General features: G+C 64.4%; 44 protein-coding genes. 33 read left to right on the top strand and 11 right to left on the bottom strand.

Features of this window, described 5'->3' with window-relative positions:
* The 5 genes from ABDB81_RS26945 to ABDB81_RS26925 all read left to right on the top strand — a co-directional run.
* Positions 1–229: hypothetical protein (locus tag ABDB81_RS26945; protein WP_346814059.1), on the top strand; the 229-nt coding region annotated here is incomplete at its 5' end.
* A gap of 63 nt (positions 230–292) precedes the next feature.
* Entirely contained in the window at positions 293–688 is a 396-nt protein-coding gene (locus ABDB81_RS26940; protein ID WP_346814058.1) for a DUF488 family protein, read from the top strand.
* Positions 689–770: 82 nt separating this feature from the next.
* Positions 771–2015, top strand: coding sequence for a nucleoside recognition domain-containing protein (locus ABDB81_RS26935; RefSeq protein WP_346814057.1), 1245 nt, complete (start codon positions 771–773; stop codon positions 2013–2015).
* Between the two features lie 389 nt (positions 2016–2404).
* Positions 2405–4513 (top strand): FUSC family protein, encoded by a 2109-nt coding sequence (locus ABDB81_RS26930; protein WP_160473081.1) that lies wholly within the window; start codon positions 2405–2407, stop codon positions 4511–4513.
* A gap of 105 nt (positions 4514–4618) precedes the next feature.
* Positions 4619–4897 (top strand): DUF1488 domain-containing protein, encoded by a 279-nt coding sequence (locus ABDB81_RS26925; protein WP_137928160.1) that lies wholly within the window; start codon positions 4619–4621, stop codon positions 4895–4897.
* Between the two features lie 28 nt (positions 4898–4925).
* Here ABDB81_RS26925 and ABDB81_RS26920 read toward each other — a convergent pair whose 3' ends face one another.
* On the bottom strand, positions 4926–5396 hold the full coding sequence (locus tag ABDB81_RS26920) for a universal stress protein (protein ID WP_160473082.1): 471 nt from the start codon (positions 5394–5396) through the stop codon (positions 4926–4928).
* A 237-nt stretch (positions 5397–5633) separates the two neighbouring features.
* Between ABDB81_RS26920 and paaA the strand changes: the two genes are divergently transcribed.
* The 7 genes from paaA (at position 5634) to ABDB81_RS26885 (ending at position 11171) form a co-directional block, all read left to right on the top strand.
* Positions 5634–6638, top strand: coding sequence for a 1,2-phenylacetyl-CoA epoxidase subunit PaaA (gene paaA, locus ABDB81_RS26915; protein ID WP_137928158.1), 1005 nt, complete (start codon positions 5634–5636; stop codon positions 6636–6638).
* Positions 6639–6667: 29 nt separating this feature from the next.
* Positions 6668–6979, top strand: a complete 312-nt coding sequence (gene paaB, locus ABDB81_RS26910; RefSeq protein WP_137928157.1) for a 1,2-phenylacetyl-CoA epoxidase subunit PaaB — start codon at positions 6668–6670, stop codon at positions 6977–6979.
* 10 nt (positions 6980–6989) lie between these two features.
* Positions 6990–7808, top strand: a complete 819-nt coding sequence (paaC, locus tag ABDB81_RS26905) for a 1,2-phenylacetyl-CoA epoxidase subunit PaaC (RefSeq protein ID WP_137928156.1) — start codon at positions 6990–6992, stop codon at positions 7806–7808.
* A 14-nt stretch (positions 7809–7822) separates the two neighbouring features.
* On the top strand, positions 7823–8434 hold the full coding sequence (gene paaD, locus ABDB81_RS26900; RefSeq protein WP_346814056.1) for a 1,2-phenylacetyl-CoA epoxidase subunit PaaD: 612 nt from the start codon (positions 7823–7825) through the stop codon (positions 8432–8434).
* Positions 8435–8455: 21 nt separating this feature from the next.
* Entirely contained in the window at positions 8456–9550 is a 1095-nt protein-coding gene (gene paaE / locus ABDB81_RS26895) for a 1,2-phenylacetyl-CoA epoxidase subunit PaaE (RefSeq protein WP_346814055.1), read from the top strand.
* 180 nt (positions 9551–9730) lie between these two features.
* Entirely contained in the window at positions 9731–10528 is a 798-nt protein-coding gene (locus tag ABDB81_RS26890) for a DUF1835 domain-containing protein (RefSeq protein ID WP_137928153.1), read from the top strand.
* Positions 10529–10559: 31 nt separating this feature from the next.
* Positions 10560–11171: a TetR/AcrR family transcriptional regulator gene (locus ABDB81_RS26885; protein ID WP_346814054.1), complete on the top strand. Its 612-nt coding sequence runs from the start codon at positions 10560–10562 to the stop codon at positions 11169–11171.
* 13 nt (positions 11172–11184) lie between these two features.
* Here the strand turns inward: ABDB81_RS26885 and kefC are convergent, their stop codons facing one another.
* Both kefC and ABDB81_RS26875 read right to left on the bottom strand, forming a co-directional pair.
* Complete coding sequence (kefC, locus tag ABDB81_RS26880) at positions 11185–12999, bottom strand: glutathione-regulated potassium-efflux system protein KefC (RefSeq protein ID WP_137928151.1); 1815 nt, start codon at positions 12997–12999, stop codon at positions 11185–11187.
* The gene (locus ABDB81_RS26875) at positions 12996–13586 is read right to left on the bottom strand and encodes an NAD(P)H-dependent oxidoreductase (RefSeq protein ID WP_137928150.1); all 591 of its coding nucleotides are present in this window, start codon (positions 13584–13586) and stop codon (positions 12996–12998) included. The genes kefC and ABDB81_RS26875 overlap by 4 nt, the downstream gene beginning before the upstream one ends.
* Before the next feature lie 376 nt (positions 13587–13962).
* Here ABDB81_RS26875 and ABDB81_RS26870 point away from each other — a divergent pair, with 376 nt between their 5' ends.
* Positions 13963–14661: a GNAT family N-acetyltransferase gene (locus ABDB81_RS26870; RefSeq protein ID WP_137928149.1), complete on the top strand. Its 699-nt coding sequence runs from the start codon at positions 13963–13965 to the stop codon at positions 14659–14661.
* Positions 14662–14733: 72 nt separating this feature from the next.
* On the opposite strand, the gene ABDB81_RS26865 is transcribed toward ABDB81_RS26870, so the two are convergent.
* The 5 genes from ABDB81_RS26865 to ABDB81_RS26845 form a co-directional block, all read right to left on the bottom strand.
* Complete coding sequence (locus ABDB81_RS26865) at positions 14734–15228, bottom strand: Lrp/AsnC family transcriptional regulator (protein ID WP_137928148.1); 495 nt, start codon at positions 15226–15228, stop codon at positions 14734–14736.
* A 209-nt stretch (positions 15229–15437) separates the two neighbouring features.
* The gene (locus ABDB81_RS26860; RefSeq protein ID WP_346814053.1) at positions 15438–16046 is read right to left on the bottom strand and encodes an EF-hand domain-containing protein; all 609 of its coding nucleotides are present in this window, start codon (positions 16044–16046) and stop codon (positions 15438–15440) included.
* A 183-nt stretch (positions 16047–16229) separates the two neighbouring features.
* Positions 16230–16841 (bottom strand): hypothetical protein, encoded by a 612-nt coding sequence (locus tag ABDB81_RS26855; protein WP_346814061.1) that lies wholly within the window; start codon positions 16839–16841, stop codon positions 16230–16232.
* Between the two features lie 160 nt (positions 16842–17001).
* Positions 17002–18222: a globin domain-containing protein gene (locus ABDB81_RS26850; RefSeq protein ID WP_137928146.1), complete on the bottom strand. Its 1221-nt coding sequence runs from the start codon at positions 18220–18222 to the stop codon at positions 17002–17004.
* 94 nt (positions 18223–18316) lie between these two features.
* Positions 18317–18766: an Rrf2 family transcriptional regulator gene (locus ABDB81_RS26845; RefSeq protein WP_171020521.1), complete on the bottom strand. Its 450-nt coding sequence runs from the start codon at positions 18764–18766 to the stop codon at positions 18317–18319.
* 171 nt (positions 18767–18937) lie between these two features.
* On the opposite strand from ABDB81_RS26845, the gene gspG reads away from it, so the two are divergent.
* The 11 genes from gspG to gspF all read left to right on the top strand — a co-directional run bounded on the left by gspG (position 18938) and on the right by gspF (position 30491).
* Positions 18938–19387: a type II secretion system major pseudopilin GspG gene (gspG, locus tag ABDB81_RS26840; RefSeq protein WP_137928144.1), complete on the top strand. Its 450-nt coding sequence runs from the start codon at positions 18938–18940 to the stop codon at positions 19385–19387.
* A 38-nt stretch (positions 19388–19425) separates the two neighbouring features.
* Positions 19426–19917 (top strand): prepilin-type N-terminal cleavage/methylation domain-containing protein, encoded by a 492-nt coding sequence (locus ABDB81_RS26835; RefSeq protein ID WP_346814052.1) that lies wholly within the window; start codon positions 19426–19428, stop codon positions 19915–19917.
* Positions 19914–20315: a type II secretion system minor pseudopilin GspI gene (gene gspI, locus ABDB81_RS26830; protein ID WP_160473087.1), complete on the top strand. Its 402-nt coding sequence runs from the start codon at positions 19914–19916 to the stop codon at positions 20313–20315. Before ABDB81_RS26835 ends, gspI begins: the two co-directional genes overlap by 4 nt.
* The gene (locus ABDB81_RS26825; protein WP_137928190.1) at positions 20293–21057 is read left to right on the top strand and encodes a prepilin-type N-terminal cleavage/methylation domain-containing protein; all 765 of its coding nucleotides are present in this window, start codon (positions 20293–20295) and stop codon (positions 21055–21057) included. The genes gspI and ABDB81_RS26825 overlap by 23 nt, the downstream gene beginning before the upstream one ends.
* Positions 21054–22064, top strand: coding sequence for a type II secretion system minor pseudopilin GspK (gspK, locus tag ABDB81_RS26820; RefSeq protein WP_137928191.1), 1011 nt, complete (start codon positions 21054–21056; stop codon positions 22062–22064). The genes ABDB81_RS26825 and gspK overlap by 4 nt, the downstream gene beginning before the upstream one ends.
* Before the next feature lie 250 nt (positions 22065–22314).
* Positions 22315–23895: a type II secretion system protein GspL gene (gspL, locus tag ABDB81_RS26815; protein ID WP_346814051.1), complete on the top strand. Its 1581-nt coding sequence runs from the start codon at positions 22315–22317 to the stop codon at positions 23893–23895.
* Positions 23892–24470: a type II secretion system protein M gene (locus tag ABDB81_RS26810; protein WP_346814050.1), complete on the top strand. Its 579-nt coding sequence runs from the start codon at positions 23892–23894 to the stop codon at positions 24468–24470. The genes gspL and ABDB81_RS26810 overlap by 4 nt, the downstream gene beginning before the upstream one ends.
* Positions 24470–25276 carry a type II secretion system protein N gene (gspN, locus tag ABDB81_RS26805; protein ID WP_137928194.1) on the top strand — a complete coding sequence of 269 codons (807 nt, stop codon included), beginning with the start codon at positions 24470–24472 and terminating at the stop codon, positions 25274–25276. The genes ABDB81_RS26810 and gspN overlap by 1 nt, the downstream gene beginning before the upstream one ends.
* A 34-nt stretch (positions 25277–25310) precedes the next feature.
* Complete coding sequence (gene gspD, locus ABDB81_RS26800) at positions 25311–27713, top strand: type II secretion system secretin GspD (RefSeq protein ID WP_160473091.1); 2403 nt, start codon at positions 25311–25313, stop codon at positions 27711–27713.
* Between the two features lie 7 nt (positions 27714–27720).
* Positions 27721–29259, top strand: a complete 1539-nt coding sequence (gene gspE / locus ABDB81_RS26795) for a type II secretion system ATPase GspE (protein WP_346814049.1) — start codon at positions 27721–27723, stop codon at positions 29257–29259.
* 14 nt (positions 29260–29273) lie between these two features.
* Complete coding sequence (gspF, locus tag ABDB81_RS26790) at positions 29274–30491, top strand: type II secretion system inner membrane protein GspF (protein WP_137928196.1); 1218 nt, start codon at positions 29274–29276, stop codon at positions 30489–30491.
* A gap of 107 nt (positions 30492–30598) precedes the next feature.
* On the opposite strand, the gene ABDB81_RS26785 is transcribed toward gspF, so the two are convergent.
* Complete coding sequence (locus ABDB81_RS26785) at positions 30599–31909, bottom strand: NYN domain-containing protein (RefSeq protein WP_137928197.1); 1311 nt, start codon at positions 31907–31909, stop codon at positions 30599–30601.
* Positions 31910–32220: 311 nt separating this feature from the next.
* On the opposite strand from ABDB81_RS26785, the gene ABDB81_RS26780 reads away from it, so the two are divergent.
* From ABDB81_RS26780 to ABDB81_RS26760, 5 genes are all read left to right on the top strand, one after another.
* Positions 32221–35814, top strand: coding sequence for an indolepyruvate ferredoxin oxidoreductase family protein (locus ABDB81_RS26780; protein ID WP_346814048.1), 3594 nt, complete (start codon positions 32221–32223; stop codon positions 35812–35814).
* Between the two features lie 205 nt (positions 35815–36019).
* Positions 36020–36439 (top strand): GNAT family acetyltransferase, encoded by a 420-nt coding sequence (locus ABDB81_RS26775; RefSeq protein ID WP_346814047.1) that lies wholly within the window; start codon positions 36020–36022, stop codon positions 36437–36439.
* Between the two features lie 19 nt (positions 36440–36458).
* The gene (locus ABDB81_RS26770; protein WP_346814046.1) at positions 36459–36809 is read left to right on the top strand and encodes a GFA family protein; all 351 of its coding nucleotides are present in this window, start codon (positions 36459–36461) and stop codon (positions 36807–36809) included.
* A gap of 194 nt (positions 36810–37003) precedes the next feature.
* On the top strand, positions 37004–38227 hold the full coding sequence (locus ABDB81_RS26765) for an MFS transporter (RefSeq protein ID WP_346814045.1): 1224 nt from the start codon (positions 37004–37006) through the stop codon (positions 38225–38227).
* Between the two features lie 133 nt (positions 38228–38360).
* Positions 38361–39473, top strand: a complete 1113-nt coding sequence (locus ABDB81_RS26760) for an MFS transporter (RefSeq protein ID WP_346814060.1) — start codon at positions 38361–38363, stop codon at positions 39471–39473.
* Positions 39474–39485: 12 nt separating this feature from the next.
* Here ABDB81_RS26760 and ABDB81_RS26755 read toward each other — a convergent pair whose 3' ends face one another.
* A complete protein-coding gene (locus ABDB81_RS26755) occupies positions 39486–40376 on the bottom strand; it encodes a class III extradiol ring-cleavage dioxygenase (RefSeq protein ID WP_171020528.1) in 891 nt (296 codons plus the stop codon).
* A gap of 252 nt (positions 40377–40628) precedes the next feature.
* Here ABDB81_RS26755 and ABDB81_RS26750 point away from each other — a divergent pair, with 252 nt between their 5' ends.
* The 3 genes from ABDB81_RS26750 to ABDB81_RS26740 all read left to right on the top strand — a co-directional run bounded on the left by ABDB81_RS26750 (position 40629) and on the right by ABDB81_RS26740 (position 43189).
* Positions 40629–40955, top strand: a complete 327-nt coding sequence (locus ABDB81_RS26750; RefSeq protein WP_160473095.1) for a hypothetical protein — start codon at positions 40629–40631, stop codon at positions 40953–40955.
* A 160-nt stretch (positions 40956–41115) separates the two neighbouring features.
* Positions 41116–42426 (top strand): MFS transporter, encoded by a 1311-nt coding sequence (locus tag ABDB81_RS26745; RefSeq protein WP_137928394.1) that lies wholly within the window; start codon positions 41116–41118, stop codon positions 42424–42426.
* Positions 42427–42547: 121 nt separating this feature from the next.
* Positions 42548–43189: a DNA-3-methyladenine glycosylase I gene (locus tag ABDB81_RS26740; protein ID WP_346814044.1), complete on the top strand. Its 642-nt coding sequence runs from the start codon at positions 42548–42550 to the stop codon at positions 43187–43189.
* Between the two features lie 8 nt (positions 43190–43197).
* Here the strand turns inward: ABDB81_RS26740 and ABDB81_RS26735 are convergent, their stop codons facing one another.
* Complete coding sequence (locus ABDB81_RS26735) at positions 43198–44046, bottom strand: CPBP family intramembrane glutamic endopeptidase (RefSeq protein WP_346814043.1); 849 nt, start codon at positions 44044–44046, stop codon at positions 43198–43200.
* Positions 44047–44500: 454 nt separating this feature from the next.
* Between ABDB81_RS26735 and ABDB81_RS26730 the strand changes: the two genes are divergently transcribed.
* Positions 44501–45130: a LysE family translocator gene (locus tag ABDB81_RS26730; RefSeq protein WP_346814042.1), complete on the top strand. Its 630-nt coding sequence runs from the start codon at positions 44501–44503 to the stop codon at positions 45128–45130.
* Positions 45131–45237: the final 107 nt, after the last annotated feature.

The raw sequence follows: 45237 nt of genomic DNA, 5'->3' as shown, positions 1-45237 counted from the left end.
CGAGATTATGCAGAACATTCATCGTTTCGTCAACAGTTTGCAGAAGATTTTTTTCTCTGCCGGCCAGCGCTGCAAAACCCCGCAACCCCCGCCACTGCTGCCCCGCAACCCTTGCCTGCCCTGCGTTTGCAGCGCGGTTTGTGTTGCGAGGGGGCGAATATTAGATGCGATTTGCGGACTGCGCAAGATCTTTTTGAAAATAATCTCAAGTTGCCGATATCTGCTGTGAGGGAGATGCGAAGACCAAGCACCCATGACACGATGTCCCGCAACAAGAACAAGGGAGGAAGACATGGCAATACGTATCGTGCGGCTCGGTGACGCGCGCGCCCACGGCGAGGGATTGCGGATAGGCACCGTGCGCCGGCCGCCGCGAGGAGTACCGAAAACCGAGTTCGCCAGTCGAAACTATTACGATGTCTGGTATCCGGCCCTTTCCCCATCTGCCGAACTGGTTGCCAAGGCGCAAGGTGCAAAGGAAGCCGCCGATATCAAAGCGTGGCGCAGTTTCGAGAAAAGCTTTCGGGCCGAGATGGCTCAGCCGGAGGCCAGTCGGACTCTCGACTTGCTGGCAGCGCTCTCCCATCAGAGCAACTTCTCGCTCGGATGCTATTGCGAGGATGAAAGCCACTGTCATCGGTCCATTTTGCGTGCATTGCTAAAAGAGCGCAGCGCAGAGATTGCATGACGCTGGCGTCGCACCCATGCGGCTATGATGCAGGGCGCCTCCGCATCTGGGCGGAAGGCATCCCAATGATGGATTGGCGTCGATGGCACTGAACTTCGTCTGGCTCGGATTCTTCCTGCTCTCTTTCCTGGCGGCCGCCGTTCGGCTCATAGGCGGGGATCTTGGTGTATTTCCAGCCCTACTTGTCAGCCTGTTCGACAGTGCGCGCACGGCTTTTGAGATTTCTCTGGGCCTTGTAGGCGTCATGAGTCTGTGGATCGGAATCATGCGGGTTGGCGAGCGCGCTGGCGTGATCGACGTGTTCGCCCGAATGGTAAATCCGCTGCTGCGTCACTTTTTTCCCGGCGTTCCGCAGGGGCATCCGGCGCAGGGAGCCATGATGATGAATGTCTCCGCCAATATGCTCGGGCTGGACAACGCCGCCACGCCACTCGGGCTGACCGCGATGCGCGAACTGCAATCGTTGAATCGCCAGCCCGATACAGCGACGAATGCCCAGATCATGTTTATCGTACTCAACACTGCCGGGCTGACACTGATCCCGACCTCGGTCATAGCCATCCGGCAGGCAATGGCCGTAAAGCAAGGATTGGTCAACTTCAATGCGGCCGACATATTCCTGCCGACATTACTGGCCACCGGCGCCTCTTGCTTGGCAGGGCTGCTGGCTGTGGCTTGGGTTCAGCGTCTCAATCTGTTCAAACCCGCAGTACTGATTGCCGCCGCCATTGCGGGGTTGGCTACTGCGGCGCTGTTTCTCTGGCTGCGCCATGCGCCGCCTGCTCAGGTCAGCCAGATGGCGGCGCTCGCAGGCAGCGGGTTCATCCTGTCCCTGATCGTCCTGTTTCTAGTTTGTGGGGCATTCCAACGCGTGAATGTCTACGACGCGTTCGTCGATGGCGCTAAGGAAGGGTTCGGAGTGGCCGTCCAGATCATTCCTTATCTAGTGGCCATTCTTGTTGCTATCGGACTCTTCCGAGCCAGTGGCTGCATGGACGTGGTGATGTTCGCACTGACCGCGATGTTCGAAAAACTGGGAATGAATACGGACTTCGTGCCGGCCCTGCCGGTAGGCTTGATGAAAATCCTGTCGGGTGCCGGCGCGCGCGGGCTGATGGTGGATGTGATGACCACCTACGGCGTGGACTCTTTTCAGGCACGCGTGGCAGCCATCATCCAGGGATCGACTGAAACCACGTTCTACGTACTAGCAGTCTATTTCGGCAGTGTGAATGTGCGCAATACCAGGTACGCGCTTGGCTGTGCGTTGTTTGCGGATGTGGTTGGGATGACCGCAGCTGTGTGGATTGCGTATCTTTTCCGGTAATAGATGTCATCCCGTTGTACGACAACAACGACGATTGTGTTGTCTTGCAGTCAATTTTGACGCTGGCGCTTGGTGCGTCGCAACAAGTCGTGTATAGTGAAGTCTGTCTCCTCCACCACCTCGGTGGATTCCAACCCGCGCACAACCTGCGCGGGTTTTTTTTGTCTGAAAACGGCGGAATGCGGTGGCAGCATCAGCGAATTTCGTTGGTCTTTATGACAAAATCGTCATGCACCCCGTTCCACTGACTTTTTCACCATGTCGGTGCATCGCTGCACGACTTCCGCTCCAACCTGTCGTATTTCTACGAAATGTTGCGTTGCAACAATGTTGCCCGTAGAGTGGTATCGGTACTCACCCTAAGACGTCCCGGTACTTCATTTCCGATCATGCGACGCGCCCTGCGCCTTCTCCGATACTGCCCTGAAACTGCGCTCCTCCAGCGCGGGATCGTCTATGCGCTGTCGTTCTTTGCACTGGCGGGAACTGCCTGGCTGACGGGTGACGCTGGCTACCTCTGGTCGGCAACCGCATCGATCTGGACCTGTCTGGCCGATCGGCAAGGTACGGCGGCTACGCGCATGCGGAGCCTGGGGGCCGTGGGAATCGGTGGCGCCGTCGCGAGTGTCTTGGGCGCCAGCCTCTCCACATCCCCGTTGACGGCTTTGGCGGTGGTGCTGAGCGCAGGCATGGTGGCTGGACTGGCGGAAATCCGGGGACCAGCCGCCGCCCTTAGCTTCAAGCTGCTATATGTCGTACTCATTGCGGCATGCCTGCAGCCAGTTGCCGACACGTCAGTTGCTTCGCATGCGTGGATGGCGGCCACAGACTATTTGCGCGGCGGGGTATTTGCCTGCCTCGCCTGCCTGCTGCTAGTCCCGTCGCAACGCGATGCGCGCCCTCGCCTCGAAATCATTGCTGTCTACGACGCATTGCATCGCTTTGCCCAAACCCTGGCGGGCGCGCTGGCCGGGGACATTTCGGCCTGCAAGCTTGAGTTGCGGCAGCGGATTGAAGCAGCACGCGCTGCAGTGAACGGGCGGCGCGGGATTCTGGATCCTGTCGGGCTGTTGCACTACGCGTACACCGTGGCAGTGGCCGATGCCATCTTTGCCCTGTTGATCGTAGCGGGCGAGCTCCGAGAACGCGCCGGCAAACGGGACGGGCTTCCGCTCGACCATACTGCGCGGTGTCTGGCAGACACGCTGGAACAGGTACGCCAGTCCCTGACCCGGCATGCGCCGGACTTGCCCGCTCTCACCGCGATGTTGTCCCAGGATCTGCGGCGGCTGGTCGGACAGCGAGTCAACGCGAGTGCGCCGCCGGCATATCAATCGGCGCTGGCTGCCCTGTCACAGCATCCATCGTTCACACGCTGGCGCGGGACTTTCGCCTGGCCCAATACCGGGTTGACGGGCATGCTTGATCGTTTCGGCGACGCGTTGGCTGACATTGCTGCACGGGATGCACGCATCACGCGGCATGCCGTGCGGATGGCGTTTGCCGGAGGCCTGAGCCTACTGCCATCGCAGCTGTTCCAAGTCGATCACGGCTATTGGGTCGCCGTCACTGTGATCATGGTGCTCAGTCCGCGGCTGCAAACCACGCGGCAAATCTCCCTTCACCGCTTCGCCGGATCCCTAGCCGGTGCGGTGCTGGCCTGCCTGATCAGTCTCACGCATCCCGCTCCAATGTTGGCACTGGGTGCCAGCGCCATCTTCCTGGCCGCAGCCTACGCCCTGCGCCTGGCTGGCAACGCTGCTGGCTTCGCGTTTTTCCTGACACCAGCCGTAATCCTGTTCTCGTGGATTGGCGAGCCAGCATCGAATAGTAGTCACGTGGCCGCGTTGCGCGGACTTGATACGGCGATCGGCTGCGTAATTGCGTTGGCCAGCTATTACATCCTGGCGCCGCGCGCCGAGCTGTCGCGGGTCTTCCGGCACAGTCTCGACGCATTGGCGGTCAATGCCGTGTATCTCCGGGCTGCAACTGGCGCGGCACGAACCCTGACGCCCGCGCAAGCGCGTCTCGAGGCGCTGCGCGTGGCGGCGGGCCGGGCTTCCTCGCGCGCGGAAAGCACGCTCCAGCAATGCCTTGACGAATTCGATCCTCAGCTTGCGGCGGCGCATACTGCGTTGCATGCCACGTCCAGGCGCATGGCGTCGCTCGCCGGACTGATCAGGGCAGGTGCCGAATCGGGTGAAGTACCTCTGCCGCCGGGACCTGCCGCCCAGGCAATGCTTGCAGATCTGGAAGCACGCCTCGCCGAAGTCGCCGTTCGGCCTGGCCGAACCGGTGTGACCGCGGCTATCGCCCCACCTCAACTGCCGCCGCTGACACGAGACGATGGGCCGTTCGATCACTTCCTGGCCGAGCAAACCGCTTACGCCGATGGTCATATCGACGACGCACACCGCGTGGTAGTCGGACTCAGGTCTCTTGCTGCCGAACAGGCGCGGAGCCAACGGCGACGGCTGCCTGGTATGCGGGCAGGCTGACTGCTATCAAAGGCGTTCGCAGGGCCATGCTTGCCCGAATGGGTGGATTGCCTATATTGAATGGATATCCGCCGTTTCCCCGTTCCCGGCAAGACGAGGTGCGCCATGGTCGACATCACTTTCCCCACCAGCAGTCCCACTTATTGCGGCGCAAGCCTGACACTGTCGTGTCCGGCCACGGTCAACGGCAACTGGTCCCAGTATTCCGTCACCGCGGAGGCGCTCGAAGCCTATTGCGGCGCCCGTTCGGCGAGAGAGGAAGACTTGGTCAGCGCGTTCACCACCAATCGCACGCGCATCGAGCAACTTGCGGAAGCGATGTTCGAACTGACCGAGGCACGCGAGATCGTACTTCGCGGCGGCCATTTCCGCTTCGCGGGATAGCCGCCAACTGAAGTCGAAGGATGGGGCGTCAGGCGTTTGCCTCCTTGCCGCGCACCAGTAACACTGGCATCGTCGACTGGCGAATCACAGCTTCGGCCACGCTGCCGAGAACGAGCCGGCGCACGCCGCGACGGCCATGTGTACCGATGACCAGTAAGTCGGCACCCCATTCGCTCGCGGCCGCATTGATCGAGCCGGCCACATCGCCGATGACGGCGGGATCATCCACGAGCTTCGTCTCGTGCGCCACACCCTCATTGCCCAGCAGCCTGCCGGCCGCCTCCAGTGCCTTGGTCCCACTGTCGACAAATGCGCGCTGGACCTGCGTGGGATCGTAGAAACCAGCGTCGAACAGCATCACGCCGTTGTCCACCACGTAGAGCGCCAGCACGGATGCGCCACTGCCCGACGCCACGCGAATCGCTTCGTACAAGGCGAGGTCCGACGTTCCGCTGCCGTCCACCGCCACCGCGATCTTGCTGTATGCCTTGCCTGCCATTGCACTGCCCTCCCACGTCGAACGAAAGATGAAGTTCGATACTACACGTGGCTCTGGATAGACGTTCGTGAGCCAATTCTGAAAACCCTTCATCTTGTCAGCGCAATAAATTGACCGACCGGACGGTTTATATATATAGTGGCCGCACGCCCGACCCCCACAAATTGATGTCTACAGGATCAGCAAGCATCCGGCAGGTCGGCGCCCGTCGTCATAGACGCATGCCAAGGAGACGTGATGTACACACAGAGCCTCGACCTCCCAGGACAGCCGGCGGAGCGTCCGCTCGCAGACGCCAGCGTGGCCGATCGCCAGTCCGCATTCGATGCCCGCATGGCCGAAGACGCCAAGATCGAGCCGATGGACTGGATGCCCGACGCCTATCGCAAGACGCTGGTGCGCCAGATTTCGCAGCACGCGCACTCCGAGATCATCGGCATGCAGCCGGAAGGCAACTGGATCAGCCGCGCGCCGTCTCTCAAGCGCAAGGCCATCCTGCTGGCCAAGGTGCAGGACGAAGGCGGGCACGGACTCTATCTATATAGCGCTGCGGAAACGCTTGATGTGTCGCGCGACGATCTCGTCGATGCGCTGCACACCGGTCGCGCCAAGTATTCGTCGATCTTCAACTACCCGACGCTGACCTGGGCCGATGTGGGCGTGATCGGCTGGCTGGTGGATGGCGCGGCCATCATGAACCAGATCCCCCTGTGCCGCTGCTCCTACGGCCCCTACGCGCGCGCGATGATCCGCATCTGCAAGGAGGAGTCGTTCCACCAGCGCCAGGGCTATGACGCGCTGCTGGCCATGATGCGCGGCACCGAGGCCCAGCGCGCCATGGTGCAGGAGGCGGTGGATCGTTGGTGGTTCCCGGTGCTGATGATGTTCGGGCCGCCCGATGCGGCCTCCACCAATAGCACCCAGACGATGGCCTGGGGCATCAAGCGTATTTCGAACGACGACCTGCGCCAGAAGTTCGTCGATGCCACGGTGGAACAGGCCAGGATCCTTGGCGTCACGCTGCCCGATCCGGGCCTGCAGTGGAATGCCGAGCGCGGCCACTACGACTACAGCCCCCTCGATTGGGAAGAGTTCTGGCGCGTGATCAACGGCGACGGCCCCTGCAATCGCGAGCGGCTGGCCACCCGCGTCAAGGCGCACGAAGACGGCGCGTGGGTACGCGAAGCTGCGCTGGCCCATGCCGAAAAGCGCGCCCGCCGGACCCAGGCCAAGGCGGCTTGAGCCACGACAGAACAAGCAAGGTAACCAACATGACCCAAACCATCACCCCATCGAAGCAACAGAAGGAATGGCCGCTGTGGGAGGTGTTTGTCCGCAGCAAGCAGGGGCTGGAGCACAAGCACTGCGGCAGCCTGCATGCTGCGGACGCCCAGCAGGCGCTGCACATGGCCCGCGATGTCTACACGCGGCGGCAGGAAGGCGTGTCGATCTGGGTAGTGCCCTCATCGGCCATCACGGCCAGCGCGCCAGCCGAGAAGGCCGAACTGTTCGATCCGGCGGCCGACAAGATCTATCGCCATCCCACGTTTTACCAGTTGCCCGACGAAGTCAACCATATGTAAGGGCCGCGCCATGAACATGACGACCCAGCCTCCGATCCCTGCGACGCTCCAGTACATACTGCGGCTGGCGGATAACGCCCTGATCCTCGGCCAGCGCAACGCCGAGTGGTGCGGCCACGGCCCCGTGCTCGAGGAAGACATCGCGCTTGCCAATATCAGCCTGGACCTGATCGGCCAGGCTCGCCTGCTTTATGCCCATGCCGGCGTGCTCGAAGGCCGGTTGACGGGCCGCGCGCGCCACGAGGATGACTACGCCTACTGGCGACCCGAATCCGATTTCCGCAACTGGACGCTGCAGGAACTGCCCCACCACGGTCCGCTGGCCGGCACGGCACGCGCCGATCGCGACTACGCCGTAACCATCATGCGCAACTTCCTGTACAGCGCGCTGATGGCTGAACTGTGGCCCGCGCTGGAAGCGAGCAGCGACCCGGAACTCGCCGCCATCGCCGCGAAGTCCGCCAAGGAGGTTCGCTATCACCTGCATCACGCCGCGGACTGGGTGGTGCGGCTGGGCGATGGCACTGGCGAATCGCACCGCCGCATGCAGCGTGCGCTCGATCACCTGCTGCCTTATATGAACGAGTGCTTCGCGGTCGATCCCGTGGAAGAGGAGTCGGCGCGGCAGGGCGTGAGCGTACTGACCGCCGATCTGCGCGACGCCTGGGAGGCGACGGTCACCGCCACGCTCGACGATGCCACGCTGCAGCGCCCGGCAACCACCGGCTTCGTGTCGACCGGCAAGCAAGGCGTGCATTCCGAGCATATGAGCTACCTGCTGGCGGAGTTGCAGGGCCTGGCTCGCGCCCACCCGGGCGCGCAGTGGTAACGGAAGGGCCGACCATGCCTCATTTCGCCGCTTCGCTCACCAACTCCGCCTCGCCGTTCGCGCCGGCCTTTGCCCCGTCGGCGGCGGCCACGGATTCTTCCGAGGCACGTCTGGCGCACGCGTGGGCAGCGCTGGAAGCCGTGCCCGACCCCGAGATCCCGGTGGTATCGATCCGGGACCTCGGCATCCTGCGCGATGTGGTACTGGCCGATGATGGCGTCACCATCGAGGCGACCATCACCCCCACGTATTCCGGATGCCCGGCCATGGGACAGATCGAGGAGGACGTTGGCCACGCGCTGGACGCCGCCGGACTGGCCCCGTGGCGCGTGCGCACCGTGCTGGCCCCTGCCTGGACTACCGACTGGATTACCGAGACCGGTCGCGCCAACCTGCGCGCATTCGGCATCGCGCCGCCGGGCCATTGCGCTTCGGCTCCTGCACACGCTGCGAACGTCAAGCCATTGCGCTTCATGCCCCGTGTGCATGCCACGGCCACGGTCGCGTGCCCACGCTGCGGCAGCATCCACACACAGGAGTTGTCCCGGTTCGCCTCCACGGCATGCAAGGCGCTCTACCGCTGCCTGGATTGCCGCGAACCGTTCGATTACTTCAAACCCTACTGACCCGCGGACCCCGCCCCGGCCATGACTCCACACTTCCACCCGCTGCGCGTGGCGCAGGTTCGCCCGGAAACTTCCGATACGGTCTCGATTGCCTTCGCGGTGCCCACCGAACTGCGTGATGCCTACCGTTTCACGCAGGGGCAGTTCCTGACGCTGAAAGCGCAGGTTGAAGGCAAGGACGTCCGCCGCTCGTACTCGATCTGCTCTGGCGTGCAGGATTACGACAGTCACGGCGAGCTACGCGTGGCCGTGAAGCTCGTCGACGATGGCGTGTTCTCCACGTGGCTGCACGACACCGCGGCCCCCGGACAGACGCTCGACGTCATGACGCCTGATGGCCGTTTCTACGTGCCGCTCGATGCGACAATCGCGCGGCATTACGTGGCGTTCGCCGCGGGCAGCGGCATTACGCCAGTGCTGTCCCTGATCCGCACCACGCTGGCCACGGAACCTGGCAGCCGCTTCACGTTGATCTATGGCAACCGGAACGTTGACTCGATCATCTTCTCCGAGGCGCTGGAGGATCTGAAGAATCAGTACCTGTCTCGCTTCACGCTCTATCACGTGTTGTCGCGCCAGCCCCAGGAGGTGGATCTGCTGCATGGCCGTCTGGACGGGCAGCGCGTGACCGCCTTCCTGCAGACCCTGCTTCCCGTGGACGATATCGACGCCGCCTTCGTTTGCGGCCCGGCGTCGATGATCGACGAGGTCGAGGATGCCCTCAAGACGGCGGGTCTCGATCCCCACAAGATCCATGCGGAGCGCTTCGGCGTGCCGCTGGCCCAGCCCCGTCGCGCTGTCGCTGCCCAGCACGACGCCACAGGAGATGCCGGCACCGCCGAACTGGTCATCGTGCTGGACGGCAAGCAGCACAAGATGCGCCTGCCAATGGCCGATGCGAACGTGCTCGACACCGCGCTCTCGGCTGGGCTCGACCTGCCCTACGCCTGCAAGGGCGGGGTCTGCTGCACATGCCGGGCCAAGGTGCTCGAAGGCAAGGTGGAAATGGAGAAGAACTACACGCTCGAGCCGTGGGAAATGGAAAAGGGCTTCGTGCTGACCTGCCAGGCCCGGGCGCTCACGCCGCGCGTGGTGGTCAGCTACGACGAGCGGTAACTGCCGCCCGTCTTCCGCCGCGTGTCCGCGGCTGCCGAATGGTGGAAAACCCACATGTCGGACAGCCGCCGATGCCCGGCGTACCGCATGCCGTGATTACAATGGCGGAACACGCTTCATGCGTCGCATCGGCCGCTGGCGCAGGGCCTGGACCCGTCGCATCCCTATACAATCACGGTCATGCAATATATCCATGTCGTCAACGGCGATGTCGCGGGCAATACACTGCGCCAGGCTCTGGCCCAGGCCGCCCGCCCCGACCCGGTGGTCGTCCTGCGCGACGACCTCGCCGTGGGCCCGATCGCCGATATCGACAGTACCGGCCTGATCCGCTCCGGCTTCTGGCAGCGCGTGGCACCCCACTCCGACATCGACTTTGCCGCCGAGATGCGCCAGGCGCTCGACCAGCTCCAGCAATTGCGGCGCGACGCGATGGAAGTGGCGATCTGGCACGGCCAGAGTGCATCGGACCAGCTCATGCTGCGCCGGGTGGTCTTCCACCTCTATCAGGCGCCCCAGCGGATCAACGAAGTGGCGATGGACCTGCGCGAGCTGGAAACCCCCGCGCACGGCAGCCTGACCGCCATCGGCATGTATCCCGCCTCCCGCCTGGCGCGCCGGTTTTCGACCATCGCCCCGGTGTCAGTCCTGCGCCTGGGCCGGCTAGGCTACGAGTGGCAGCAAAACGTGAAGGAAAACGCCGACGTCCGGCTGTGGAAAGGCAACACGCTGGTGCCGGCGGCCTATCACAACGTCGACGACGTCATCCTTGAGCGTGCGCCAGTCGAATGGACGCCCGCCGCGCAGACCGTGGCCAGCGTCATGGGAGCGATCGAAGGGCTGCTGGCCAGCGACTGGTTCGTCTTCTGGCGGTGCCGCGAACTGGTCAGCAACGGGCAACTGCAATTGCGCGGCAATCCGGAAAGCCTGGACACCTGCGAAGTCCGCCGCAATTCCCTGATGGCCAGCGCCGAGTAACCCGATAAAAACAGGGATCGATCCGACCCATATGGCCAGAACCAAAGCGCCCGACTTCGAGGCGCAACGCGAACAGATCCTGGACCTGGCAGCAACTGCGTTTGCCGCCACGAGCTATCCCAGCACCTCAATGGCCGACCTGGCTGCCGCGTGCGGCACCTCCAAGGCCCGCCTCTACCACTATTACGAGAGCAAGGAAGCGATCCTGTTCGACCTGCTGGATCGCTACACGCGCCAGCTCATGCAGATCGTGACCGAGGTCGAGCGCGACGGCGAGCGCCAGGGCCGCAGCCATCGGGAAACATTCGGTCACTTGCTACGCGCCTTCCTGGCCGAATACGAAACGTCGCAGACCCGCCATATTGCGCTGATCAACGATGTGAAGTTCCTTGCCGAGGAACAGCGCGACCAGATCCTGAAGCGCGAACGCGACGTGGTGGCGGCATTCTCGCGCCTGCTGCGGCTGGCATTCCCGGAGCGCGTCACGGGCGAGAACCAGACCGCGCTGACCATGACCGTCTTCGGCATGATCAACTGGACGTTCACGTGGCTCAAGCCGGGCGGCAAGCTGTCGTATGCGCAGTTCGCCGAAATGGTGGTGGGCCTGCTGGAAAACGGCCTGGTGCCGGCCGTTCCCCGCTAGACGGTCGGGCCGGTCAGGACCACTCCGCTTCTTCGCGTTTCTTCCGCTGCTCCCGGTCCTGGCGGAACATTTCCTCCAGTTCGTCACGCGCCTGCCGGGCCATCGACACCAGCTTCTTCTGATCCTTGTAGTACGGATAGAAGCGGTCGATCGCCTCGACGTTATGGCGGCGGAACCGCAGCGCCACGCTGCGCGCCTCCACCGGGTCAAAGCCCAGTCCTTCCAGCACGCGCCGGCCGAGCATCAGCGACCCTTCGAACATCTCGCGCTCGTACGTTTCAACGCCCCGGTCCTTCAACTGGTAGACGTGAGATACGTGCTTGGCGCGAGTGTAGATTGCCAGTTCGGGCCAGCGATGGCGCACCTTGTCGATCAGTGCCAGGTTGTCGTCGATATCCTCGATACAGACGATCATGATGCGCGCCTCGCTGGCGCCAGCCGCCTCCAGCAGGTCAATGCGCGTGGCATCGCCATAGAAAATCTTGAATCCGTACTGGCGCAGGAACTCGATCTGGTCAGGATCGTGGTCGAGCACGGTCACGCCCACGCCTTGGGCGTAGAGCAGCCGCCCGATGATCTGCCCGAAGCGGCCGAAGCCCGCAATGATCACGGGATTGTGGTGATTCGTGATCTCGTCATCGGGACGCTGCGACATCGCGTTCAGGCGCGGAGCAAGCAGGCGGTCGAACGCCAGCAGCAGCAGCGGGGTGACGACCATCGACAACGCAATGATCAGCACCAGCAGCGCCTCGGTCTCGCGCGGCATCAGTCCCACCATGCGTGCCTCGGCGAACACCACGAACCCGAACTCGCCGCCCTGCGAAATCAGCAACCCGAACAGCAGCCACTGACCACGCCCGACGCCGAACCGGCGAGCCAGCAGCGTCAGGACCAGCGTCTTGACCACGACGAAGGCGATCACGAAGCCGATCACCTTGCCCGGCGAACTGGCGAGGATGCCGAAATCGATCGACATGCCCACGGCCATGAAGAACAGCCCGAGCAGCAGCCCCTTGAACGGCTCGATGTCCGCCTCTAGGGCATGGCGATACTCCGAATCGGCCAGCAGCACGCCCGCAACAAAAGTACCCAGCGCCATGGACAGGCCCACCGCGTCCATCATCAACGCAATGCCGACCACAAGCAGCAGCGAGAATGCCGTGAACATCTCGCGCATGCCAGTCCGGGCGATGATGCGAAGCGCCGGCCGTACCAGATAGCGTCCCCCCACCACCACGGCGCCGATCACCGCCACCGCCTTGGCGGCCGTCTGCCAGTTTTCCGGACCGTGCGCGGTCGCCCCGGCCCCCTCGGCGGCCAGCAGCGGCAGCAAAGCAATCATCGGAATGGCCGCGATATCCTGGAACAGCAGAATGCCGAAACTGGCCGCACCGGCTCCCGTCTGCATCAGGTTGCGCTCGGCCAGCGTGGCAAATGCGATGGCGGTGGACGATAGCGCCAGGCCCAGCCCGGCCACGAGTGCGATCTGCCAGGACGCACCAAACAAAACGGCCACGATGCCGATCGCCAGCGCACACATCACCATCTGCACCGACCCATAGCCGAAAATCGACTTGCGCAGCGTCTTGAGCTTGCGGGGCTCCAGTTCCAGGCCAATGACGAACATCATCAGCACGACCCCGAACTCCGAAAAATGCAGGATCGACTCGACATTGGTGACGAGCTTCAGCGCAAACGGGCCAATCGCCGCACCAGCGATCAGGTAGCCCAGCACTGACCCCAGCTGAAAACGTCGCGCCAGCGGCACGGCCACCACAGCCGCCACGAGGAAGACGAGCAGTGCAATCAGGAAATCGTGCTGGTTCATGCTGCATCCTCGTCCGGCTCGCCGGCTTCGGGCCATTCCTGGGTTTCAGGCGGCAATGGTGGCGGGGCCAGGTGGCGGGCCACGTGTTCGATGTGAAGCGCCACGGCATCGGTATCGGCCCGGTCGGCGTCATGGAGCACGACAGGCGACAGCCAGGTCATGCCGCACAGCAGTGCCGTTTGTTCGAGCGGCAGCAGGAAATCGCTGATCGGATGGCCATGGACGCCGTCGGGCCCGTATGCATCGGCATGCCCGCCGGTGCTGACCACGACGAGCATCGACTTGCCACGCAGCGCCGTGCCGCCAGGGCCGAATGCCCAGCCCACTTCCAGCACTTCGTCGAGCCACAGTTTCATCAGGGCCGGCACGCTGTACCAGCGCACGGGAAATTGCAGGACCACAGTCTCTGCGGTAGAGAGCAGGCGCTGTTCAGCTACCACGTCGATGTCGTAATCGACATAGCGCTTGTAAAGTTCGCGGACCTCAACGTGCGGCAACTGGGCCAACGCTTCGGCGAGTGGATGATTGACGCGGGATTGCCTGGGCGCAGGATGCGCATAAATCACAACGATGGGTGGCTCGTCCATATAAGGCTTGTTCTTCCAGGCCTTCCGGCGCGCGCGGCACGGACCGAGGCGACGGGCAGCTCTGTGCGGCGTTGCAGCAGATCAACAACAGGTGTCGATGGCGACTACACATTCGCCATGCCAAGCCGTTGATTCTGCAACGATTTATGAATTCTCGCGATGCGGCCCCCTTGGGGGCTTGCGCACGAAGGCTTACGCGGACCTGACAATTCCACTACAATACTTTTCGCATTGCAGCAACCTAGTGTTTGCCCGAACCCGTATTTTGCATCACAAAACATCCTCACGACGGTGTGGTTTGGTGTGTTGATGGAAACAGAGTGGGCAGAAATCGCTGCAATGCTATGTTTATATCGATCCCAAGAAGGAAATCCAAGTGAACCCGCTCGAACTGAGCAAGGCCGTCGGAGCCGTAACCGACGAAGATCTTCGCCGTGCAGCCGAGGCTAGCCAGGCCACCCAGCGCCATACCACCCTGGTACGCGAGCTGGCTGCCCATCATCGCTCCCGCCTGCACAAGCATTTTCTCGCCTTGGGCGAGGAAGATCGCCTGCTCCGTTTCGGCCAGTCGGTTGGAGACCACGTCATTGAAGCCTATGTCGAGAGCATCGACTTCGATCACGACAGTGTGTTCGGCGTCTATGACGAGCATCTGGAACTGATTGGCGTGGGGCACTTCGCCAACCTGCGCGATAACGCCCAGGGCCGCGTGGCCGAGTTCGGCGTGTCCGTGTCGAAGAGCGCGCGGGGGCGCGGGATCGGCAGTGCACTGTTCCAGCGCGCCGCGATGCATGGCCGCAACACCAATGTCCGTACCCTGTACATGCATTGCCTGTCGCGCAACGCCGCGATGATGCACATCGCCAAGAAGGCCGGCATGAAGGTGCAGTACGCTTATGGCGAGGCCGATGCCTATCTGGAACTGACGCCCGCCGATACGGTGAGCCGCCTGACCGAGGTCATCGACGAACAGGTTGCGGATCTGGACTACATGATGCGTCGGAACCTGCGCGATGCACGCCGCTTCGGTCTGCGCTTCTGGCGTTCGCTGGTACCGCAGAAAGGGACGGCCTGACGAACCAGGCAGCTCGCCAATGCAGACGGCGCACCGCGATGGTGCGCCGTTGTTGTTTCTGCGGTCTGAAAATCAGGCGCCGCCTGCCACCGGCAATGCCGTGGTGTCCTTGATCGATTCCAGCGCAAAGCTCGAACGCACATCGATGACCGACGGATGCGCCAGAAGTTGCTCCTGCATGAAGCGCGCGAAATGCTCCATGTCCTCCACATAGACCTTGAGCAACAGATCCATCTCGCCGGTCATGGCGTGGCAGGCGGCCACTTCCGGCCAAGTCTGGAGCGCTGCGCGGAACAGGTCCAGCGGGGCCTTGCCCTTGGGCGTGCCACCCTGCTTTTCCAGGCGCACGTTGATATACGCGAGCAGCCCGAGTCCGATCTTGTTCGGTTCCAGCAGCGCGGCGTACTGACGAATCACGCCGATCTCCTCAAGACGACGGATGCGGCGCAGACAGGGACTCGGCGACAGATTTACGCGCTCGGCCACTTCCAGGTTGGTCAGCCTGCCGTTGGTCTGCAGAACCTCCAGAATCTTCCTGTCGATCTTGTCCAGTTCCACCTTGCTCACGTTTTGTTGCTCCGCAATATGTTTGTCGGCAATTTTTTTGCGCAAATTTAGCAAGTTGGGCACAAGTCCGCAATTTTATTTTCACCTCGCCGCCTGTCACGCGTCCGTTACCCGGGACGTATGCATCACGTTGCACAGGCAAGGTTGGTGCCAGCCCCATAAAAAACGCGGCCCGGAGGCCGCGTCGGTCAAGCTACGGTAGCAGTCGTTCAGCCGCCGCTGGAAGACGGCACGGCCGGTGCCGAGCCGGCGCCCGGTCCGCGCTGCATGGGGCGATTGTGATGCTCTTTTCGCATCTTCTCCATATCCGACTGGATCTCGGCCATGGTCACCTTGCCATCCCGGTTGGCATCAAGCTTGTCGAAGCGGTTGGCCATGCGCGGGAATGCGGTCTTGAACTCGTCGCGGGTCAGTGCCCCATCGTTGTTCTTGTCCGCCGCCTTGAACTTTGCCTCGAACGCCGCCTTCCTCTCGGCGCGGTGCTGCTCGAACATCGCCTTGCGATAGGCGCCCATTTCCTGCTTGTCGAGCTTGCCATCGTGATTGGTATCGATCTTGTTGAATAGCGCGTCGGCTTCGGCCTTGGAGATCGTGCCGTCGCCGTCCGTGTCGATCGACTTCATCATCATCATGCCGCCGCCGTGCGGACCGTGCCCGTCCATGCGGTGATGGTGGCCGGGGCCGCCTTGCGGAGCCGCCTGTGGCGCGGAGGCCGGGAACGGGGCTGCGGTTTGCGCCATCGCTGCGCCTGCGGTCAGGAAGACGGCCGAGGCTGCGATGAAGTTCTTGAAAATCTGCGTCTTGTGAGTGCGTTGCATGTCTGTGCTCCTTTTCATCACGTTGGGCGTGTATGGATTAGAACGCAGACATCCAGCGCAAGTTGGCGCTTTTAATACGATGTTACGGGCCTCACAGAATCGACTCGTGCCGTAAACAGGCGCAAGACAGTCAAATATTGCGCAACACTTTGAAATCGCTTTTCCAGCGCTTTCACCTCGTCGTCAGTCCTTGTCGACTGGGGGAGCCTCACCCGTCAGACTCTGCGGCGGTACCTGTTGCATGGGTTGCTGCATGCCCGGAGGCATGTTCTGGGGCGGTTGCGGAATGCTTGCCGCCGGCGGTGGCATCGCCTGCACGGTGGCCGGCATCGGCGTGGAGAGCGGTGCGGCGGCGCCGGATGGCGGCACGGCCGGCAGGTTGCCCGGGCGACCTACGCTCACGGAATTCTGCAGCGGCAAGATGATTTCCTGACGCACACCGTTGCGTTCAATCACGATGTTGCGGCCGTGAATTTCCTTCAGCCGAATCTGCGGGGACAGCGAAGCACCCACACGCACGGCCTTGGGCGGACCGCCATCGATCGACAGGATTGCCGCTGCAGGCCCCACGCCGTCGAGATCGGCCACAACACCGATCAGCTGGATATCGCGCACGCCAGCCTGGGCACTACCGCCAAACAAGGTCGCCACCGCACCCGTTTCCACGGCTTCGGTCTGTGCGATGCGAGCAGACTTGGGAACGGGGATGGTACGCATCGCGCTGAAGGCCAGCACCCAGTGGGTGACGAGCGCGCATAGCGCGGCAAACAGCGCGAGACCGGCCAGGCGCGGCAGCCAGGCGGCGGAGATATCGATCGGGAATGCGGGCCGGGACAGAGTGGGCACGAGCAGGTATGCCAAGCGGCTATCTATAGGAACCGCCTAGCCTACCAGACCCATGCGACGGTTGTCTGTCACAACGTGACAACCGTCGGTGCCGCGCATCTTGGCCGGATCAGAGCAAATCGTCCAGCAGGTCCGGGCCGAACACTTCGCGATGGATATGACCCACGGGAACGCCGGCGGTGATCAGCGCATGGCGCTGCGCCTGCATGAAACCCAGCGGTCCGCACAGGTAGAAGCGGGCATCCTGGAAACCGGATGTGTCTTCCGCCTTCAGGAGCGCGTCGATCGGCATCGTCCCTGCGTGGTCGTAATCGCGCCCCGACTGATCGGCCTGGGACGGCTGCTCGTAGCTGACATGAGTACGCAGGTTAGGCATGCGCTCACGGGCCCAGACCATGTCGTTGCGGTGTGCATGGTGGCCACCATGGCGCGCGGCGTGGGCAAACAGCACGTGGCGGTGCGGGTTCTCGCGGGCCAGTGTGCGCAGCACCGACACCATCGGCGTCACACCGATACCAGCCGACATCAGCACGATCGGACGACGGTCATCGAGCGTGGGCGCAAAATCGCCCCAAGGGGTGCTGACATGGAGCGTCGTATCGACAAACGCGTTGTCATGGAGCCAGTTCGATACGGCGCCGGCCGGCGTTTCCGCATTGCCTTCCTCGCGCTTGATCGAAATACGCCACGTGGGCAGGCCCCGTTCGCCGGACAGCGAGTATTGCCGCAACTGCCGCAGTCCATTGCCAAGCACCGCTTCCACGCTGATGTACTGGCCGGGCGCGAAATCGCGCAGCGCCGTACCGTCGGCGGCCGCCAGCGTCAGCGCCACCACTTGCTCGCTTTCCTGCTCGCGGCTCACCACGCGCACACGCAGCAGCTGGCCAGCGGCGACGCCGGCGCGGTCATACAGGCGAGCCTCGGCGGCAATCAGCTCGCCGGCCAGCAGCCAGTACGCCTCGTCCCAGGCCGCCAGCAACGGCGGGGTGGCGGCTTCACCGAGCACGGCGGCAATGGCTTCCAGCAGGTACTTGCCGACGATCGGGTAGTGGGCGGGCGTCAGGCCAACCGCGACATGCTTGTGGACGATGCGCTCGACCACGGGAGCCAGGACATCGGCGCGGTCGATATTGGCCGCGTAGGCGAAAACCGCCATTGCGAGCGACTGCTGCTGCGAGCCGTTGGCCTGGTTGCCCATGTTGAACAGGCTGGTCAACTCGGGACGCGCGGCGAACATCTCGCGGTAAAAATGCGTGGTGATGGCGACGCCGTGCTCACGCAGCACGGGAACGCTGGCATCGATATAGGGGCGGGAAGCAGCGGACAACATCAGCAAAACTCCTGTTATTTCATGCATCTGATATGCATGTTTTTTCTCACAACAAAGCCGGCGACGAACCGTGTCCGAGGGCTTTCCCCGGACCTCAGGCCGCGCGCCGGCTCAGGAAATCTCGATGCAGGGTAATGATCGATTCGGCCGTACTACCGTTCACTTCGCCCAGTGTCACGCCATCGAGTGCGCTGTAGAATGCCTCTTGCGCAGCATCGAGCGCGTGCTTCAGGCGGCAGTTGCCGCGGAGCACGCACGGCGGATTGCCACAGTCGACAATCGCCTTCTGGCCTTCGAGCTCGCGCAGGATCGTGCCGATCGTCAGCCGCTCGGCGTCGGGGCCAAGCTGCAGGCCACCGTGCCGGCCCCGCGTGGCCGTGATCCAGCCCAGCTTCGAGAGCCGCGCCGCCACCTTGACGAGGTGATTGTGCGAAATGTCGAACTGCTGGCCGACTTCGGCGATCGTGATGGGGCGGCTACCGTCGGCGCGCGATACATACATCAGCATGCGCAGGGCGTAGTCGGAGAATCGGGTCAATTGCATCGTGACTCGAATCATAGATATCCTGCATCTGAAATGCAAGTTTTCTGTTGCAGTTGTCGCAGTTGCAGATTGGTACACAAATTCCAGCCACTGCCTTCTTCCGGCACACCAAACCGTCATGCCGCGAGAGTTATACTCTTCGGCCATATCTGACTCACTTACCCAGACACGATGCGCAGAAACAACCACCGGACCGAAACCCGTCGCCGCGCCCGCGGCTTCACGCTGATCGAAATCATGGTGGTGATCGTGATCCTTGGGGTGCTGGCCGCGCTGGTTGTGCCCAAGATCATGAGCCGTCCCGATGAGGCCCGCATCGTCGCGGCGCGCCAGGACATCTCGTCGATCATGCAGGCGCTGAAGCTGTACCGCCTCGACAACGGCCGTTATCCCACCACGGAGCAAGGCGTGGCCGCACTGGTCAGCAAGCCCACCACGGAACCCATTCCGAACAACTGGAAGGGCGGCGGCTACCTGGAGCGCCTGCCCAAGGATCCGTGGGGCAACCCCTACCAGTACCTGAACCCAGGCGTGCGCGGCGAGATCGACGTGTTCAGCTTCGGCGCCGACGGCCAGGCAGGCGGCAGTGCCAACGACGCCGATATCGGCAACTGGGAATAACGCCCCCTCCCCTCATGTATCCGGCGACGCCGCGCAGCATGGCCGCTCTTTCCACGCGTCGCCGGCGTTTTTCCGGCTTCACGCTGCTCGAACTGCTGGTGGTCATGGTGATCGCCGGCATCGTCATATCCCTGGTGGCTGTCAACGCCACGCCCAACGACCGTGGCCGCGTACTCGACGATGGCCAGCGGATTGCCCGCCTGTTCGAACTTGCCCAGGAAGACGCGCAACTTGGCGCACGTCCCCTCGCCTGGGAAGGCGATGCCTCCGGATGGCGTTTCCTGGAATCCACCCCGCAGGGCTGGGTGCCGATGCGTGCCGACGTGTTCGCGCCGGGCCGCTGGCGTCTGGCGCTGGACAGCGCGGTGGTTGTCCAGGGCGGCCGGCAGTTCGGCAATGGCCCGATCCGGCTGGTCTTCGGCCGCGAACTGATCGATGAACCCCAGCGGCTGGTACTGACACGCGGCGATATCCGCATCGAAGTCGCAGGCGATGGCAGCGGCCGCTACGTGGCAACGATGACCCCATGATCCGCCGAGCCCACCGCCCCCACCCGCCCGGCTTTACGCTGATCGAGGTACTCGTTGCCCTGACCATCCTGGCCGTGGCGCTGACTGCCGCCATGCGCGCAATGGGTTCGATGACTGAATCCAGCGCCTCGCTACAGCAGCGCATGCTGGCCGAATTCAGCGCCGAGAATCATCTGGCCACGCTGCGGCTGTCCAGGACGTGGCCAGAGCCCGGTTCGCGCGGCTACGAATGCCCGCAGGGCGGCGTGCCGCTGTATTGCCAGGAAACCGTGTCGGGCACGCCAAACCCATCGTTCCGCCGCGTGGAAATCGCGGTTTTCCCATCGGCGACGGACAAGTCCGTACGGCTGGCCTGGCTGGTCACGCTGGTCCCCAATGAAACGCGCAATGTTCTCTGATCGATCGCGCAGGCGGCGCGGCGCATCCCCCACGCGCGGTTTCACGCTGCTGGAGATGCTGGTAGCCATCACGCTACTGGCGGTCATGGCGGTGATCGGATGGCGCGCACTCGATTCGCTCACGCGCAGCCGCGAGCGGCTGACCGAGCACGACGCACGCCTCGACGCGCTGAAAGTGCTCTACGGCCAGTTCCAGTCCGACTGCGAACACCTCGCCAAACCCGCCCAGCTCGATACGAGTCCCGTCGAACTGGCGCCCAACCAGTTGCTGATGGTGCGCGACCGCCGCGACGCTGGCCAGGCGCCGGCCTGGCAGGTGGTGACCTATCGGCTCGACGGCAACACGATCGTGCGCGCCGCCAGTCGGCCCGCCAGCACCCGCAGCGAAGTGCAATCGGCAATCCTGTCACTGCGGCAGGCCAACAGCCAGGGTCTGCAGCTGCGCCCACTGCTGAGTGACGCCGACCAGCTTTCGGCCCGCGCCTGGGTGGAGCCAGCCGGCTGGCTGGTGGACTCGGGACGCGTGCGCACGGCGTTGCGGCAGGCCAGTGTGATGGTCGATGCGGCGAGTGCCGCCGCCGCGCAATCCGCCAGCGATGCGCAGGCCAGTGCACAGTCCGAGGGCGGCGCCTACTCCGACAGCGTGAGTATTCGCGCCATCGAACTCAATGTCTTCGCCCGCATGAGCGAGGGCAGCGCCACGCGCCAGTTCCAGAAAGTCTGCATGACGGGGACGTCATGACCCGGCGCATCGCGATTCCCGAGCATCGCCAACGCCAGTCGGGCGCCGCCGTGGTGACCGCGCTGCTCATGGTCACGCTGGCCGTAGTTATCGTCTCCGGCCTGCTCTGGCGCCAGCAAGTACAGATCCGTTCGATCGAGAACCAGCGCCTGATGGCCCAGGCGGAATGGATCGAGCGCGCCGCCGTGGACTGGTCCCGGCTGATCCTGCGTGACGATCAGCGCCGCTCACAGGTGGACTACATCGGTGAGCCATGGTCTGTGCCGGTGGCGGAGACGCGTCTTTCAGATTTCCTCGGCACGGGCGTGAGCACGGACCAGGCTGGCGAAACCTCGTTCGTGTCGGGCCGCATCCTGGATGCGCAGGCGCGGTTCAACCTGACCAACCTCTATCTGTGGACGGCCGAAGGCGGGGTCCGCGTCGCCAATATCGACCAGACTTCCCTGGCGGCCTTCAGACGACTGCTTCAAACGCTGGGCATGAACGCCGCGCTGGCGGAGCCGACTGCACAGTATTTTCTGCGTGCCGCCAAGGGCGTCTCCGCCAACGGACAACCCGCGCCCCGGACGCCGGACAGTGTCGAAGACCTGCTGGCCATCCCCGGTTACTCGCCGCAGATGGTGGCGGTGCTGGAACCCTTTGTGACGGTTCTGCCCGAGCGCACCAAGGTCAACGCTAATACCGCGGACGCCGAAGTGCTCTCGGCCGTGATCGACAAGCTGTCCATCGACCGTGCGCGCGAACTGGTGCGCCAGCGTGACCGCGCCTATTTCAACAACACCGGCGACGTGACCACGCAGCTCCAGTCCATTGCGCCGCAGGCCGGGTCGGCCACCGATGCGCTGGACGTGCGCACCCACTATTTCCTGATCTACGGTTTGGTCCGGCACGACCGTGCGCGGCGCCTCAAGGTGTCGCTGGTACGCCGCAGCGATGTGCTCGGTAGCGGCAATACCACCCGAGTCATCTGGGTGCGCGATGCCGATGCCATGCCGGAGCAACGCTAAAACGGGGCCGTACGGCAAGCCAATTTTTGTGGGGCGCGACGTAGGAATCAACCTCCTCCAAAATCGGACGAGTCACTATTGACGCACGTTGGTCACACAGGCAAGGTATGCTGCTGCGCCAGCCCGGACAGCTGCAGCAACCTGCGGCCAGGCCCCTTGCTTCGCCAGCCCTGCCGTACCCCGGATGCTGGCGGCCGTCGGGCCCACTCCTGCCGCCAGCGCAATATCGTCCACTGCATACAGGGAAATCTTGAGTACCACGCTCTACGTCCGCCTGCCGCACCGGCCGCATGACCAGCCGCAACCGTGGCAATTCGGGACGATGCCGTTTGCGCTGGTACGCGCCACGGCAGGAGACAAAAGCCGGCGAACCGGCCTGCCGCCAGCCCCCGAGCTGTTGCGCGAAGGCCACGCCGTACCCGCCGAAATGCCCGCCGCAGACCGCCTGGTGCTGATCGTCGCCGCCAGCGATGTGCTGCTGACGGCCGCCATGGTGCCCCCGCTGCCCCCCGCCCGATTGCGTCTGGCGCTGCCCAATCTGGTCGAGGACATGCTCGCCACCGATGCGGCGCCGTGCCATATCGCCCTGGGGCCGGCGCTGGACCCAGCCGCCTCGGCACGCGGTGCGCGTCGCCGTCTGCTGATGGTGACGGACCGCGCGTGGCTGCGCGCCGCACTCGACCAGTTTGCCGAACACAAGCATCGCCGCCGCAGCGTGCTGCCCGCGCAGCTCTGCCTGCCGCTGGCCGAACCACTGGAATTGGCGCCCGAGGCCGCCGCAGCCGAGTCTTCCGCCGCCGAGCCGGTGCTGGCCGGTGGCGCCGACACCGCGCCTGCGCCCCGCCCCGCCGCTCCCGCCGCACCTGTCATTCCCGCCACCACAGACGAATCCCTGCAGCCCGCCACGCTGGTGGTGGAAGCTGCGGTCTCGGCGCTGGCCCAGTCGGCATCGTTGCTGGACACCTCGGCACCTGCCCTGGCAGCGGCCGAATCGGCCCGCCTCTGGCAGTTGACCGTCCGCACGGGCCCGTACGATGGCTACGGACTGCTACTCAACGATCAGGCGCTGGCCGCCTGGCAGGTGCTGGCCCCGGCCGGACACTGGCATGGCGACAAGACGGCCCAGGCACACGCGCCGGTGCCGGCCTTGCGCGAGACGCGCGCCGCGCCGCGTGCCTCAAGGATTTCCGATGCATGGCGCATCTGGCTCGTCGGCGCCGAAGCGTGCCTGCGCGAGCCGCAACTTGACCTGGCGCAGTTCGAGTTCGCCCAGGGCCGCATGGACCGCTGGAACCTGCGCGCCTGGCGCGCGCCAGTGGCCCTGGCCGTGGCGCTGCTGATCGTCCAGATCATCGGCATGAACGTGCAGTGGTTCATGCTGCGCCAGGAGTCGAAGCGGATCGATGCCGCGCAGATCGACCTCCTGCACACCGCATTCCCCAATGTGCCGCCCGTGGCCGAGCCGCCGCTGCTGATGCGTCGCCAGATCGAACAGTTGCGTACCGCCAGCGGCCGAAGCACGCCGAGCGATTTCCTGCCGCTGGCGGATGGCTTCGCACGCGCAGCCCGGGATCTCCCGCCCGATGCGCTGCTGCAACTCGATTACCGCGCCGGCACGCTGTACGTCACGCTCAAGCCGGGCACCAACACCAGCGCGCTGCGTGCCGCCGCGCGCCAAGTGGGTCTGCAGATGGACGAAGACAAGAACCCGCCCGACGCCACGGTGCGCGCCGGTGGCGCTCCGACGCCGCCGGGATCGCGCTGGACCGTGAAACAGGAAGCCGCCACAGGCAGCGTCGGCGGCAAGCCTGAAGGCAGGGCCGGCGCATGAAGTTCGGTAATCGTTCGACCTCCTCCCCCGCCTTTGCCCGTCTGGGCCGGCTGCGCCCGCGCGTGCCCGATGCCTGGCGCGAGCGCTTCGACACATTCTGGAACGCCCGCAATCCGCGCGAACAGGCCATCCTGGGTGGCGGCGCACTGGTCCTGGTGCTGGTGTTCGGCTACCTCGTGCTGTGGGAACCGGCTGCCACGGGCCGTGATCGTCTGATGCGCCACCTGCCCGTCCAGCGCGCGGACCTGGCCGAAATGGAAACCCTGGCGCAGGAAGCACGCGGTTTGCAGGCCAGCCCGGCGCCGTCGCTGCGCGGCGATGCGCTGACGCAGGCGCTGCAAGACAGCCTCGCCCAGCACGGATTGAAGGCCACGCGACTCGCGCCCACAGGCGAAAGCGCCGTGCAGATTCAGCTCGACAAGGCCGCCTTTGGCGCCGTGGCCAGTTGGCTGCAGGATGTCAGGGCGCAGCAGCGGCTCAAGGTCACGGACGCGAAAATCAGCTATGTCGGCGCCACGGCGCTGGTGAATGTCACGGCCACCCTGCAGGGTCCGGGCGCCGGCGGCCGTAACTGATGGCACGGCTGGAAGCATTGCGACTGGCTCGCCGACAGGCGCGCGCGCCGCGTGGCTGGCAACGGCTGCGTTGGGCCATGCTCGGCCTGGCGGCGGTTGTCGTGACGATCGTCGCGTCCCTGCCGGCTACATGGATGGCCGACCGCATCGCCACGGACACGCAGCGGCGGGTCCTGCTGGCCGATGCGGCAGGCACGCTCTGGCACGGTAGCGCCACGCTCGCGCTGACGGCCGGTGCCGGCAGCCAGACCGCCACGGTGCTGCCCGGCCGCCTGAACTGGGATGTGGCGTTCTGGCCGTTGCTGACGGGTACCTTGCGGGTGGTGGTGTTCCAGGACGCCGCCATGGCCGCGCCGGTCAAGCTGGCCGTTACGCCTGCGGGCTGGACGGTGGAATCGGGCAGTATCCGGCTGCCGGCCTCGATGCTGGAAGGCATTGGCGCCCCCTTCAACACCCTGCGCCCGGACGGCGCGATGCGTGTGGACTGGTCGGCACTGCAGGGCAGATTTACCGGCAACCAGAAGTCCGGGCATCTGAGCGTGCAGCTCGATCAGATGTCCGCCGCCGTCAGCCGTCTGCGTCCGCTGGGCAGTTACCGCGCGGATATCGACCTGGCCGGCGCCGATGGCAAATTGCAACTGAAAACCCTGAGTGGGCCGCTGTACCTGGAGGGCAGCGGCACGCTGGGCCGGCAGGCACGCTTCGAAGGTACGGCGCGCGCCGACCCCGATGCGGCAACCCAGTTGGCGGGCCTGCTGGGCCTGCTGGGCCGAACCGAGAACAACGTGACCAGGCTGCGCTTCTGAGCCTCACGGCAACAGAGCGAGCTTTGAACCGACGATGAAAACGCAAGCACACCCTTCTTTCTTCCGTACCGCCTGCGCACGCGCCACTGTGCTGCTGTGCGGCCTCTCCCTGCTGGCGCCCGCGCCGCTCTGGGCGCAGCAGCCCCAGCAGGTGCCGCAGCCGAACGACATTACACCGCGCAACAACCGCGACCAGGTGGTGCTGAACTTCGTCAACGCCGATCTCGAATCGGTGGTCAAGGCGGTGGGCCAGGCCACGGGCAAGAACTTTGTGATCGATCCGCGCGTGAAGGGCACCGTCAACCTGGTGACCGAACAGCCGGTCTCGCGCGCCCAGGCACTGGAAACGCTGGGGTCGGTGCTGCGGATGCAGGGCTACGCGATGGTGGACTCGAACGGCTTCACCAAGGTGGTGCCGGAAGCCGACGCCAAGCTCCAGGGCTCGCCCACGGTCATCGGCGCGGGTAGCTCCCGGGGCGATCAGGTGGTGACGCAGGTGTTCCGGCTGAACTACGAGTCGGCCAACAACCTCGTACCGGTGCTGCGGCCGATGATCGCGCCGAACAACACCATCACCGCCTACCCGGCCAACAACACGCTGGTCATCACCGACTACGCCGACAACCTGCGCCGCCTGGCCCGCATCATTGCGGCGGTGGATGCGCCGGCATCGGGCGAAGTGGAACTTATCCCGTTGAAGAACGCCGTGGCCAGCGATGCCGCCGTGGTCCTGCAGAAGCTGCTTGACCCGTCGGCAGCCGGCGGCGCCGGTGCTGCGCCGGGCGGCGATGCATCGCTGCGCACCACCGTGGTGGCCGAGCCGCGCAGCAACTCGCTGATGATCCGCGCATCGAGCCGTGCCCGTGTGCAGCAGGCACGCGCCCTGATCGAGAAGATCGACCAGCCCTATGCACGCGGCGGCAACATCTGGGTGGTGCCGCTCAAGAACGCCGACGCCACCAAGCTCGCGGCCACGCTGCGCGCCATCGTGGCGGCTGACAGCAGCTTCTCCACCTCGACCCAGGGCGGGCAGGCCGGTGGCATTGCCGGCGCCGCGGGCGCCACCTCGCAGAATACGTCGATGCAGCAGTCCGGCCAGTACACGGGCGGCTCGACCAGCGGCTATGGCCGCAGCGGCAGCAGCGGTTCGTCAAGCTTTGGCGGTGGCGGTTCGAACGCGTTCTCGTCGTCGTTCGCCGTGAACCAGCAGCCCACCACGGGTGGCATCATCCAGGCCGACCCGTCGACCAATTCGCTGATCATCACCGCAAGCGAGCCCGTCTACCGCAACCTGCGCGGCGTGATCGACGACCTGGATGCGCGTCGCGCCCAGATCTACATCGAATCGATGATCGTCGAGGTCACGGCCTCGCAGGCCAGTGAACTGGGCATCCAGTGGCAGGGCCTGGTCAACGCCACCGGCAATACCATCGGCTTCGCGGGCACCAACTTCGCCTCGGGCGGCGCCAACATCCTGAACCTGAGCCTGGCGGGCCTGCTCTACAACAACAACGCCACGGCCGGCATTGCGGCGGCGCAGCAGATCGTGCCGGACATCGGCGGGCTGAACGTGGGTGTGCTGAACCGTTCGACGGGCCTGGGTGCGCTGGTGCGCGCGCTGGGCAGCAACGACAGCGTGAACCTGCTCTCCACGCCGAACCTGATCACGCTGGAGAACGAGGAAGCCAAGATCCTGATCGGCCAGAACATTCCGATCACGACCGGCTCCTACGCGCAGACGGGCAGTTCATCGAGCGTGTCGCCGTTCCAGACCTTCGACCGCAAGGACGTCGGCATCACGCTGCGCGTGCGGCCGCAGATTTCCGAAGGCGGGCTGGTCAAGATGCAGATCTACCAGGAATCCTCGTCGGTGGTGGCCAACACGATCAACCTCACGTCGGGTCCCACCACCAACGTGCGCTCGATCGAGACCAATGTGCTGGTCGATGACGGCCAGATCATCGTGCTCGGCGGCCTGATCGAAGACAGCTACGGCGACGGCGTGCAGAAGGTGCCATTGCTGGGCGACATTCCGCTGATCGGCTCGCTGTTCCGCTACGAGAACAAGAACCGCAAGAAAACCAACCTGCTGGTGTTCCTGCGTCCGTACGTGATGCGCACGGCAGCCGCCACGGATCGCCTGACGCAGGACCGCTACGAGTACATGCGCGGTCAGCAGCAGGGCTACGTCTCGCCTAACATGCTGGTACGGGACAAGGACACGCCGGTACTGCCGCCTGCCGATTCCCCGGGTGCGCCGTTCGTCGATCCGCGCTACAACGGTCCCGTGCAGAGTCCGCTGCCGCTGAGCCCCACGCCGCCCGCTGCACCGGAGCAGCCATCGGTGCCGCCGTCGCAACAACCATCGCAGCAGCCGCCACGTCCGCTGTCGCTGAACGACCAGTCGTTCGCCAAGCCGGCACGTCCGCAAAGCTGAGTCACGCATGACGACCGAAACACTCGCCGCGCAACCGCCGCAGGAAGCGCCTCTCGAAGCCCCGTCGCCGATGGCGGCGCGGCTTGTGTCGTACGCGTTCTCGCGCGATGCCGGACTGCTGGTGGCGCACCAGCGTCCGGACGGACTCGAAGTCTGGGTGAGCCGCAAGACCTCGCCGGCGGCACTGGCCGAGGTGGCGCGCGTGCATGGCGCGCTGCATCTGCGCGTGCTGGAGCAACCCGCGCTGGAAGCGGCGATGTCCGATGCGTACAACCGCCAGGACGGATCGGCCGCACAGATCGTGGGCGAAGTCGAAGGCGAGGTAGACCTGTCGCGGCTGATGCAGGACATTCCCGCCGTGGAAGACCTGCTGGAGTCCGAGGACGACGCGCCGATCATCCGCATGATCAACGCGCTGCTCACGCAGGCGGCGCGCGAGCAGGCATCGGATATCCATATCGAACCGTTCGAATCGGCATCGGTGGTGCGCTTCCGTGTGGACGGTACGCTGCGCGATGTGGTGCGACCCAAGAAGGCGCTGCACGGCGCGCTGATCTCGCGGATCAAGATCATGGCGCAGCTCGATATCGCCGAGAAGCGTCTGCCACAGGATGGCCGTATCACGCTGCGCGTGGGCGGACGTCCGGTGGATGTGCGGGTCTCGACGCTGCCGACCGGTCATGGCGAACGCGCGGTGCTGCGTCTGCTCGACAAGGAAGCGGGCCGGCTCGATCTCGCAAAGCTCGGCATGGCACCCGGCACACTGGGCGGCTTCGATCATCTCGTGCGCCAGCCGCACGGCATCGTGCTGGTGACCGGCCCGACCGGCTCGGGCAAGACGACCACGCTGTATGCGGCGCTGTCGCGGCTCGACTCGCACACGACCAACATCATGACCGTGGAAGATCCGATCGAGTACGACCTCGACGGGATCGGCCAGACGCAGGTCAATCCGCGTATCGACATGACGTTCGGCAAGGCCCTGCGCGCGATCCTGCGGCAAGACCCGGACGTGGTGATGATCGGCGAAATCCGCGACTTGGAGACCGCGCAGATCGCTGTGCAGGCCTCGCTGACGGGTCACCTGGTGCTGGCCACGCTGCACACGAACGATTCGGCTTCGGCCGTGACGCGTCTGGTGGACATGGGGATCGAGCCGTTCCTGCTGTCGTCGTCGCTGCTCGGCGTGCTCGCGCAGCGGCTGGTTCGGCGCCTGTGCCCGCACTGCAAGCGCGAGGAAGTGATCGAAGTCACGCCGGGCGAGGCCGATGTGTTGCAGGCCGAAGGCAAGCCGCTGCAACGCGTGTGGCACGCCGTGGGCTGCGACAAGTGCGGCCACTCGGGCTACCAGGGCCGCATGGGTGTCTACGAACTGCTGACCGTGGACAGCGAGATCCAGACGATGATCCATCGCCAGCAGCCCGAATCGGAAATCAAGCAGGTGGCGCTCGGCAAGGGCATGCACACCATGCGTGGCGATGCGCAGCGCTGGATCGAGAGCGGCGCCACGTCGCTGGAAGAAGTGCTGCGCGTGACGCGCGACTAGGAACCTGACGCCGCATGCCCGCCTTTCGCTACGAAGCCGCTGACGCTACCGGCCGCACCGACCGCGGCGTCATCGAGGCCGACAGTCCCAAGCAAGCGCGCACCCAGTTGCGGGCACGCGGCCTGACGCCGATTTCTGTCGATCCGCTGGCCGGTGCGGGCCTCGCCAAGCGCGGCAGCCAGGGCATGTTCGTGCGCCGGCTGTCCACGCAGGAGCAGGCGCTGTTCACGCGGCAGCTCGCCAGCCTGATCGTGTCGGGCCTGCCGCTCGACGAGGCGCTGGGTGCGCTGGCCGACCAGGCCGAACGTCAGTACGTACATGAGTTGCTCGCCGGTATCCGCGCCGAAGTCATGGGCGGCAGTTCGCTGTCCGTGGCGCTGTCGCAGCATCCGAAGGATTTTCCGGATATCTATCGCGCGCTGGTTTCTGCTGGCGAGCACTCGGGCCACCTTGGCGTGGTGCTGGAGCGGCTGGCGACCTATATCGAGACGCGCAATACGCTGACGTCGAAGATCCGCCTTGCCTTCACCTATCCGGCCATCGTCACCGTGGTGGCATTCGCCATCGTGATCTTCCTGCTGTCTTATGTGGTGCCGCAGGTGGTCAGCGTCTTCGCCAACACCAAGCAGAAGCTGCCCACGCTGACGATCGTCATGTTGTGGCTGTCCGATTTCGTGCGTAACTGGTGGTGGGCGGGCATCGCCGCGATTGCGGTGGTCACGGCGATCATACGCAGCGTGCTCAAGCAGCCGGACGTGAAGCTGTCGTGGCACCGCTGGCTGCTGACCGCGCCGCTGATCGGCAAGCTGATCCGCGGCTACAACACCGCGCGCTTTGCCAGCACGCTCGCGATTCTGGTATCGGCCGGTGTGCCGATCCTGCGCAGCCTGCAAGCCGCTGGAGAAACGCTGACGAACGTCGCGCTCAAGAACAACGTCGACGATGCGACGACGCGGGTGCGCGAAGGCGCCTCACTGGCGCGCGCACTGGCCGCGCAGAACCAGTTTCCGCCGGTGCTGGTGCATCTGATTCGTTCGGGGGAAGCCACCGGCAACCTGCCGATCATGCTGGAGCGGGCGGCTACGGGCGAAGGCCAGGAACTGGAGCGTCGAACGCTGTTCCTGACCAGCCTGCTGGAGCCGCTGCTGATTCTGACGATGGGTGTGGTGGTGCTGCTGATCGTGCTCGCGGTACTGATGCCGATTATCGAGATCAATCAGTTGGTGCGATAGGCGGGGATAGGCGCCAGCGGCAGACGATGCGCTGGCCCTCACCCCCAGCCCCTCTCCCGCCGTGCGGGAGAGGGGCGCGAACCGACAGGGGCCGAGTCGCTCCGAGCTTATTCCTGCGCCACTACCTTCTTCTTTGCAGGCGCCCGCTTGCGCGGTGCAGCCTTCTTCTTCGCTGCCGGCTTCTTTTCTTCAGCCGGTGCTGCTTCCTCCACCGGCACTTCTTTCACAACAGCTTCCACGACTTCCGGCTCTGCCTTGGCCGACAGCACCGTCGTGCCCGGAGCCGAGAACACCGACTGGTCGATTGGCCACGGCGTGTCGCTAAGCGTCACGTCGGGACGGCGGGTGCGCTTGCCGCGTGCCTTGGGTTCTTCTTCCACCGGCTCCACGGTTTCCGCAATCAGCGTCGAAGCCGAGCCTGCACGTTCTTCCTCGATATCGGCTGACAGCGCAGGCGCGGGTTCGGGGATGGCGTCGATTTTCACCACCGGGGCCGGCGTCTCGATCGGCGGCACAGGCTGGGCGACGGTTTGCGCCGGCGGCTGCGGGGCGGGCTTCGGCTGGTGGGCGCGGGGTTGCTGCTGAGGTTGCTGCGGTTGCTGTGCCACAGGCTGCGGCGCCTGCTGCGCCACCGGCTGGCCCTCACCCTTGTTCCGCTTGCGCAGCCGAACCCAGATCGTCTTGTTGTTGCCGCCGTTGCGGGTTTCCACCTCGAACAGGTTGGTAGCCGTCACCAGCTCGGACAGCTTGCCGTAGCCGTAGTTGCGCGAATCGAACTCCGGCACCTGCTTGGCGATGTAGTTGCCGATGCCGCCGAGCGTGGACCAGCCGTCCTCGTCGGACACGGCCTGCGAGGCGCTCTGCAGCAGGCGCACCAGCCGCGAATCCTGACGCAGTTCCTGGGTGCTGCGGCGACGGGCCGGGGCGGTGGCCGCATCGGCGTCTCCGTCTGCATCGTTATCGGTATCGGCCGCGCGCAGCACGTCCGAATAGATGAACTTGTCGCAGGCGGTCACGAAAGGCTTGGGCGTCTTGCGCTCGCCGAAACCGTAGACGGTCAGGCCCTGCTCGCGGATGCGCGAGGCCAGGCGCGTAAAGTCGCTGTCGCTCGACACGATGCAGAAACCATCGAAGCGGCCCGTGTAGAGCAGGTCCATCGCATCGATGATCATCGCGCTATCCGTGGCGTTCTTGCCTACCGTGTAGCGGAACTGCTGGATCGGCTGGATCGAGTGCGCCAGCAGGCGGTCTTTCCAGCCCGACAGGTTCGGGCGCGTCCAGTCGCCGTAGATCCGCTTCACGGCGGCCACGCCGTATTTGGCCACTTCGGCCAGCAGTCCTTCGACGATGGCGGGCGCTGCATTGTCGGCGTCGATCAGGACGGCCAGGGTCGCACCCTGGCGGGGAGAATTGTTCATGGTCGGTTCTTCTTGAGGGCCGGGTTGCACCATGGAGGGGGCCCGGCGGTGTGACGCACAGACGCCACAAAGCAGTCGGCGTGCGCCATTTGGATGCACCGCAGTGTACACGGGCAGCCCAACGGTATACGGGAAATCACGGGGGCATATGGCCCGTTTTATGCTGCATCGCACGGTACCGTGGTCTGCACGCCGGTGCTACCATCGCTCGCAGAGACACGGCTGTTCGACGCTTCCACAAGAAGCGGCCAACAGTTGCCTATAACTGATGTATCGGTGATCCCGACAGCACGCCCCCCAGAGGAGCACATATGAATGCCCCACTGACCGCCCCGGTCAGCGACGCTATCCGTCGCGCGCTCGAAAACGTTTCCCTCGAAGACAAATACACGCTTGAGCGTGGCCGCATCTACATCAGCGGCACGCAGGCCCTTGTGCGCCTGCCGATGCTGCAGCAGGAACGCGACCGCGCCGCCGGCCTCAATACCGCCGGTTTCATCTCCGGCTATCGCGGCTCGCCGCTCGGCGCGCTCGACCAATCGCTCTGGAAGGCCAAGAAGCACCTGGCCGCCCACAACGTGGTGTTCCAGGCCGGGCTGAACGAAGACCTCGCCGCCACGTCGGTATGGGGTTCGCAGCAGGTGAACATGTATCCGGACGCCAAGTTCGATGGCGTATTCGGCATGTGGTACGGCAAAGGCCCTGGCGTGGATCGCACGGGCGATGTGTTCAAGCATGCGAACTCGGCCGGTTCGAGCCGCCACGGCGGTGTGCTGGTGCTGGCCGGTGACGACCACTCCGCAAAATCCTCCACGCTGGCACACCAGTCCGAGCACATCTTCAAGGCGTGCGGGCTGCCGGTGCTCTATCCGTCCAATGTGCAGGAGTATCTCGATTACGGCCTGCACGCCTGGGCGATGAGCCGCTACTCGGGCCTATGGGTGTCGATGAAGTGCGTGACCGATGTGGTGGAGTCGTCAGCCTCTGTCGAACTCGATCCGCATCGCGTGCAGATCGTGCTGCCCGACGACTTCATCCTGCCGCAGGGCGGGTTGAACATCCGCTGGCCTGATCCGCCGCTCGAACAGGAAGCGCGGCTGCTCGACTTCAAGTGGTACGCGGGGCTGGCTTATGTCCGCGCGAACAAGATCGACCGCATCGAGATCGATTCGCCGCACGCGCGTTTCGGCATCATGACTGCCGGCAAGGCATATCTCGATACGCGCCAGGCACTGTCCGACCTGGGACTCGACGACGCGACCTGCGCGCAGCTCGGCATCCGCCTGTACAAGGTGGGCTGCGTCTGGCCCCTGGAGGCACACGGCGCGCGTGCGTTTGCGGAGGGGCTGCAGGAAATCCTCGTCGTCGAGGAAAAGCGCCAGATCATGGAGTACGCGCTCAAGGAAGAGCTGTACAACTGGCGCGACGATGTGCGCCCCAAGGTCTACGGCAAGTTCGACGAGCGCGACAACGCGGGCGGCGAATGGTCGATCCCGCAGAACAACTGGCTATTGCCGGCGCACTACGAACTATCCCCGGCGATCATCGCCAAGGCTATCGCCACGCGACTCGACAAGTTCGACCTGCCCAGCGACGTGCGCGCGCATATCGCCGCACGACTGGCCGTGATCGAAGCCAAGGAAAAGGCGCTGGCAACGCCGCGCGTGACCGCCGAGCGCAAGCCGTGGTTCTGCTCGGGCTGCCCGCACAACACATCGACCAACGTGCCCGAAGGTTCGCGCGCGCTGGCCGGTATCGGCTGCCACTACATGACGGTGTGGATGGACCGCAGCACGAGCACCTTCAGCCAGATGGGCGGCGAGGGCGTGGCGTGGATCGGCCAGGCGCCGTTTGCCGGCGACAAGCACGTCTTTGCCAACCTGGGCGACGGCACGTATTTCCACTCGGGGCTGCTGGCGATCCGCGCGTCGATCTCGGCGGGCGTGAACATCACGTACAAGATCCTCTACAACGATGCGGTGGCGATGACGGGCGGCCAGCCCGTGGACGGCCAGCTTTCGGTGCAGGACATCGCCTATCAGGTGGCGGCGGAAGGCGCGAAGAAGATCGTCATCGTCACGGATCAGCCCGAGAAGTACAACAGTGCGATCAAGCTGCCGGAAGGGCTGACCGTTCATCATCGCGACCAGCTCGATACCATCCAGCGCGAATTGCGCGAGGTGCCAGGCTGCACGATCCTGATCTACGACCAGACCTGCGCCACCGAGAAGCGCCGCCGCAGGAAGCGCGGTACGTTCCCCGATCCGGCGCGCCGCGCGTTCATCAACGATGCAGTGTGCGAAGGTTGCGGAGACTGCTCGGTCAAGTCGAACTGCCTGTCCGTGGAGCCGCTCGAAACCGAACTCGGCACCAAGCGGCAGATCAACCAGTCTTCGTGCAACAAGGACTTCTCGTGCCTGAACGGCTTCTGCCCGAGCTTTGTCACGGCGGAAGGTGCGCAGGTGCGCAAGCCTCAGGCCACGGGCATCGCGATGACTGGCCTGCCTGAACTGCCGCTGCCACAGTTGCCGACGATGCGCCGCTCGTACGGCATCCTTGTCACGGGTGTGGGCGGCACCGGCGTAGTGACGATCGGCGGCCTGCTCGGCATGGCCGCGCACCTGGAAAGCAAGGGCGTGACGGTGCTCGACATGGCGGGGCTGGCGCAGAAGGGTGGCGCGGTGCTCTCGCACGTGCAGATCGCGGACAAGCCTTCGGATCTGCATGCCACGCGGATCGCGATGGGCGAGGCCGATCTCGTCATCGGCTGCGACGCCATTGTCTCGGCCACCGACGATGTCATCTCGAAGACGCAGCATGGCCGCACGCGCGCCATCGTCAACACGGCGCAGACGCCGACCGCCGCGTTCATCAAGGATCCGAAGTGGCAGTTCCCGGGTCTCTCGGCAGAGCAGGACATCCGCAACGCCGTGGGCGAACAGTGCGATTTCATCAACGCCAGCGCACTGGCCGTGGCGCTGCTGGGCGACACGCTCTACACGAATCCGCTGGTGCTGGGCTACGCGTGGCAGAAGGGATGGATTCCGTTGTCGCTCGAAGCGCTGGAGCGCGCCATCGAACTGAACGGTGTGTCGGTGGAGAAGAATAAGGCCGCCTTCGATTGGGGCCGTCATATGGCGCATGACCCGGATCATGTGCTGTCGCTGACGGGCAAGCTCAAGACGCAGACCGAAGGGGCCGATGTGGTGAAGCTGCCGACATCGTCCGGCGCGCTGCTGGAGAAGCTGATCGCCAATCGCGTGGAGCTGCTGACCAAGTATCAGGATGCGGCTTATGCGTCCAGATATCGCGATGCCATCCAGCGCGTCCGCACTGCGGAGAGCGCGCTGGTCGGCGCTGGCAAACCCCTGCCGCTGACAGAAGCTGCGGCGCGCAATCTCGCCAAGCTGATGGCCTACAAGGACGAGTACGAAGTGGCGCGCCTGTACACCGACCCGCTTTTCCTCGACAAGCTGCGCGCGCAGTTCGAAGGCGAACCGGGCCGTGACTACCAGATCAACTTCTGGCTGGCGCCGCCGATCACGGCCAAGCGCGATGACAAGGGACATCTGGTCAAGCGCCGCTTCGGTCCGTCCACGATGACGCTGTTCCGCATCCTGTCCAAGCTCAAGGGCCTGCGCGGTGGGCCACTGGACGTGTTCGGTCGTACCGAGGAACGCCGTATGGAACGCGCGCTGATCGGCGAATATCGGGCACTGCTCGATGAACTGTCGGGTGGCCTGACGGCGGCGAACCACAGCACGGCTGTTGAGTTGGCCAACGTGCCGGACGACATTCGCGGCTTTGGGCATGTGAAGGAGAACAACCTGGCAGCGGCGCGTGGCAAGTGGGCGCGGTTGCTGGGAGTGTTTCGCGATCCGAAGGTTGGAGAGCGGGCGGCTTGATATCGCTGCGGCATACGAAGCGCCGGCCCTCTCCCCCGCCCCTCTCCCGCTTGCGGGAGAGGGGAGAACACCACGGGTGATTCGATCGCTCTCGGTTGGCTCTCCTCTCCCGCCCTGCGGGAGAGGAGCTGAGGGAGAGGGCCAGCGGTTCAATGTTCAGCTAACGTAGCTACACTGTGATGCCCCAAACCCTCACCGCATCACCATGCATCTCCGCCCCTATCACCCCGCCGATGAATCCGCCGTAGTCGAACTCTGGAAAGCCTGCGGCCTGACGCGGCCGTGGAACGACCCGCACAAGGACATCGCGCGCAAGCTGACGACGCAGCCGGAATTGTTCCAGGTTGGCGAACTCCACGGGCACGTGCTCGCCACGGCGATGATCGGCTACGACGGGCATCGGGGCTGGGTCTATTACCTGGCGGTCGATCCGGAATTGCAGGGTCGTGGCTACGGGCGCATGCTAATGGCCCGCGCCGAGGCACTGCTGATCGAGCGCGGCTGTCCCAAGATCAACCTGTTGGTGCGCGAGACCAACGACGGGGTGCTCGCGTTCTACGACCGGCTCGGTTATGGCCGCGATGCCGCGGTGAGCTTGGGCAAGCGTCTGATTCCGGACCACTGAACATTGATCGGAGACCCCCATGACCACTTACCAAGGCAGTTGCCACTGCGGCCAGATCGCCTTCGAAGCCGATGGCGAGATCACGCAATTGCTGCAATGCAATTGTTCGATGTGCCGCCGTCGAGGCCATCTGCTCTGGTTCGTGCCGATGACGGATTTCCGGCTGAAGACGCCAGACGCCAACGCATCCACCTATCGCTTCAACACGATGAAGATCGCGCACCGCTTCTGTCCGACCTGCGGTGTCGGCCCGTACTCCGAAGCCTCCGATCCGAAAGGCACGCCTACGGCGGCAATCAATGCCCGGTGTCTCGATGGACTGGATCTCACCACGATCAAGGTGATCGACTACGACGGCGCGCACAAGTAAATATGGATGACGAATACCTATGGCGATTTTTATCAAACTTAAATTCATGCCATGGATATTCATTCAATCCGGTGCCGACGATACCCCCTTAAGCACCCACTGAATTGGTTTCCCGCTGGAGAGGCGGCGCCGATACAATTTCCGCTTCCTTGACCGCCCCGCACACCGGCGCCCCCGAAAGCGCCGGGCGCGCCATGACCGCCACCGCCCCGCACCTCTCCCCTCGCCAGATCATCTGGACGCTCGGCATTACCGAGATCATCAGCTGGGGCACGCTTTACTTCACGTTCACGGTCTTTCTGGAACCCATGCATCAGGCACTGGGTTTCGGCAAGCCATTCCTCGCGGGTGGCTTCTCACTGGGGTTGCTGGTCTGGGCCATGTGCTCGTTTGCGGTTGGCCGCCTGCTTGATCGGGTACCTGCACGCAAGGTCATGGGCTGCGGCTCGGTACTCGCCGCTGCGGGCCTGCTGCTGTGGGCGTGGTGCCCATCGCCAACCGTGTTCCTGCTGATGTGGATTCCGCTGGGTCTGGCGATGGCTTCCACGCTCTATGAACCCGCATTCGTGGTGCTGAGGCAGGCGTTTGGCGACAGCTACCAGAAGCCCATCGTCAAGGTGACGCTGTTCGCCGGCTTCGCCAGCACGATCTTCATTCCGATCGGACAATGGCTGGTGCTGCATCTGGGCTGGCGCGAGACGCTGGTCATCTTCGCCGCACTGAACCTGTTCGTCTGCGCCCCGCTCCATGCCCGCCTGCGCTACGCCGTGCATGCCACCTATTCCGGCACGCCGTTTCCCGGCGGCGCTTCGCCCGCCTCGCAGGGCATTGCGCGCGCCACGCTGCGCGAGCCGGTGTTCTGGGCCGTGGTCGCCGCCTTTACAGCCACGGCCGTGATCGCCTCGCTGCTCGGCGCGCACCTGATTCCGATGCTGACCGAGAAGGGCATGCCCGTCGGGCAGCAACTGATTGTGGCCGCGCTGATTGGCCCCGCGCAGGTGGCGGGACGCCTGGCCATGGCACGGCTGCCGATCAGCCAGCCGGTTCGACTGTCGATGCCCGTGTACGTGGTCATGAGCGTGGGCCTGATTTGCCTGACCTTCGGCCATGGCTACTGGCTCATGGTCGCGGCCATCTGCTACGGCATTGCCAACGGTGTGAACACCATGCTGCGCGCGATGGCGATGCCCGAACTGATCTCGCGTCATCACTACGCCACGCTGAATGGGTTAATGATGACCCCGGTGCTGCTGATGCAGGCCGCAGCGCCATGGTTCGGCGCGCTGCTCTGGCGTGCCGCTGGCGGCTACTGGCTCATGCTGTGGGTCATGGTGGCGCTGGCGCTCGGCGCGCTGGGCGCGTTTGCCTACGCGCTGCACCAGCGCGGCCTGCTGCGGCAGGACGCCGCCGTCGCATAAAGCGCTCACTTCCAATCTTTTTTGTTGTTCCTGGCCGTACCTGATGTCCGATTATTCGTTCGAAACCGCCTCGCCCCCGATTGCAGTTCCCGCCCCGACCCCGCAAGCGGTGTCGCGCGCCACGCGCGGCACGATGGCGCTGTTCTTTGCCAACGGCGCCACGTTCGCCACGTGGGGCGTACACATCCCCACCATCAAGGCGCGCTTCGAACTCTCCGATGCCATGCTGTCGTTCGCCATGCTGGCTGTCGCTGCGGGGGCCATCCTTGCGATGGGGCCGGTGGGACGTTGGGTGGGCCGTCTAGGTAGCGGCAAAGCGTCGATGATTGGCGGCGTGGCCTTCTCGCTGGTCACGCTGAGCGTGCTGGCTGTGCCGAGCTTCGCCTTGCTGCTGCCGACGCTGCTCGTGTTTGGCATGACCAATGCCCTGTTCGATGTCGGCATGAACGCGCAGGCCGCTACGGTGGAAGCCAGCCGCACGCGGCCCGTGATGTCGGCGCTGCACGGCATGTTCAGCCTGGGCGGGATGGTTGGCGCGGCTTTCGGCGGTCTGATGATCTCGTTGGATGTACCCCCGCTTGCGCACGCGGCGATGATCGCGGCCATGACCGCTGCGGTGGCGATCGGCGTCGCGCCGGGCCTGCTTGCGGATCACCCCGCGCTGCCATCGGCCGAGCACCATCGCGAGCACGCCTCGCGCGCGCTGTGGCTGCTGGGCCTGATGGCGTTCCTGGGGCTGGTGGGCGAAGGGGCGATGTACGACTGGACCACGGTCTACATGCGCGAAGTCACGCAGGCACCGCTCGACTGGGTCAGTTTCGGCTATGCGGCATTCTCGGGCGGCATGGCCTGCGGCCGGTTCGGGGGGGATCTCCTGCGTGCCCGTTTCGGCGATGCGCGCACGTTGACCGCCAGTGCCTGGGTGGGATTCGCGGGCATCGCGCTGGCGCTCTTCGTGCCGTTCCCGCTGGCCGCGCTGATCGGCTTCGCGCTGATGGGACTGGGCGCCGCCAACATGGTGCCGATCTTCTTTGCGGCGGCGTCCTTCCTGCCCGGCGTGACCCCGGCCGAGGCCATCGCACGCGTGGCGCGCTTTGCTTACGTAGGAATGCTGATCGGCCCGGTACTGATCGGTGGCGTGGCGCATCTGGCCAACCTCCGCGTCGGCCTCGCCGTGGTGGCGCTGACGATGGGCTACATCGCCTTGTTCGGCGCGCGGGCTGCGCGCCGGTATCTCAGGACCTGAGCCGCCTGAACCTTAGGCAGCCTTGGGCAGTGGCGCATGGCCGGTGCCCATGCCCTGGAAGACGAAGGTATCCATCGCCAGCACGCCGTAGGTGACCTCATCGGCAATCCGGGCCACCTCGGCCTGGCTGGCTCCCGCCTCGGCGGAACCCATTGCTGCGCCCAGCACCACGTAGAACGGCAGCAGATGCTCGTCCGTGGGATGCGCGCGGCGCGCGTACGGCGCCTGCGTCCGATAGTCCGCAATACGCGACACATCGCCGGTGGCCAGTGCTTCGTTCAGCGCGTCGGTCATCCAGCCGCGGAACGCATCGACATAGGGCTCGGTCTGCGGGCCGTGCTGCGCCTTGCGCTCGCCGCTGCCGAACACCTCCTGCAGATTGTGCGTGAAGCTGCCCGACCCCACCACCAGCACGCCTTCGGCACGCAGCGGCGCCAGCGCGCGGCCAATCTCGATCTGCGCCGCCGGGCTCAGGTACGGGTTGAAGGCGAGCTGCACCACGGGCACATCGGCATCCGGGAAGAAGTGGCGCATGGGCATCCAGGCGCCGTGGTCCAGTGGCCGATCCGGATCTTCGCCGACGTAGCTCGCGCCGGGAATGGCGGCTGCCTCGATCAGCGATTTCACGCGTGCGGCCAGTTCCGGCGAACCCGGGGCGTCGTAGCGCAGCGCGTAGAGTTCACGCGGAAAGCCGCCGAAGTCGTGCCACGCTTCCTGCCGGGTGCGCGTGCCCACGGCCAGCGTGCTGTAAATCCAGTGTGCCGAGATCACGAGCACGGCCTTTGGCTTCAGCGTGCGCAGGCGCTCGCCAAGCGCATCGAACGCGGCGCCCGTAGGGCCGGGATCGATGGCGAGCATGGGGGATCCGTGGGAGACGTAGATGGCGGGAAGCAAGGTAGTCATGGCGCAAGCCGTTCAGCGGTTTTCTGCAATGCATGAAGTCTGGCAAAGATCCGGGGCGGCAACGCGCGCCGTTTGCGGACACTTCGTGCAAAAAACTTGAAGCTACGGGTGCCCCTGCGTGAAGCGGCATCGGAGGGCGTTGGATACCGCACACAAACGATGCAGATGCGCAACAGCACCGGGGCAGCCGTAGTCGGAATCGGCCTATGATGTGCCCAGAGATGCCATGACGCATCCGCCGGAGAAAGCCCAGTGGCCAAGCGTTTCGATCCCCTGCACGCCCTGCCCCACGCCCTGTGGTGGCAGCCCGGCGTCTATGGCAGCGGCCCAGCCGTACTGCTGTGGATCATCGCGCGGCTACCCGCCGATATGCTCGCCGAAGCCTTCGGCATTCCCTTTGCCGCCGCGCTGTTCAATCATGCTGGCGACACGGTCTTCGTGATCGGCTGGACGGCCAGTGCCGCGTGGCTATGGTTCACGCGCAAGCGGCCTGCCCCCACGCCTGACGTCCAGGCCCCCACCCGAGCAGCGGCCGACGCCGATGCCATCGCCAGCCATACGGGGCACGGCGCTCTCTGAACCCTCGTTGATTCGCCACTTTTTGTGCTGCGTACCAACGTGGTGGGCAGGGCTGCTGGCTGGGTTGATGTAAGGAATCGCTTAAGATGACGCCTTGCGTCACCGCCGGACCATAACCGGCGGGGGCAATCCACCGGTTCCTTCCTCTGTATCAAGCCCCATGTCCGTTACCGCAGCCACTGCAAACGACCTCTCCAAATCCACCCGACGACGCGCGATCATCGCCGCCACCATCGGCAATGGCCTGGAATGGTTCGATTTCACCGTCTATAGCTTTTTCGCCGTCATCATTGCCAAGCTGTTTTTCCCCACCGGCAATGATCTGACCTCGTTCCTGCTCACCGTCGCCACCTTCGGCGTGGGCTTCTTCATGCGTCCCGTGGGCGCCATCGTGCTAGGCGTCTACGCCGACCGCGTGGGCCGCAAGGCTGCGCTGACGCTGACCATCCTGCTGATGGCCCTGGGTACGGCCATTATCGGCCTGGCCCCGACTTATGACTCCATCGGCCTCTGGGCGCCCGCGCTGATCGTGCTGGCTCGCCTGATTCAAGGCTTCTCGGCTGGCGGCGAAGTCGGTGGCGCCACGGCATTCCTGATCGAACACGCTCCGGATGAAGAACGTGGCATGTACGCCAGTTGGCAGCAGGCCAGCCAGGGCATTTCGTTCATGCTGGGTGCCGCCATGGGCGCGCTGGTCATCAACGGTCTGGATCAGGCCCAGATCGATTCCTGGGGCTGGCGCATTCCGTTCCTGTTCGGCCTGCTGATCGGCCCGGTGGGTATGTACATTCGCTCGCATCTGGAAGAGCCGCCCGAGTTCGAGGCACGCCAGGCCGAGCGCCGCGCCAACAACGTGAAGTTTTCGCCACTCTCGCAAGTGCTGCGCGACCATCCGCGCGAAGTGCTGGCCGGCCTTGGCGTGACCATCCTCTGGACGGTCTGCACCTATGTACTGGTGTTCTACATGCCGTCGTACGCCAAGCAGCAACTGGGTCTGCCGCTGGGCGCCACGTTCCAGTCCACGGCCATTTGCGGCGCCATCATCCTGGTGTTGTGCCCGCTGATGGGGATGCTGTCCGACCGCGTGGGCCGCAAGCGCATGCTGACCGTGGTGGCGCTGGCGATTCTGGTACTCGCCTATCCGCTTTTCCACTGGCTCAACGTGGCACCAACCACCGCCACGCTGCTGAAGGTGCAGATCGTGCTGGGCATCCTGCTGGCCGCGTTCACGGGCCCGGCGCCCGCCGTGCTGGCCGAGCAGTTCCCGACCGAAGTGCGTTCCACGGGTCTCTCGCTCGCGTACAACTTCGCCGTGACGATCTTCGGCGGCTTTGCCCCGCTGATCGTGACGTGGCTGATCGAGTCCACGCACAACAAGCTGGCCCCGGCCTACTACGTGATTGCGGCTGCCGCGATCAGCGTCGTCGCACTGTTCTTCATGCACGACCGCACGGGCAAGAAACTGGCCTGACCGGCACCTCGCCTTTGTTACGAAAAAGCCAACCTGCGGGTTGGCTTTTTTACATTCGAATGTCCGATTCCAGCGTGCCGCATCCGGTACGCTATCGCTTTGCTCCGCACGGATCGACTCCATGACCACCACGTCCGCGAAGTCCTCGAAACCGTCAGCCCAGGCCCAGGTACGCTGCGGCTGGTGCGGTGAACTCGAAGACTACTGCCACTACCACGACAACGAATGGGGATTCCCGGTGGACGACGACCGCCGGCTGTTCGAAAAGCTCTGCCTGGAAGGCTTCCAGTCCGGCCTGAGCTGGCTGACGATCCTGCGCAAGCGCGAAGCCTTCCGCCGCGCCTTCGCCAATTTCGAGATCGACAAGGTCGCGCGTTTCACCGAAAAAGACGTGGAGCGGCTGCTGGGCGATGCCGGCATCGTGCGCCATCGCGGCAAGATCGAAGCGGCCATCAACAACGCGAAGTGCGCCCAGGAACTGCTCAAGACCGAGCCTTCGCTGGCGGCCTACTTCTGGAAATTCGAACCCGATCCGAAAAGCCGTCCCAGGAAGCTGACACCGGAGGTACTGCGCACCATGGCGATCAGCCCGGAGTCCACGGCGCTATCGAAAGACCTGAAAAAGCGCGGCTGGAAGTTCGTCGGTCCCACCACGATGTACGCGCTGATGCAGGCAATGGGGCTGGTCAACGATCACATGGACGGCTGCACCACCCGCACCCAGGCACTGGACGCCCGCAAGGCGTTCAAGGTGCCGCGGTAGGCGGCATCTTATGCGGCGTCAGGCGGTGGGCCCTCGGTGTCGGGTCCGACCGCCGCGGCCTGTGGTGTTGCTGTGGCGGGGCGCCATAGCAGCCGGCGCAACGCCAGGGCGCCAATCAGGCACGCGACTGCGGCCGTGCCCCAGACAAGGAGCGGAATCTCCCCCATGGATTCCACTTTCAACTCGCCCAACGCTGTAACCGCGATGTTGATGCCGGCATGCAGCACGATGCCGGGCCACAAGGAACCCGTGCGCACATAGAACACGGCAGCAAGAATCCCAATCGCGAAGGCAATCACGAACTGATAAACGTTCAAGTGCATCAGGCCGAACACGAACGCCGAGTAGACGATGGCATCGGTGGTCCCGTAGCGCTTGAGCATGCCGCGCAGGATGATGCCGCGGAAGAACATCTCTTCCACCATCGGCGCAGTGGCGCAGGCCAGCACCCAGTTACCCAGGCCGCCGCTCATCATCTCGAATATGGTCACTTCGTACTGAGATAGCGGCAGCGCCTTTTCGAGCAGCCACATCGCTGCGCCATCGAGCAGGACGATCAGCGGCACTGTCATCAGGATCGGCACGCCAATCAACACCACCGTCGCCATCGCGCTGGAGCGGCTTTCGTGGAACAACCTGCGATAGCTCAGGCCACTCTGGTGCAGCAGCATGGCAAACACGATGCCGCACGCCAGGATGCGAACAATCGAAGCCGCCGCCATAAGGTCCAGGCCGGATCGCATCAGCATCGGCCGGAGCAGCGTTGTCACGATGACTTCCATGAACCACGCCGCAAAGGTCAATGCCAGCGCCCATGGCAGTGAGATGGGCTGGATATCGGACTCGGGACGGTTCATGGTGGATGCCGGGCACATGGTGCTGGAAAGCCGACATTCTAGGACTGGGCCCTTCTGCGCGTGACGCGTTGTGGTGGGGTATTGCTGTAGCGCAACGCGGAAAAAACCGAACCCGCAACAATGCGTTTACGGTTTACGTCATTGTTTACGTATACATAAATAGTAGTAGTAATGGTTAACACTGAGCTCGCACAGTGGATAACCGCCTTTTCCCCTTATCGATCAACAGGTTGCAGAAAAGATAACCGCAAGGGCAGATGCGCGGGGTATACGTGGACGGCCGTGGATAACCCGCGCCAGCATTCCGGCCTGCCACGTATACGTGCAAAGTTGTTCGCCGGTTGTACGTATACGTCCCACATCTTGCGCCCAGTCAGGGCACAGACTTGTGCACGGGGTTGTCCACAGGCACGGCTTGGGTCCACACTGGCGGCTTGCCGCGTCGGAGCCGTCCATGGACACCACTACCCTGTTCCTCTACCTGATCGCCGTTGCCACCGTGATGGTGACGCCTGGCCCGACGATGCTCCTTGCGCTCAGCAACGGCGCCACGCGGCCCATGCGGGTTACCGCCTGCGGGATCGGCGGCGCAGCACTGGCCGACCTGATCCTGATCGGTGCGGTCGGCTGCGGACTGGGCGCGGTACTTCAGGCATCGGAACTGCTGTTCTCGGCGATCAAGTGGGTTGGCGCGGCTTACCTGCTTTACCTCGCCGTGACGATGTGGCGCGCGCCCAGCCAGGCGCTGGTCGCCACGGTCGACGCCTCGTCATCGAGCGGCCGCGCCGCGTTCCTGCGCGCGCTGTTCGTGGCGCTCTCGAATCCCAAGGCCATCCTGTTTACTTCGGCCTTCGTGCCCCAATTCGTCCACGCGGACAAGCCCGTGGCCATCCAATACGTGATCCTGGCCGTAGTGGCAGCACTGATGGATATCCTGATGATGTCGATCTACGCGTTCGGTGGCCGGCACGCAGTGCGCACACTGTCCGGCCGCGCGGTGCAATGGATCAACCGGGGTTGCGCAGGGATGCTGGCGTTTCTGGCGGTGGGGCTGAGTTTGTATCGGCGGAGCGATTTGCGGTGAATGTTTGCTCCCCTCTCCCGCCGAACGGGAGAGCGGCCGGGGGAGAGGGCAGGCGCTGAAAACGGGCCTGTCAGGAATTTTGTGTGTAGGGCATAACATGTCGTTAA

The organism is Cupriavidus sp. DL-D2, assembly GCF_039710735.1.
Classification (GTDB): Bacteria; Pseudomonadota; Gammaproteobacteria; order Burkholderiales; family Burkholderiaceae; genus Cupriavidus.
Note: the sequence above shows the minus strand (reverse complement) of the source record. Positions and strands in the feature narration are given on the sequence as shown.

What these genes read in the sequence shown, in the direction of transcription:
- ABDB81_RS26940 (WP_346814058.1), top strand. Translation starts at nt 293, where the DNA reads ATGGCAATACGTATCGTGCGGCTCGGTGACGCGCGCGCCCACGGCGAG.
- ABDB81_RS26935 (WP_346814057.1), top strand. Translation starts at nt 771, where the DNA reads ATGGCACTGAACTTCGTCTGGCTCGGATTCTTCCTGCTCTCTTTCCTG.
- ABDB81_RS26930 (WP_160473081.1), top strand. Translation starts at nt 2,405, where the DNA reads ATGCGACGCGCCCTGCGCCTTCTCCGATACTGCCCTGAAACTGCGCTC.
- ABDB81_RS26925 (WP_137928160.1), top strand. Translation starts at nt 4,619, where the DNA reads ATGGTCGACATCACTTTCCCCACCAGCAGTCCCACTTATTGCGGCGCA.
- ABDB81_RS26920 (WP_160473082.1), bottom strand. Translation starts at nt 5,396, where the DNA reads ATGGCAGGCAAGGCATACAGCAAGATCGCGGTGGCGGTGGACGGCAGC.
- paaA (WP_137928158.1), top strand. Translation starts at nt 5,634, where the DNA reads ATGTACACACAGAGCCTCGACCTCCCAGGACAGCCGGCGGAGCGTCCG.
- paaB (WP_137928157.1), top strand. Translation starts at nt 6,668, where the DNA reads ATGACCCAAACCATCACCCCATCGAAGCAACAGAAGGAATGGCCGCTG.
- paaC (WP_137928156.1), top strand. Translation starts at nt 6,990, where the DNA reads ATGAACATGACGACCCAGCCTCCGATCCCTGCGACGCTCCAGTACATA.
- paaD (WP_346814056.1), top strand. Translation starts at nt 7,823, where the DNA reads ATGCCTCATTTCGCCGCTTCGCTCACCAACTCCGCCTCGCCGTTCGCG.
- paaE (WP_346814055.1), top strand. Translation starts at nt 8,456, where the DNA reads ATGACTCCACACTTCCACCCGCTGCGCGTGGCGCAGGTTCGCCCGGAA.
- ABDB81_RS26890 (WP_137928153.1), top strand. Translation starts at nt 9,731, where the DNA reads ATGCAATATATCCATGTCGTCAACGGCGATGTCGCGGGCAATACACTG.
- ABDB81_RS26885 (WP_346814054.1), top strand. Translation starts at nt 10,560, where the DNA reads ATGGCCAGAACCAAAGCGCCCGACTTCGAGGCGCAACGCGAACAGATC.
- kefC (WP_137928151.1), bottom strand. Translation starts at nt 12,999, where the DNA reads ATGAACCAGCACGATTTCCTGATTGCACTGCTCGTCTTCCTCGTGGCG.
- ABDB81_RS26875 (WP_137928150.1), bottom strand. Translation starts at nt 13,586, where the DNA reads ATGGACGAGCCACCCATCGTTGTGATTTATGCGCATCCTGCGCCCAGG.
- ABDB81_RS26860 (WP_346814053.1), bottom strand. Translation starts at nt 16,046, where the DNA reads ATGCAACGCACTCACAAGACGCAGATTTTCAAGAACTTCATCGCAGCC.
- ABDB81_RS26850 (WP_137928146.1), bottom strand. Translation starts at nt 18,222, where the DNA reads ATGTTGTCCGCTGCTTCCCGCCCCTATATCGATGCCAGCGTTCCCGTG.
- ABDB81_RS26845 (WP_171020521.1), bottom strand. Translation starts at nt 18,766, where the DNA reads ATGCAATTGACCCGATTCTCCGACTACGCCCTGCGCATGCTGATGTAT.
- gspG (WP_137928144.1), top strand. Translation starts at nt 18,938, where the DNA reads ATGCGCAGAAACAACCACCGGACCGAAACCCGTCGCCGCGCCCGCGGC.
- ABDB81_RS26835 (WP_346814052.1), top strand. Translation starts at nt 19,426, where the DNA reads ATGGCCGCTCTTTCCACGCGTCGCCGGCGTTTTTCCGGCTTCACGCTG.
- gspI (WP_160473087.1), top strand. Translation starts at nt 19,914, where the DNA reads ATGATCCGCCGAGCCCACCGCCCCCACCCGCCCGGCTTTACGCTGATC.
- ABDB81_RS26825 (WP_137928190.1), top strand. Translation starts at nt 20,293, where the DNA reads ATGAAACGCGCAATGTTCTCTGATCGATCGCGCAGGCGGCGCGGCGCA.
- gspK (WP_137928191.1), top strand. Translation starts at nt 21,054, where the DNA reads ATGACCCGGCGCATCGCGATTCCCGAGCATCGCCAACGCCAGTCGGGC.
- ABDB81_RS26810 (WP_346814050.1), top strand. Translation starts at nt 23,892, where the DNA reads ATGAAGTTCGGTAATCGTTCGACCTCCTCCCCCGCCTTTGCCCGTCTG.
- gspN (WP_137928194.1), top strand. Translation starts at nt 24,470, where the DNA reads ATGGCACGGCTGGAAGCATTGCGACTGGCTCGCCGACAGGCGCGCGCG.
- gspD (WP_160473091.1), top strand. Translation starts at nt 25,311, where the DNA reads ATGAAAACGCAAGCACACCCTTCTTTCTTCCGTACCGCCTGCGCACGC.
- gspE (WP_346814049.1), top strand. Translation starts at nt 27,721, where the DNA reads ATGACGACCGAAACACTCGCCGCGCAACCGCCGCAGGAAGCGCCTCTC.
- gspF (WP_137928196.1), top strand. Translation starts at nt 29,274, where the DNA reads ATGCCCGCCTTTCGCTACGAAGCCGCTGACGCTACCGGCCGCACCGAC.
- ABDB81_RS26785 (WP_137928197.1), bottom strand. Translation starts at nt 31,909, where the DNA reads ATGAACAATTCTCCCCGCCAGGGTGCGACCCTGGCCGTCCTGATCGAC.
- ABDB81_RS26780 (WP_346814048.1), top strand. Translation starts at nt 32,221, where the DNA reads ATGAATGCCCCACTGACCGCCCCGGTCAGCGACGCTATCCGTCGCGCG.
- ABDB81_RS26775 (WP_346814047.1), top strand. Translation starts at nt 36,020, where the DNA reads ATGCATCTCCGCCCCTATCACCCCGCCGATGAATCCGCCGTAGTCGAA.
- ABDB81_RS26770 (WP_346814046.1), top strand. Translation starts at nt 36,459, where the DNA reads ATGACCACTTACCAAGGCAGTTGCCACTGCGGCCAGATCGCCTTCGAA.
- ABDB81_RS26765 (WP_346814045.1), top strand. Translation starts at nt 37,004, where the DNA reads ATGACCGCCACCGCCCCGCACCTCTCCCCTCGCCAGATCATCTGGACG.
- ABDB81_RS26760 (WP_346814060.1), top strand. Translation starts at nt 38,361, where the DNA reads ATGGCGCTGTTCTTTGCCAACGGCGCCACGTTCGCCACGTGGGGCGTA.
- ABDB81_RS26755 (WP_171020528.1), bottom strand. Translation starts at nt 40,376, where the DNA reads ATGACTACCTTGCTTCCCGCCATCTACGTCTCCCACGGATCCCCCATG.
- ABDB81_RS26745 (WP_137928394.1), top strand. Translation starts at nt 41,116, where the DNA reads ATGTCCGTTACCGCAGCCACTGCAAACGACCTCTCCAAATCCACCCGA.
- ABDB81_RS26740 (WP_346814044.1), top strand. Translation starts at nt 42,548, where the DNA reads ATGACCACCACGTCCGCGAAGTCCTCGAAACCGTCAGCCCAGGCCCAG.
- ABDB81_RS26735 (WP_346814043.1), bottom strand. Translation starts at nt 44,046, where the DNA reads ATGAACCGTCCCGAGTCCGATATCCAGCCCATCTCACTGCCATGGGCG.
- ABDB81_RS26730 (WP_346814042.1), top strand. Translation starts at nt 44,501, where the DNA reads ATGGACACCACTACCCTGTTCCTCTACCTGATCGCCGTTGCCACCGTG.